Annotated in this window: 55 protein-coding genes and 4 tRNA genes (2 of these 59 running past the window's edge); 9 read left to right on the top strand and 50 right to left on the bottom strand. The window is 69.4% G+C overall.

The genetic code is table 11. The features are described from left to right. The 11 genes from rplP to ACZ67Q_RS25055 form a co-directional block, all read right to left on the bottom strand. Positions 1-175 carry the 5' portion of a 50S ribosomal protein L16 gene (gene rplP, locus ACZ67Q_RS25105; protein ID WP_009190136.1) on the bottom strand. The gene continues 245 nt to the left of window position 1, outside the view, so the window shows 175 of its 420 coding nt (coding positions 1-175); it begins with the start codon at positions 173-175; its stop codon lies beyond the left edge, outside the window. Positions 176-180: 5 nt separating this feature from the next. Next, on the bottom strand, positions 181-1,008 hold the full coding sequence (rpsC, locus tag ACZ67Q_RS25100; protein ID WP_116148545.1) for a 30S ribosomal protein S3: 828 nt from the start codon (positions 1,006-1,008) through the stop codon (positions 181-183). Further along, positions 1,008-1,355 carry a 50S ribosomal protein L22 gene (gene rplV / locus ACZ67Q_RS25095; protein ID WP_019329637.1) on the bottom strand — a complete coding sequence of 116 codons (348 nt, stop codon included), beginning with the start codon at positions 1,353-1,355 and terminating at the stop codon, positions 1,008-1,010. Before rplV ends, rpsC begins: the two co-directional genes overlap by 1 nt. 43 nt (positions 1,356-1,398) lie before the next feature. After that, positions 1,399-1,680, bottom strand: a complete 282-nt coding sequence (rpsS, locus tag ACZ67Q_RS25090; protein ID WP_041665437.1) for a 30S ribosomal protein S19 — start codon at positions 1,678-1,680, stop codon at positions 1,399-1,401. Positions 1,681-1,692: 12 nt separating this feature from the next. After that, positions 1,693-2,529 carry a 50S ribosomal protein L2 gene (gene rplB, locus ACZ67Q_RS25085; RefSeq protein WP_240118074.1) on the bottom strand — a complete coding sequence of 279 codons (837 nt, stop codon included), beginning with the start codon at positions 2,527-2,529 and terminating at the stop codon, positions 1,693-1,695. Between the two features lie 38 nt (positions 2,530-2,567). Next, positions 2,568-2,987 (bottom strand): 50S ribosomal protein L23, encoded by a 420-nt coding sequence (rplW, locus tag ACZ67Q_RS25080; protein WP_190045803.1) that lies wholly within the window; start codon positions 2,985-2,987, stop codon positions 2,568-2,570. After that, positions 2,987-3,637 (bottom strand): 50S ribosomal protein L4, encoded by a 651-nt coding sequence (gene rplD, locus ACZ67Q_RS25075; RefSeq protein ID WP_471185991.1) that lies wholly within the window; start codon positions 3,635-3,637, stop codon positions 2,987-2,989. The genes rplW and rplD overlap by 1 nt, the downstream gene beginning before the upstream one ends. Before the next feature lie 8 nt (positions 3,638-3,645). Next, the gene (gene rplC / locus ACZ67Q_RS25070) at positions 3,646-4,290 is read right to left on the bottom strand and encodes a 50S ribosomal protein L3 (protein WP_020135811.1); all 645 of its coding nucleotides are present in this window, start codon (positions 4,288-4,290) and stop codon (positions 3,646-3,648) included. A gap of 16 nt (positions 4,291-4,306) precedes the next feature. Further along, positions 4,307-4,615 (bottom strand): 30S ribosomal protein S10, encoded by a 309-nt coding sequence (rpsJ, locus tag ACZ67Q_RS25065; RefSeq protein ID WP_003948644.1) that lies wholly within the window; start codon positions 4,613-4,615, stop codon positions 4,307-4,309. A 395-nt stretch (positions 4,616-5,010) separates the two neighbouring features. After that, a complete protein-coding gene (locus ACZ67Q_RS25060) occupies positions 5,011-5,220 on the bottom strand; it encodes a DUF397 domain-containing protein (protein WP_471185989.1) in 210 nt (69 codons plus the stop codon). Continuing rightward, positions 5,217-6,092 (bottom strand): helix-turn-helix domain-containing protein, encoded by an 876-nt coding sequence (locus ACZ67Q_RS25055; protein WP_471185986.1) that lies wholly within the window; start codon positions 6,090-6,092, stop codon positions 5,217-5,219. Before ACZ67Q_RS25055 ends, ACZ67Q_RS25060 begins: the two co-directional genes overlap by 4 nt. 160 nt (positions 6,093-6,252) lie before the next feature. Here ACZ67Q_RS25055 and ACZ67Q_RS25050 point away from each other — a divergent pair, with 160 nt between their 5' ends. After that, positions 6,253-6,690, top strand: coding sequence for an ATP-binding protein (locus ACZ67Q_RS25050; protein WP_471185984.1), 438 nt, complete (start codon positions 6,253-6,255; stop codon positions 6,688-6,690). 275 nt (positions 6,691-6,965) lie between these two features. Continuing rightward, entirely contained in the window at positions 6,966-7,886 is a 921-nt protein-coding gene (locus ACZ67Q_RS25045; RefSeq protein WP_471186165.1) for a helix-turn-helix domain-containing protein, read from the top strand. 5 nt (positions 7,887-7,891) lie between these two features. On the opposite strand, the gene ACZ67Q_RS25040 is transcribed toward ACZ67Q_RS25045, so the two are convergent. The 17 genes from ACZ67Q_RS25040 to ACZ67Q_RS24960 form a co-directional block, all read right to left on the bottom strand. Further along, positions 7,892-10,552, bottom strand: a complete 2,661-nt coding sequence (locus ACZ67Q_RS25040; RefSeq protein WP_471185981.1) for a peptidoglycan recognition protein family protein — start codon at positions 10,550-10,552, stop codon at positions 7,892-7,894. Between the two features lie 237 nt (positions 10,553-10,789). Then, entirely contained in the window at positions 10,790-11,983 is a 1,194-nt protein-coding gene (gene tuf / locus ACZ67Q_RS25035; protein WP_361630581.1) for an elongation factor Tu, read from the bottom strand. A 153-nt stretch (positions 11,984-12,136) separates the two neighbouring features. Continuing rightward, entirely contained in the window at positions 12,137-14,263 is a 2,127-nt protein-coding gene (fusA, locus tag ACZ67Q_RS25030; protein WP_469811649.1) for an elongation factor G, read from the bottom strand. Between the two features lie 39 nt (positions 14,264-14,302). Then, entirely contained in the window at positions 14,303-14,773 is a 471-nt protein-coding gene (gene rpsG / locus ACZ67Q_RS25025) for a 30S ribosomal protein S7 (protein ID WP_003992340.1), read from the bottom strand. Between the two features lie 2 nt (positions 14,774-14,775). Next, positions 14,776-15,147, bottom strand: a complete 372-nt coding sequence (gene rpsL / locus ACZ67Q_RS25020) for a 30S ribosomal protein S12 (protein ID WP_003948652.1) — start codon at positions 15,145-15,147, stop codon at positions 14,776-14,778. Between the two features lie 363 nt (positions 15,148-15,510). Further along, complete coding sequence (locus tag ACZ67Q_RS25015; protein WP_471185978.1) at positions 15,511-16,035, bottom strand: DUF1707 and DUF4190 domain-containing protein; 525 nt, start codon at positions 16,033-16,035, stop codon at positions 15,511-15,513. Between the two features lie 122 nt (positions 16,036-16,157). Further along, the gene (locus ACZ67Q_RS25010) at positions 16,158-20,057 is read right to left on the bottom strand and encodes a DNA-directed RNA polymerase subunit beta' (protein ID WP_471185975.1); all 3,900 of its coding nucleotides are present in this window, start codon (positions 20,055-20,057) and stop codon (positions 16,158-16,160) included. A 97-nt stretch (positions 20,058-20,154) separates the two neighbouring features. After that, the gene (gene rpoB, locus ACZ67Q_RS25005; RefSeq protein ID WP_471185973.1) at positions 20,155-23,640 is read right to left on the bottom strand and encodes a DNA-directed RNA polymerase subunit beta; all 3,486 of its coding nucleotides are present in this window, start codon (positions 23,638-23,640) and stop codon (positions 20,155-20,157) included. A 566-nt stretch (positions 23,641-24,206) separates the two neighbouring features. After that, the gene (gene rplL / locus ACZ67Q_RS25000; RefSeq protein WP_469929254.1) at positions 24,207-24,596 is read right to left on the bottom strand and encodes a 50S ribosomal protein L7/L12; all 390 of its coding nucleotides are present in this window, start codon (positions 24,594-24,596) and stop codon (positions 24,207-24,209) included. Between the two features lie 118 nt (positions 24,597-24,714). Continuing rightward, positions 24,715-25,245, bottom strand: coding sequence for a 50S ribosomal protein L10 (gene rplJ / locus ACZ67Q_RS24995; RefSeq protein ID WP_361630599.1), 531 nt, complete (start codon positions 25,243-25,245; stop codon positions 24,715-24,717). A gap of 293 nt (positions 25,246-25,538) precedes the next feature. Further along, on the bottom strand, positions 25,539-26,378 hold the full coding sequence (locus tag ACZ67Q_RS24990; protein ID WP_471185969.1) for an SCO4651 family lipoprotein: 840 nt from the start codon (positions 26,376-26,378) through the stop codon (positions 25,539-25,541). A gap of 83 nt (positions 26,379-26,461) precedes the next feature. Beyond that, a complete protein-coding gene (locus ACZ67Q_RS24985) occupies positions 26,462-27,307 on the bottom strand; it encodes an SCO4651 family lipoprotein (RefSeq protein WP_471185966.1) in 846 nt (281 codons plus the stop codon). Between the two features lie 240 nt (positions 27,308-27,547). Continuing rightward, positions 27,548-28,273, bottom strand: a complete 726-nt coding sequence (gene rplA / locus ACZ67Q_RS24980; RefSeq protein ID WP_471185963.1) for a 50S ribosomal protein L1 — start codon at positions 28,271-28,273, stop codon at positions 27,548-27,550. Between the two features lie 74 nt (positions 28,274-28,347). Beyond that, positions 28,348-28,782 (bottom strand): 50S ribosomal protein L11, encoded by a 435-nt coding sequence (rplK, locus tag ACZ67Q_RS24975; protein ID WP_006130605.1) that lies wholly within the window; start codon positions 28,780-28,782, stop codon positions 28,348-28,350. A gap of 192 nt (positions 28,783-28,974) precedes the next feature. Then, positions 28,975-29,835, bottom strand: coding sequence for a transcription termination/antitermination protein NusG (nusG, locus tag ACZ67Q_RS24970; RefSeq protein ID WP_471185960.1), 861 nt, complete (start codon positions 29,833-29,835; stop codon positions 28,975-28,977). 81 nt (positions 29,836-29,916) lie between these two features. Next, positions 29,917-30,204 carry a preprotein translocase subunit SecE gene (gene secE, locus ACZ67Q_RS24965; RefSeq protein ID WP_471185958.1) on the bottom strand — a complete coding sequence of 96 codons (288 nt, stop codon included), beginning with the start codon at positions 30,202-30,204 and terminating at the stop codon, positions 29,917-29,919. A gap of 108 nt (positions 30,205-30,312) precedes the next feature. Beyond that, a tRNA-Trp gene (locus tag ACZ67Q_RS24960) sits at positions 30,313-30,385 on the bottom strand. A 264-nt stretch (positions 30,386-30,649) separates the two neighbouring features. On the opposite strand from ACZ67Q_RS24960, the gene ACZ67Q_RS24955 reads away from it, so the two are divergent. After that, on the top strand, positions 30,650-31,876 hold the full coding sequence (locus ACZ67Q_RS24955; protein WP_471185955.1) for a pyridoxal phosphate-dependent aminotransferase: 1,227 nt from the start codon (positions 30,650-30,652) through the stop codon (positions 31,874-31,876). 122 nt (positions 31,877-31,998) lie between these two features. Beyond that, positions 31,999-33,030, top strand: coding sequence for an adenosine deaminase (locus ACZ67Q_RS24950; protein WP_471185952.1), 1,032 nt, complete (start codon positions 31,999-32,001; stop codon positions 33,028-33,030). Positions 33,031-33,040: 10 nt separating this feature from the next. Here the strand turns inward: ACZ67Q_RS24950 and ACZ67Q_RS24945 are convergent, their stop codons facing one another. The 9 genes from ACZ67Q_RS24945 to ACZ67Q_RS24905 form a co-directional block, all read right to left on the bottom strand. Beyond that, entirely contained in the window at positions 33,041-33,790 is a 750-nt protein-coding gene (locus ACZ67Q_RS24945) for a DsbA family protein (RefSeq protein WP_471185951.1), read from the bottom strand. 53 nt (positions 33,791-33,843) lie between these two features. Continuing rightward, the gene (locus ACZ67Q_RS24940) at positions 33,844-34,899 is read right to left on the bottom strand and encodes a UDP-N-acetylmuramate dehydrogenase (protein ID WP_471185949.1); all 1,056 of its coding nucleotides are present in this window, start codon (positions 34,897-34,899) and stop codon (positions 33,844-33,846) included. An 813-nt stretch (positions 34,900-35,712) separates the two neighbouring features. Next, positions 35,713-37,143 carry a DHA2 family efflux MFS transporter permease subunit gene (locus tag ACZ67Q_RS24935; RefSeq protein WP_471185946.1) on the bottom strand — a complete coding sequence of 477 codons (1,431 nt, stop codon included), beginning with the start codon at positions 37,141-37,143 and terminating at the stop codon, positions 35,713-35,715. Positions 37,144-37,223: 80 nt separating this feature from the next. Continuing rightward, complete coding sequence (locus ACZ67Q_RS24930; RefSeq protein WP_471185944.1) at positions 37,224-37,781, bottom strand: TetR/AcrR family transcriptional regulator; 558 nt, start codon at positions 37,779-37,781, stop codon at positions 37,224-37,226. A gap of 107 nt (positions 37,782-37,888) precedes the next feature. Continuing rightward, on the bottom strand, positions 37,889-38,317 hold the full coding sequence (locus ACZ67Q_RS24925; protein WP_471185941.1) for a MaoC family dehydratase: 429 nt from the start codon (positions 38,315-38,317) through the stop codon (positions 37,889-37,891). A gap of 8 nt (positions 38,318-38,325) precedes the next feature. Further along, positions 38,326-38,778, bottom strand: coding sequence for an FAS1-like dehydratase domain-containing protein (locus ACZ67Q_RS24920; RefSeq protein WP_471185938.1), 453 nt, complete (start codon positions 38,776-38,778; stop codon positions 38,326-38,328). Positions 38,779-38,898: 120 nt separating this feature from the next. Continuing rightward, positions 38,899-39,063 (bottom strand): 50S ribosomal protein L33, encoded by a 165-nt coding sequence (gene rpmG / locus ACZ67Q_RS24915; protein ID WP_003948671.1) that lies wholly within the window; start codon positions 39,061-39,063, stop codon positions 38,899-38,901. Positions 39,064-39,152: 89 nt separating this feature from the next. Further along, positions 39,153-39,225: transfer RNA gene (locus ACZ67Q_RS24910), tRNA-Met, on the bottom strand. Positions 39,226-39,271: 46 nt separating this feature from the next. After that, positions 39,272-39,344: transfer RNA gene (locus tag ACZ67Q_RS24905), tRNA-Thr, on the bottom strand. Positions 39,345-39,555: 211 nt separating this feature from the next. Between ACZ67Q_RS24905 and ACZ67Q_RS24900 the strand changes: the two genes are divergently transcribed. Beyond that, positions 39,556-40,800, top strand: coding sequence for an amidohydrolase family protein (locus tag ACZ67Q_RS24900; protein WP_471185935.1), 1,245 nt, complete (start codon positions 39,556-39,558; stop codon positions 40,798-40,800). 80 nt (positions 40,801-40,880) lie between these two features. Further along, positions 40,881-41,537: an SDR family oxidoreductase gene (locus ACZ67Q_RS24895; RefSeq protein WP_471185932.1), complete on the top strand. Its 657-nt coding sequence runs from the start codon at positions 40,881-40,883 to the stop codon at positions 41,535-41,537. 17 nt (positions 41,538-41,554) lie between these two features. Here the strand turns inward: ACZ67Q_RS24895 and ACZ67Q_RS24890 are convergent, their stop codons facing one another. Continuing rightward, entirely contained in the window at positions 41,555-41,767 is a 213-nt protein-coding gene (locus ACZ67Q_RS24890; protein WP_471185929.1) for a hypothetical protein, read from the bottom strand. A 93-nt stretch (positions 41,768-41,860) separates the two neighbouring features. Between ACZ67Q_RS24890 and ACZ67Q_RS24885 the strand changes: the two genes are divergently transcribed. Continuing rightward, entirely contained in the window at positions 41,861-42,139 is a 279-nt protein-coding gene (locus tag ACZ67Q_RS24885; RefSeq protein WP_471185926.1) for a hypothetical protein, read from the top strand. 135 nt (positions 42,140-42,274) lie between these two features. Here the strand turns inward: ACZ67Q_RS24885 and ACZ67Q_RS24880 are convergent. After that, positions 42,275-42,356 (bottom strand) — tRNA-Tyr (locus tag ACZ67Q_RS24880). A gap of 224 nt (positions 42,357-42,580) precedes the next feature. Between ACZ67Q_RS24880 and ACZ67Q_RS24875 the strand changes: the two genes are divergently transcribed. Next, the gene (locus ACZ67Q_RS24875) at positions 42,581-43,069 is read left to right on the top strand and encodes a YajQ family cyclic di-GMP-binding protein (protein ID WP_471185923.1); all 489 of its coding nucleotides are present in this window, start codon (positions 42,581-42,583) and stop codon (positions 43,067-43,069) included. 137 nt (positions 43,070-43,206) lie between these two features. On the opposite strand, the gene ACZ67Q_RS24870 is transcribed toward ACZ67Q_RS24875, so the two are convergent. Beyond that, on the bottom strand, positions 43,207-43,473 hold the full coding sequence (locus ACZ67Q_RS24870) for a GlsB/YeaQ/YmgE family stress response membrane protein (RefSeq protein ID WP_361630652.1): 267 nt from the start codon (positions 43,471-43,473) through the stop codon (positions 43,207-43,209). Positions 43,474-43,623: 150 nt separating this feature from the next. Between ACZ67Q_RS24870 and ACZ67Q_RS24865 the strand changes: the two genes are divergently transcribed. Further along, on the top strand, positions 43,624-44,880 hold the full coding sequence (locus tag ACZ67Q_RS24865; protein WP_471185920.1) for an APC family permease: 1,257 nt from the start codon (positions 43,624-43,626) through the stop codon (positions 44,878-44,880). Positions 44,881-44,911: 31 nt separating this feature from the next. On the opposite strand, the gene ACZ67Q_RS24860 is transcribed toward ACZ67Q_RS24865, so the two are convergent. The 10 genes from ACZ67Q_RS24860 to ACZ67Q_RS24815 all read right to left on the bottom strand — a co-directional run. Continuing rightward, positions 44,912-45,304 carry a YccF domain-containing protein gene (locus tag ACZ67Q_RS24860; RefSeq protein ID WP_471185917.1) on the bottom strand — a complete coding sequence of 131 codons (393 nt, stop codon included), beginning with the start codon at positions 45,302-45,304 and terminating at the stop codon, positions 44,912-44,914. Next, entirely contained in the window at positions 45,301-46,164 is an 864-nt protein-coding gene (htpX, locus tag ACZ67Q_RS24855) for a zinc metalloprotease HtpX (protein WP_471185915.1), read from the bottom strand. The genes ACZ67Q_RS24860 and htpX overlap by 4 nt, the downstream gene beginning before the upstream one ends. A gap of 184 nt (positions 46,165-46,348) precedes the next feature. Then, positions 46,349-47,884: an NADH-quinone oxidoreductase subunit N gene (locus tag ACZ67Q_RS24850; RefSeq protein WP_471185912.1), complete on the bottom strand. Its 1,536-nt coding sequence runs from the start codon at positions 47,882-47,884 to the stop codon at positions 46,349-46,351. Continuing rightward, on the bottom strand, positions 47,881-49,455 hold the full coding sequence (locus ACZ67Q_RS24845) for a complex I subunit 4 family protein (RefSeq protein WP_471185909.1): 1,575 nt from the start codon (positions 49,453-49,455) through the stop codon (positions 47,881-47,883). Before ACZ67Q_RS24845 ends, ACZ67Q_RS24850 begins: the two co-directional genes overlap by 4 nt. 6 nt (positions 49,456-49,461) lie before the next feature. Further along, complete coding sequence (locus ACZ67Q_RS24840; RefSeq protein ID WP_471185906.1) at positions 49,462-51,456, bottom strand: NADH-quinone oxidoreductase subunit 5 family protein; 1,995 nt, start codon at positions 51,454-51,456, stop codon at positions 49,462-49,464. Beyond that, positions 51,453-51,842, bottom strand: coding sequence for an NADH-quinone oxidoreductase subunit NuoK (gene nuoK, locus ACZ67Q_RS24835; protein WP_471185903.1), 390 nt, complete (start codon positions 51,840-51,842; stop codon positions 51,453-51,455). Before nuoK ends, ACZ67Q_RS24840 begins: the two co-directional genes overlap by 4 nt. Next, entirely contained in the window at positions 51,842-52,510 is a 669-nt protein-coding gene (locus ACZ67Q_RS24830; protein ID WP_471185900.1) for an NADH-quinone oxidoreductase subunit J family protein, read from the bottom strand. Before ACZ67Q_RS24830 ends, nuoK begins: the two co-directional genes overlap by 1 nt. Beyond that, positions 52,507-53,049, bottom strand: a complete 543-nt coding sequence (locus tag ACZ67Q_RS24825) for a NuoI/complex I 23 kDa subunit family protein (protein WP_471185897.1) — start codon at positions 53,047-53,049, stop codon at positions 52,507-52,509. Before ACZ67Q_RS24825 ends, ACZ67Q_RS24830 begins: the two co-directional genes overlap by 4 nt. 2 nt (positions 53,050-53,051) lie before the next feature. Beyond that, positions 53,052-54,020: a complex I subunit 1/NuoH family protein gene (locus tag ACZ67Q_RS24820; RefSeq protein ID WP_471185895.1), complete on the bottom strand. Its 969-nt coding sequence runs from the start codon at positions 54,018-54,020 to the stop codon at positions 53,052-53,054. Next, positions 54,017-54,465: the final stretch of an NADH-quinone oxidoreductase subunit C gene (locus ACZ67Q_RS24815; RefSeq protein WP_471185893.1), read on the bottom strand. Its footprint extends 1,288 nt past the window's final position; only the last 449 of its 1,737 coding nucleotides appear in the window; its start codon lies beyond the right edge, outside the window; the stop codon is at positions 54,017-54,019. The genes ACZ67Q_RS24820 and ACZ67Q_RS24815 overlap by 4 nt, the downstream gene beginning before the upstream one ends.

Genomic DNA, 54,465 nt, shown 5'->3' with positions numbered 1-54,465 from the left:
TGATGTGACGGGTCATCGCGATACGAGCCGCCTCGATCTGGCGGTTCGTCACGTAGGCCGGGGTCAGCGCCTGGATGCCGTATTCGCCGAACGCAACCTGCGTCCCACCCTTGGACATACCGTTGCGCTTCGGGTGGTGCTGCTTGCGGTGCTTGACCCTACGGGGGATCAGCATTTCGGTCAGGCCTCCGTTCCGGTGCTCTCAGCCGGAGCGGACGCGGGAGCCTCGGCCTTGGGGGCCTCGGCGCCGGCAGCCTGCTGCGGCTTGCGACCGCGCCCGCCACGCTCGCCACCACGGCCACCACGGGCCGGGCGGTCGGCGCCGCCACGGGCCGGGCGGTTACCCGCACGGGCCGCAGCGTTCTCGGCGCGGACCTCGGCGATGTTCTTCACGTCGCCCTTGTAGATCCAGACCTTCACGCCGATGCGGCCGAAGGTCGTCTTGGCCTCGAAGAAGCCGTAGTCCACGTTCGCGCGGAGCGTGTGCAGGGGCACACGGCCCTCGCGGTAGAACTCCGAGCGGGACATCTCGGCGCCACCGAGGCGGCCACCGCACTGGATCTTGATGCCCTTGGCGCCGGCCTTCATCGCCGACTGCATGCTCTTACGCATGGCGCGGCGGAAGGAGACGCGGGAGGAGAGCTGCTCGGCGACGGCCTGGGCAACCAGCTGAGCGTCGGTCTCGGGGTTCTTGACCTCGAGGATGTTCAGCTGGACCTGCTTGCCCGTGAGCTTCTCGAGGTCACCGCGGATGCGGTCGGCCTCGGCGCCACGGCGGCCGATGACGATGCCCGGACGAGCGGTGTGGATGTCCACACGCACGCGGTCACGGGTGCGCTCGATCTCAACCTTCGAGATGCCGGCGCGCTCCATGCCGGACGTCATCATCCGACGGATGGCGACGTCTTCCTTGACGTAGTCCTTGTACAGCTTGTCGGCGTACCAACGCGACTTGAAGTCGGTCGTGACACCGAGCCGGAACCCGTGCGGGTTTACCTTCTGGCCCATTACCGGGTTCCTTCCTTGCTGCTGACGACCACGGTGATGTGGCTGGTCCGCTTGCGGATCCGGTAGGCGCGGCCCTGGGCACGCGGCCGGAACCGCTTCAGGGTCGGGCCCTCGTCGACGTAGGCCTCGGAGATGTAGAGGCTGTCGGCGTCGGTGTGGTCGTAGTTGTGCGCGGCGTTGGCGATGGCGCTGTCCAGCACCTTGCCCACCGGCACCGAGGCGGCCTGCGGAGCGAATCGCAGGACCGCCTGGGCCTCCGTGGCGTCCATGCCACGGATGAGGTCCACCACGCGGCGGGCCTTCATGGGCGTGACGCGGATGTACCGCGCCTGGGCCCTGGCTTCCATGGTTGTCCCTTCAGTTACTTACGTGTCTGAATGCGATCCGCTACTAGCGGCGCTTCGACTTCCGGTCTTCCTTGACGTGACCCCGGAAGGTGCGCGTCGGCGAGAACTCGCCGAGCTTGTGGCCGACCATCGACTCGGTGACGAACACCGGGATGTGGGTCTTGCCGTTGTGCACCGCGATCGTGTGGCCCAGCATCGCCGGGACGATCATGGAGCGGCGGGACCAGGTCTTGATGACGTTCTTGGTGCCGGCTTCGTTCTGCGAGTCCACCTTCTTGATGAGGTGGTCGTCGACGAAGGGCCCCTTCTTGAGACTGCGCGGCATCTAAACCCGCTCCTAGCGCTTCTTGTTCGTCTTGCGGCGGCGGACGATGTACTTGTTCGAAGCCTTCTTCGGCGAACGAGTACGACCTTCCTTCTGACCCCAGGGGCTGACCGGGTGGCGACCACCGGAGGTCTTGCCCTCACCACCACCGTGGGGGTGGTCAACCGGGTTCATCGCCACACCGCGAACGGTCGGGCGGACGCCCAGCCAGCGCTTGCGGCCGGCCTTGCCCCAGTTGATGTTGCTCTGCTCGGCGTTGCCGACCTCGCCGACGGTGGCGCGGCAGCGCACGTCGACCAGGCGGATCTCACCGGAGGGCATGCGCAGGTGGGCCATCTGGCCCTCCTTCGCGAGCAGCTGCACGGAGGCACCGGCGGAGCGGGCGAACTTGGCGCCGCCGCCCGGACGAAGCTCCACGGAGTGGATCGTCGTACCGACCGGGATGTTGCGCAGCGCCAGGTTGTTACCGGGCTTGATGTCGGCACCGGGGCCGTTCTCGATCCGGTCACCCTGGTTCAGCCCACGCGGGGCCAGGATGTAGCGCTTCTCGCCGTCCGCGTAGTGCAGCAGCGCGATGCGCGCGGTGCGGTTCGGGTCGTACTCGATGTGCGCGACCTTCGCCGGCACGCCGTCCTTGTCGTGACGACGGAAGTCGATCACTCGGTAGGCGCGCTTGTGGCCACCGCCCTGGTGGCGGACGGTCACACGACCGGCGTTGTTACGGCCGCCCTTGCTGTGCAGCGGGCGGACCAGCGACTTCTCCGGCGTGGACCGCGTGACCTCGACGAAGTCGGCAACGCTGGCGCCACGACGGCCCGGCGTAGTCGGCTTGTACTTGCGGATTCCCATTTCTCAGTCCTCGTCCGATATCGGACGATCCGACCCGCTTACGCGGTCGGACCGCCGAAGATGTCGATACGGTCGCCCTCGGCGAGGGTCACGATCGCGCGCTTGCTGCCGGCACGCTGACCGAAGCCGGTCTTCGTGCGCTTGCGCTTGCCCTGGCGGTTGATCGTGTTGACCCCGGTGACCTTGACCGAGAAGACCGCCTGGACGGCCTGCTTGATCTGGGTCTTGTTGGCGTTCGGGTCGACGATGAACGTGTACTTGTTCTCGTCGAGGAGCGCGTAGCTCTTCTCGGAGACGACCGGCTTCAGCAGGACGTCACGGGGGTCCGTGTACGACTTGCTCAGCGGGGTCTCGACGGTGTTCTTGCCCTCGGTGGCGTGGCGACGCGCCTTGGCGACGCGCGCGGCCTTGGCGGCCTTGGCGGCCTTCGAGGCGATCGCGGGGTGACGGATAGCCATCAGACCTCGCTCCCTTCGGTGTCAGCGGCCTTGGGGCCAGACACGAAGGACTCGAAAGCGGCCTGGGTGAAGACCACGTCGTCCGAGACGAGAACGTCGTACGTGTTCAGCTGGCCCGGCTCCAGGATGTGGACCTGGGGCAGGTTGCGGGCGGACAGCCACGCGGCCTCGTCGGAGCGCTCGGCGACCAGGAGCAGGTTCTTGCGCTCCGAGATCTTGCCGAACAGGCTCTTCGCGGCCTTGGTGGAGATCGCACCCTCGACCACGCCGGCGACGACGTGGATGCGGTTGTGACGCGCCCGGTCGGTGAGGGCACCGCGCAGGGCGGCGGCCTTCATCTTCTTCGGGGTGCGCTGCGAGTAGTCACGCGGCTGCGGGCCGTGGACGACGCCACCGCCGGCGAACTGCGGAGCGCGGGTCGAACCCTGACGGGCGCGACCGGTGCCCTTCTGGCGGTAAGGCTTCTTGCCACCACCACGGACTTCACCGCGGGTCTTGGTCTTGTGCGTGCCCTGGCGGGCAGCGGCCAGCTGCGCGACGACGACCTGGTGGATCAGCGGAACGCTGACCTTGGCGTCGAAGATCTCCGCGGGGAGCTCGACGGAACCGGCCTTGTCGCCAGCCGGCGAAAGGATGTCAACAGTGCTCATCGGTTACCTCAGGCCCCCTTGGCCGCGGTGCGGACCAGGACGAGGCCGCCGTTCGGACCGGGAACCGCGCCCTTGATGAGCAGCAGACCCTTCTCCGCGTCAACGGCGTGGACGGTCAGGTTCTGGGTGGTGACCCGCTCGTTGCCCATGCGACCCGCCATGCGGAGGCCCTTGAACACGCGGCCCGGGGTGGCGCAGCCACCGATGGAACCGGGCGAGCGGTGCTTGCGCTGGGTGCCGTGTCCGGCGCCGAGGCCCTTGAAGTTGTGACGCTTCATGACACCGGCGAAGCCCTTGCCCTTGCTCTTGCCGGTCACGTCGACCTTGATGCCGGCCTCGAACACCTCGGCGGTGATCTCCTGGCCGAGGGTGTACTCGCTGGCGTCAGCGGTACGGATCTCGACGAGGTGGCGGCGGGGAGTGACGTCGGCCTTGGCGAAGTGGCCCTTGAGGGGCTTGTTCACCTTGCGCGGGTCGATCTCGCCGAAAGCGATCTGGACGGACTCGTAGCCGTCGACATCGTTCGTACGGACCTGGGTGACGACGTTGGGGCCGGCCTTGACGACGGTGACCGGAACAACACGGTTGTTCTCGTCCCACACCTGCGTCATGCCGAGCTTCTCGCCCAGGATGCCCTTGATCTGCTTAGCCATTCTCAGCCCACCAGCCTCAGAGCTTGATCTCGATGTCGACACCGGCCGGGAGGTCGAGTCGCATCAGAGAGTCAACGGTCTTGGGGGTCGGGTCGAGGATGTCGATCAGGCGCTTGTGCGTGCGCATCTCGAAGTGCTCGCGCGAGTCCTTGTACTTGTGCGGCGACTTGATGACGCAGTACACGTTCTTCTCAGTGGGCAGCGGCACCGGGCCCGCGACCGACGCACCAGTGCGCGTCACCGTCTCGACGATCTTCTTCGCCGAAGAGTCGATGACCTCGTGGTCGTAGGCCTTGAGCCGGATGCGGATCTTCTGTCCCGCCATGGCTACTCAGTAGTCCTGTCTCTCTACAGCTCTGGAACCTGGTGTTCCTTCGACTTTGTCCGACCCACGCGGTCGGGCGTGTCGCACTCCCGCTGACACAGATGTCCCTTGTTCGAACATCCCTTGTCGTGGGGAAGAGGTTCACCGGGTGCCTGGCCAGTGCCGCACCACACTTCCCGGAAGATTCCCGTACGTCCGCCCCAGCGCTACCCGAGGGCAGTTAGGGCGACGAGTACTGTGGGACTCGCTTCCGGTCCTCCCGGCGGGAGGCGCGCAGCATCAACACTCGACCGAGCAACTCCGACAGTCTGCCATAAGGGGCAGGCCGGATGCCAATCGAGCCGAAGAGATTACCCCGGGGGTGACGAAGGTCAAACCCGGGGCGCGATCCACCCTCAGCCCTGCGTGGCGTAGGTCACAAAATCCGCCCAGGCGCTCTCCGCGAGGGCGAGCCGGGGGCCGGCGATGTGCTTGGAGTCACGCACGTGCACGGTGCCGGGAGCGTGGGCGACCTCGACGCAGGAGTTGCCGTCGGTGCCTCCGCTGTAGCTGCTCTTGAACCAGACCAGCTCGGCGGTATCCCCGGCCGTGGTCTTGCGGATCATGTCTCTCCCAGCAGGTGCTCGATGAAGGCCAGCGACTCCCGGGGCGAGAGCGCCTGAGCCCGGATGGTGCCATACCGCAGCTCAAGGATGCGGAGGTGCTTGGGATCATGCATCGGACGGCCATTGAACGCGCCATCGGAGCGGCCCACCGCCGTCCCGTCCGGGAACTTGAGCAGTTCGATCCTGCCGTCCAGCCCTGGATGGGCCTCGGTGTTCGTCGGCATCACCTGGAGCGTGACATTGCGCAACTGCCCCACCTCCAGCAGACGTTCGAGCTGCCGTCGCCAGGCCATTGTGCCCCCGACCCGCCGACGTAGTGGCGCCTCTTCCAAAACGAAGTGGATCGAGGACGCCGGATCCCGCTCGAAGACCGACTGCCGCGCCAGCCGCGCCGCCACCATGCGCTCGACGTCGTCCGGTGAGTACGGCGGCTGGGCCGCGCCGATCACAGCGCGCGCGTGATCAGGCGTCTGCAGCAGCCCGGCGATGATGTTGCACTCGTACACCCCGATCTCCACCGCCCGGGCCTCCAGCTTCGCCAGCTCCCGTACCCGCTTCGGATACCGGACCTTCTTCACGTCCTCCCAGGTCGCCGCGATGAGTCCGCCGGCGTTCAGCACCTGGTCGGCTTCCACCAGGTAGTCCTGGCGCGGGATCCGCTTCCCGGCCTCGATCTTGTACACCATGTCTTCGCTGTAGCCGACGAGCCTGCCGAACTCCGCGGCCCGCAGCCCGGCCGCCTCCCGGCGCAGCTTCAGCTGCCGCCCGACCGTGGCGATGACGGCCACACCCCACTCGTCGTCCGGGTCCACTTCCCAACCCGGCTCGTCCGCCTCGCTCTTGAGCCGTACCGCCTCGCCGTCCACGGACATCCGCGCCCCTCCGTCGTCCCGTTCCCGCGCCGTACGTCGGCGCCCTACCCGTGGGAACCGTGCGGACAGCCAAGACAACGCCGGACAAGCACCGGACAGTGACCGTACGCAACCGCTCCGTCACTCCTCACGGTAGGCAGGAGCCGCCACGCTGAGTGACGTGAATCAGGAAATCGCCGAGTCCGGCACCGAACTCCCCCACGCCGTGCCCCACTTCAGCGTGCTGCTGTCGTCCACCGCGCGCGGCGCCCGCCTCGCCCGGCTGCTCGCCGACACGCAACTGCGCCGCTGGGGGCTGCCGGCCGAGCCCGCGAAACAGCTGGTGGCCGAGCTGGCGGCCAACGCGGCCACTCACGGCCGCGTCCCCGGGCGCAACTTCCGTCTGACGCTGTACGTGGTCGGCGGCACGCTGCGCATCGAGGTGACCGACACGCGGGGTGAGCGTCTGCCGGAGGTGCGGTGCCCAAAGGAGAGCGCCGAGTCCGGGCGGGGACTGCTCATCGTCGAGGCGCTCGCGGACAAGTGGGGCGTGCGTGAGGAACGCCCCCCGCGCAAGACCGTGTGGGCGGAGATCGGGACGGGGGGCACCGCGTCGTGACCGGTCACGTCCCGGTGAGCGGCGACCCGGCCCGGCGCGAGGTCAATGCTTTCAAGAACCCTGGGGAAAGTACCGGCCAAACCCCGCCCCACCCCGCCGTCTCCCCTGCGGACCCCCGTCACCCGCGCGAGTGGTCTTCGCCAACTGAGCTGGATTCGCGCCCAGTTCGCAGGCATATGCTCACCGCGACCACAACCGGAGACATGCGACGGCCCCCGGCCGGGACGGGCATCCCGATCGAGGGCCTGACCACCGAGGAAGGCAACAACTTCCCGATGGGTACCGAGCACTTTAGCGCGCCTCCGTGCGCTCAGCCGCTGAATCCGCGCGGCATCACCCACATCAACTCCGCGCACACCGAACGCTTCACGGTCGTCGGCAACCACCTCGCGCAGCACTGCGAGCTGAGCCTCACCGCGATCGGTCTCGCCACTCACATCCAGTCGCTGCCCTCCGGCGCCCCGGTCGGCATCAAGGCGCTCGCGGCCCGCTTCCCGGAGGGCGAGACCCGTATCGCCGCGGCGCTGCGGGAGCTGGAGGCCCACGGCTACCTGGCCCGCGTCCGCGAGAAGCTCCCGAACGGCCGGATCGTCACGCACACGGTGTCGTACAACCGGCCCGTGGCCGAGCGTCCCGCTCGCCCGTCCGGGGCCGAGCGGCCCGCGGGTCGCAAGACGCCCCCGCCGCCCCCTGCTCCCCCGCAACCACCGCCCCCGCCGCCTCCCCCGGCACCCGAGCCCGCGGCACAGGCCGCTCCCAAGCCCCCGCCGCCTCCCCTCCCCGAGCCGCAGACCCCCGATCTGGACCGTCATCGCGCGGCCACGGCCCTGCTGGCGACCCTCCACCGCAGCGACCCGCGCCTGCTGCTCTCCGAACGCGCCGTCCGCCGCCTCGCCCCAGCCGCGGCCGCCTGGCTCGAACGCGGCGCCCGCCCGGAAGCCGTCCGCCACGCCCTGACCGCGAACCTGCCACGCGACCCCCTGCGCAACCCCGCAGCCCTGCTGGCACACCGCCTGACCGACCTGCTGCCGCCTCCCGCGCCGCCCGACCCCCCACCCGCCGGGCACCACCGGCCGGCCGGACGCCTGCCCCTGCACAGCTGTGAGGGGTGCGAACGCGCGATTCGCACCCCTCAGCCAGGCTCCTACTGCCGCGACTGCCGGGAAGCCCACCCCGGCAACCGGTCAGCGGCGTGATCAGGTCACTTCGTGAAGTACCCCGTGATGTCGGCGATCAGGTCCACCGAACCCCACTGGTTGTAGAAGTCCACCTTGCCGTTCACGACCGGGACGATCACCAGGTTGGGGATCGTCAGGCCCGACGTGAAGTTCAGGTTCGACGCCGACGTGCGGGTCGTACCGTCCGGGTAGACCGAGACGAAGCTCGACGAGGTCGGATTCGTCGCGGTCACGTTCAGGACCACCGCCGTCACACCGGACGACGGGACACCCTGGACGCCGGCCACCGGCAGGGACACCACGCCCTGCGGGCCCACCGGGGCCTTCGGGACGCCGATGCCGTACCGGGTGTCCATCAACCGCTTCGGACCGAGGTTGATGTGCGAGGAGCCCTCGGTGCCGGAGGTGAAGTAGCCGGTGATGTCGGCGATCAGGTCGACCGAACCCCACTGGTTGTAGAAGTCCACCTTGCCGTTCACGACCGGGACGATCACCAGGTTGGGGATGGTCTGGCCGGCGGTGAAGTTCAGGTTCGACGCCGACGTGCGGGCCGTACCGTCCGGGTAGACCGAGACGAAGCTCGACGAGGTCGGGTTCGTGGCGGTCACGTTCAGGACCACCGCCGTCACACCGGAGGACGGCACGTCCTGGACGCCGGCCACCTGGAGGCTCACCACGCCCTGCGGACCGACCTGCGCCTTGGGCGCGCCGGTGCCGTACCGCGTGTCCATCAGCCGCAGCGGGCCGTGGCTGACGTGGGTCGAGCCGCTGGTGTCCGTGGCGTAGTAGCCGGTGACGTCGGCGATCAGGTCGACCGAGCCCGCGTGGTTGTAGAACCGCACCTTGCCGTCGATCACCGGCACGGTCACCAGGTTGGGGATCGTCTTCCCGGCGGTGAAGTTCAGGTTCGACGCCGACGTGCGGTCGGTGCCGTTCGGGTAGACCGACACATAGCTGGTCGCCGTCGGGTTCGTGGCCGTCACGTTCAGGACGACCGCGCCGACGCCGGTGGACGGCACCACGCTGTTGCCGGTGACGTCGAGGACCACCTCACCGCCGGGGCCGACCTTGGCCTTCGCCACGCCCGTGCCGGACCGGGTGTCCATCAGGCGGGTCGGGGTGACCGGCTTGAAGGTCTTGGGACCCGGCACGGTCACGGTGACCGGAGCCGACGTCGTGACCTTGCCGGAGGTGTGGGTGGCGCGGATCGCCACCGTGTGGTCGCCGTAGCCGCTCAGAGTGAGCGACGCGCTGCGGACATGGCCCCAGCTCCAGGTGGAGACCTGGCCGTCGACCAGCACCTCGAACTTGTAGATCAGGGCGTTCTGCGTGCTCGTGGACCAGCCGACCGTGACCGGGCCGGGCGTCTGGTAGCCGCTGCCGGCCTTCGTGGCCTCGCCGCCCACCGAGGTGATCGCCAGGTCCTTGACCGTGCCGCTCGCATAGCCGCGGATCGTGCCCAGCTGCCCGTACAGCAGGTTGCCGGGGCACTCGGTGGCGTAGCCGTCACGGTGACCGGAGACCGTGTTGAACGTGTAGTCCTGGCCCTGGGTGTACGAGGTGCCGAAGTAGTTCTTCTGCGTGGCACCGGAGTTCAGCAGGGTCGTGCCGGACGGGTCTACGCCGTACTGACCGAGCTTGTACGCGATGATCCGCGACGCGGAGACCAGGGACGCGTCCGACGCGTTCTGCTGGTTGTAGTCGCCGAGGAAGGCCACGCTCGTCGACTGGGAGTTCCAGCCGTAGGTGTGGGCCCCGTACACCGGCTGGTCGATCCCGCCCTTGCGGCCCTCGAAGAGGGTGCCGCACTTGTCGACCAGGAAGTTGTAGCCGATGTCCTTCCAGCCGTTCGTCTTCACGTGGTACGTGTAGATGCCCCGGACGATCGCCGCGGACTCGGAGCAGTCGTACGGGTTGGCGTCCGCGGTGTGGTGCACGAACGCGGCCTTGATCGTGTTGCCGTTCGGCAGATAGCCCGGCTCCTCCGGGCTGATGCTCTCGTCCGCGCCCCAGCCGGCACGCGAGACGATCGGCGGCTGCGGGGCCGTGGAGGCCGGCCCGGGCGTCGTGGGCGGGGTCTCCTGCACGAAGGCCGCGGGCTCGGCGTTCAGCTCACCCGAGGTCCGGCCCGCCGTCGAGGTGCCCGGGTCGACCAGGTCGAGACGCAGGCCGGCCGGGAGCTTGCCGTTGCGGGCGCCGTCGGTGACGCGGACCTCGGCGCCGTCGGAGGCGTCCACCCAGACCGGCTCGGTGGAACCGCGCGCGCCGGCCCGCTTGCCGTCGAGCATCGCCGGGTACGGCGTCAGGTCCTGCCACGCCGTCCACTCGCCGGTCTCGGCGTTGCGGGCGCGCGCCTGGATGGTGCCCTGGATCTTCGCCAGGGGGTCCGTCCAGGAGACGCCCATGAGGGCGAAGCGGTCGGTGTCCCGCTTCGACAGGACCGCCTCGCCGTGGCCCTGGTCGGTCAGCGCGAGCTTGTGCACGGCGGTCCGGACCGGGCCGTGCTCCTTCCCTCGCGCGCTGTAGACGCTCGGCAGGCGCGCCTGATCGTCCCCGCTTCCGAAGACGGCGCCGTTCGCGATGGACTGGATGCCCAGGATCGCTGCGATACCGAGGGCGGCCCCGGCGGCTGTGCGCCGCGCCCGGGCAGCGGCCGTACGACGTGCTCGACGTCCCGATCTCAAGTTGTTTCCCACCCCTGAACGGCCCCCCTGGGACCCCTAGATGGACATGACACGGATAAGTGGCGGCATGCTACAGGGGTGCGTGGGAGCGCTTTCCACCGGGGCGTGAGAAACACGTGTGACCTGCGGGACTGCGGAGACACAAAAACGAGGGGCCCGTACGACCGAAGTCGTACGGGCCCCTCGCGGAGCTCGCATCTGGAGCTACCGGGTCACTGGACCCTCAAGCAAGCGGACTTACTTGGTGATCTTGGTGACCTGGCCGGCGCCGACGGTCCGGCCACCCTCACGGATGGCGAACTTCAGGCCCTCCTCCATGGCGACGGGCTGGATGAGCTCCACCTTCATCTCGGTGTTGTCACCCGGCATGACCATCTCGGTGCCCTCGGGGAGGGTCACGACGCCGGTCACGTCCGTCGTACGGAAGTAGAACTGCGGGCGGTAGTTGTTGAAGAACGGGGTGTGGCGGCCACCCTCGTCCTTCGACAGGATGTACGCCTGCGCCTCGAACTCGGTGTGCGGCGTGACCGAACCCGGCTTGATGATGACCTGACCGCGCTCGACGTCCTCGCGCTTGATGCCACGGAGGAGCAGACCGACGTTCTCACCGGCCTGGCCCTCGTCGAGCAGCTTGCGGAACATCTCGATGCCGGTGACCGTGGTGGTGGTCTTCTCGGTCTTGATGCCGATGATGTCGACGGTCTCGTTGACCTTCAGGACACCACGCTCGATACGGCCGGTGACGACCGTACCGCGACCGGTGATCGTGAAGACGTCCTCGATGGGCATGAGGAACGGCTTGTCGACGTCACGCTCGGGCTCGGGGATGTTCTCGTCCACAGCCTTCATCAGGTTGAGGACGGACTCACCCCACTCCTTGTCGCCCTCGAGGGCCTTGAGCGCGGAGACGCGGACGACCGGCAGGTCGTCGCCCGGGAACTCGTACTCGGAGAGGAGCTCACGGACCTCGAGCTCGACGAGCTCCAGGATCTCCTCGTCGTCCACCATGTCGGCCTTGTTCAGGGCGACGACGATGTACGGAACGCCGACCTGGCGGGCCAGGAGCACGTGCTCCTTGGTCTGCGGCATCGGGCCGTCGGTGGCGGCGACCACGAGGATGGCGCCGTCCATCTGGGCCGCACCGGTGATCATGTTCTTGATGTAGTCCGCGTGACCGGGGCAGTCGACGTGGGCGTAGTGACGGGTCTCCGTCTGGTACTCGACGTGCGCGATGGAGATGGTGATACCGCGCTGGCGCTCTTCGGGAGCCTTGTCGATCTGGTCGAACGCCGAGGCCTCGTTCAGGTCCGGGAACGCGTCGTGCAGCACCTTGGTAATGGCGGCCGTGAGGGTCGTCTTACCGTGGTCGATGTGACCGATGGTGCCGATGTTGACGTGCGGCTTAGTCCGCTCGAACTTCGCCTTCGCCACTGGGGTCCTCCTGGGAGTGGTTCTGGTACGCCTTACTTCATCGGCGCCAGGTGATCTTTGCTGAAAAGGCCCGGAACCCGGGGCAAACCCCGCGATTGCGGTGTTTGCCCTGGAGGCTCCGGAGTCAAGCCTACGGCGTGTGAACGCGGTGCGTTACTCGCCCTTGGCCTTCGCGATGATCTCCTCGGCGACGTTCCGCGGAACCTCGGCGTAGGAGTCGAACTGCATCGAGTAGCTTGCGCGACCCGACGTCTTGCTGCGGAGGTCGCCGACGTAGCCGAACATCTCCGACAGAGGCACGAGGCCCTTCACGACACGGGCACCGGCCCGCTCCTCCATGGCCTGGATCTGACCACGGCGGGAGTTGATGTCGCCGATGACCTCACCCATGTAGTCCTCGGGCGTGGTGACCTCGACGGCCATCATCGGCTCGAGCAGCACGGGGCTGGCCTTGCGCGCGGCCTCCTTGAAGGCCTGCGAACCGGCGATCTTGAAGGCCAGCTCGGAGGAGTCGACCTCGTGGTAGGCACCGTCGTGGAGGATGACACGGACACCGGTCATCTCGTAGCCGGCGAGGATGCCGAACTGCATGGCCTCCTGCGCACCGGCGTCCACCGAAGGGATGTACTCCTTCGGGATACGGCCACCGGTGACCTTGTTCACGAACTCGTACGAGACGTCGCCGCCCTCGAGGGGCTCGATGCCGATCTGCACCTTCGCGAACTGACCGGTACCACCGGTCTGCTTCTTGTGGGTGTAGTCGACGCGCTCGACGGCCTTGCGGATCGTCTCGCGGTAGGCCACCTGCGGCTTGCCGACGTTGGCCTCGACCTTGAACTCGCGCTTCATGCGGTCGACGAGGACCTCGAGGTGAAGCTCGCCCATACCGCCGATGACGGTCTGGCCGGTCTCCTCGTTGGTGTGCACCTGGAAGGAGGGGTCCTCCTCCGCGAGACGCTGGATGGCGACACCCAGCTTCTCCTGGTCACCCTTGGACTTGGGCTCGATCGCGACCTCGATGACCGGCGCCGGGAAGTCCATGGACTCCAGGATCACCGGGTTCTTCTCGTCGCAGAGCGTCTCACCGGTGGTGGTCTGCTTCAGGCCCATGACGGCGACGATGTCGCCGGCGCCCACCGACTCGATCTCCTCACGCTTGTTCGCGTGCATGCGGTAGATCTTGCCGATGCGCTCCTTCTTGCCCTTGACGGAGTTCAGCACCGAGGTGCCGGACTCCAGGCGGCCCGAGTAGACCCGGACGAAGGTGAGCTTGCCCAGGTGCGGGTCGCTCATGATCTTGAACGCCAGCGCCGACAGCGGCTCGTCCTCGGACGGCTTGCGCTTGATGACCGTCTCCGGGTCCTTGACGTCGTGGCCCTCGATGGCCTCGATGTCGACCGGGGACGGCAGGTAGCGCACGACCGCGTCGAGCAGCGGCTGGACACCCTTGTTCTTGAACGCGGTACCGCAGAACACCGGGGTCACCGTGGTGCCGGTGCCCTTGCCGGACGCGATGGTGATACGACGGATCGCGGCGTACAGCTGCTCCTCGGTGGGCTCCTCGCCCTCCAGGTACAGCTCCATGATCTCTTCGTCGTTCTCGGCCACGGCCTCGATCAGCTTGCCGCGGTACTCCTCGGCAGCCTCGGTGTGCGTGGCCGGGATGTCGACGACGTCGTACATCTCGCCCTTGGTGGCCTCGGCGGACCAGACGAGCGCCTTCATGCGGACCAGGTCCACGACGCCCTGGAAGTCGGCCTCGGCACCGATCGGGAGCTGCATGACGATCGGCTGCGCGCCCAGGCGGTCCGAGATCATGTCCACACAGCGGTGGAACTCGGCGCCCGTGCGGTCGAGCTTGTTGACGAAGCAGATACGCGGAACGCCGTAGCGGTCCGCCTGACGCCACACCGTCTCGGACTGCGGCTCAACGCCGGCGACGCCGTCGAACACCGTCACGGCACCGTCGAGCACACGCAGGGAGCGCTCCACCTCGACGGTGAAGTCGACGTGACCCGGGGTGTCGATGATGTTGATGGTGTGGTCGACGTCTTCCAGCGACCAGTGACAGGTGGTGGCAGCAGAGGTGATCGTGATGCCACGCTCCTGCTCCTGCTCCATCCAGTCCATGGTGGCAGCGCCGTCGTGGACCTCACCGATCTTGTAAGACACACCGGTGTAGAACAGGATCCGCTCGGTGGTGGTCGTCTTGCCCGCGTCGATGTGGGCCATGATCCCGATATTGCGGACCTTGGCCAGGTCAAGTGAAGTGGTAGCCATAAGGCTTCAGTCTTCTCTCGGTCTCGATGTGGGTAGCGACTACCAGCGGTAGTGCGCGAAGGCCTTGTTGGACTCGGCCATCTTGTGCGTGTCCTCGCGCTTCTTCACAGCGGCACCGAGGCCGTTGGAGGCGTCGAGAAGCTCGTTGAGCAGACGCTCGGTCATGGTCTTCTCGCGACGGGCGCGGGAGTAACCGACCAGCCAGCGCAGCGCGAGCGTGTTGGCACGACCGGGCTTGACCTCGATCGGAACCTGGTACGTCGCACCACCGACACGGCGGGACTTGACCTCGAGGGTCGGCTTGATGTTCTCCAGCGCGCGCTTCAGCGTGATGATCGGGTCGTTGCCCGTCTTCTCACGCAGACCCTCCATGGCGCCGTAGACGATGCGCTCGGCGGTGGAGCGCTTGCCGTTCAGCAGCACCTTGTTGATCAGGGAGGTCACCAGAGGAGAACCGTAGACCGGGTCGATGATGACCGGGCGCTTCGGGGCGGGGCCCTTACGAGGCATTCTTACTTCTCCTTCTTGGCGCCGTAACGGCTGCGAGCCTGCTTGCGGTTCTTGACACCCTGGGTGTCGAGCGAGCCGCGGATGATCTTGTAGCGAACACCCGGCAGGTCCTTCACACGGCCGCCGCGCACGAGCACGATGGAGTGCTCCTGCAGGTTGTGTCCCTCACCCGGAATGTAGGCCGTGACCTCGATGCCGCTGGTCAGACGCACACGCGCGACCTTACGGAGGGCCGAGTTCGGCTTCTTCGGGGTGGTCGTGAACACACGCGTGCAGACGCCACGACGCTGAGGGGAACCCTCGAGTGCGGGCGTCTTGTTCTTCTCGACCTTGTCCTGCCGGCCCTTCCGGACCAGCTGCTGGATCGTAGGCACTACTTCTCCGGTTTCTGTGTGCCGATGGTGAAGCTAACCTGGAACGTCGCCGACCCACGCGGTCGGGTGTGTCGAATCGTGCGGGCTTCTGCCGGACGGCATAAGAGACGCAGATTGCGGTGGCCGGTCATGGCTCCTGTGCGGTTGAAGGCACGCAGGAGAGCCAAGGCACACCCCAGGCACAAGGTCTGAGCGTACCTACCTCAAACGCTACGGTCAAAACAAATGGGTCCCGCCCGCAGCGACACACGCCACATGTCAAGCCCGCCTGGCACAAGTGATCTACGAATCGGCGGCCGCTGTCCGCTTCGAACACTTTTCTCACGCCCTTGCGCCGGGGTCACAGCCAGGGTCACAACCGGGTCATCCGACCGCCAGGGACACGGCCGTCAGCAGGATCAGTACGAGTGCCCAGCCGGCCGTGGCCAACCACCCCAGCACCAGACCGGTCATCGCCAGCCCCTCCCCCAGCTCCCCCGTCCGCCGGATCTCGGAGCGCGCCACGTGCCCCAGCACGACCGCCGGAATCCCGGTGAGCCCGGCGGTGGGCACACACAGCAGCCCGCACACGGCGGCCCCCACGGCCTTGCCGTTGGTCCGCGGCCGGGGCACGGGCCCGAACACCCCCGGAGCGAGGGCAGCGGGCACAGCAGGCGGTACGGGGCCCTGCGGCAGGTCGGCGACCAGGGAAGCCAGCTCCCCCACCGTACGGGCCGCATACGCCCGCCCGACCCGCTCCTCGAACTCCCCACGCTCCAGGCGACCCTCGCCGTACCCGGCCCGCAGCACATCGACGGCCCGCTCACGCTCGGCATGCGAGGCGAGCACCGCCCTCCACCCCTGCTGCCCGGGCTGAGAGGGCTGCCACGGATACGGCGACTGCGACACGAGCACCTCCCCGAAGCGCCGGCGTCCCTCCATGATGCGCCGAACCGGCGAGCGCGGCACCAGCACAACGCCGAAGGGCGGCCACCCCCCACGGGGTGGCCGCCCTTCAGTGGACGTGCGCCTTACTGGTTGTACGGACCGTAGTCGTAGTCCTCCAGCGGAACGGCCTGGCCGGAGCCGGTGCCGAACGGCGAGTAGTCGATGTCGTCGTAGCCGACGGCCGAGTACATCGCGGCCTTGGCTTCCTCGGTCGGCTCGACCCGGATGTTGCGGTAGCGGGACAGGCCCGTACCGGCCGGGATGAGCTTACCGATGATGACGTTCTCCTTGAGGCCGATGAGGCTGTCGGACTTGGCGTTGATCGCCGCATCCGTCAGGACTCGGGTCGTCTCCTGGAAGGAGGCGGCCGACAGCCAGGACTCCGTCGCCAGCGAGGCCTTGGTGATACCCATCAGCTGCGGACGACCGGAGGCCGGGTGACCACCCTCCTGGACCACACGACGGTTCTCGGTCTCGAACTTCGAGCGCTCGACCAGCTCACCGGGCAGCAGCTCGGCGTCGCCGGACTCGATGATCGTCACACGGCGCAGCATCTGCCGGATGATGATCTCGATGTGCTTGTCGTGGATCGACACACCCTGCGAGTTGTACACCTTCTGGACCTCGCCGACCAGGTGGACCTGGACGGCACGCTGACCCAGGATGCGCAGCACGTCGTGCGGGTTGGTGGCACCCACGGTGAGCTTCTGGCCCACCTCGACGTGCTCGCCCTCGCTGACCAGGAGACGGGCGCGCTTCGAGATCGGGTAGGCCGTCTCGTCGCTGCCGTCGTCCGGCGTGATGACGATCTTCTTGGTCTTCTCGGTCTCCTCGATCCGCACGCGGCCGGAGGCCTCGGAGATCGGGGCGACACCCTTCGGCGTACGGGCCTCGAAGAGCTCGACGACACGGGGCAGACCCTGGGTGATGTCGTCACCGGCCACACCACCGGTGTGGAAGGTACGCATCGTCAGCTGGGTACCGGGCTCACCGATGGACTGGGCGGCGATGATGCCGACCGCCTCACCGATGTCGACCAGCTTGCCGGTGGCCAGCGAACGGCCGTAGCACATGGCGCAGGTGCCGACGGCGGACTCGCAGGTCAGGACCGAACGGGTCTTGACCTCCTCGATGCCGCGCAGGACCAGTTCGTCGATCAGGACGTCACCGAGGTCGGTGCCGGCCGGGGCCAGGACCTGACCGTCGACCACGATGTCCTCGGCGAGGCAGCGCGCGTACACGCTGGTCTCGACGTCCTCCGCCTTGAGCAGCGTGCCCTCGGCGTTGCGCTCGGCGATCCGCAGCTTGAGGCCACGGTCGGTGCCGCAGTCCTCCTCGCGGATGATGACGTCCTGGGAGACGTCGACCAGACGACGGGTGAGGTAACCCGAGTCGGCGGTACGCAGAGCGGTGTCCGCCAGACCCTTACGGGCACCGTGCGTGGAGATGAAGTACTCCAGCACGGACAGACCCTCACGGAACGAGGCCTTGATCGGACGCGGGATCGTCTCGTTCTTGGCGTTCGACACCAGACCACGCATACCGGCGATCTGACGCATCTGCATCATGTTGCCTCGTGCACCCGAGTTCACCATCATGAAGATCGGGTTGGTCTTCGGGAAGTTCTCGTTCATCGCCTCGGCGACCTCGTTGGTCGCGTTGGTCCAGATGCCGATCAGTTCCTGGGTGCGCTCGTCCTTGGTGATCAGACCACGCTCGTACTGGCGCTGGACCTTCTCGTCCGCGGCCTCCCAGCGGGCGACGATCTCCTTCTTCGCCTCGGGGACGACGACGTCGGAGATGGCCACGGTGACGCCGGAACGGGTCGCCCAGTAGAAGCCCGCCGCCTTCAGGTTGTCGAGCGTCGCCGCCACGATGACCTTCGGGTAGCGCTCGGCCAGGTCGTTGACGATCTGGGAGAGCTGCTTCTTGCCGACCTCGTAGTCGACGAACGGGTAGTCCTCGGGCAGCAGCTCGTTGAAGAGCGCACGGCCCAGCGTGGTCTTCAGCGTGAAGCTGTCACCCTGCTGCCACTCCGGCTCGCCCTCCTCGCGCACCGGCGGCACCCAGCCACGCGGCGGGATGGTGCCCACCGGGAAGCGGATGTCGACCGGGGTCTGCAGGGACAGCTCGCCGGCGTCGAACGCCATGATCGCCTCGGCGACGGACGCGAACGCGCGGCCCTCGCCCTTGGGGTTGCGGCCCTCGGCGTCCGTGGTGAGGAAGAACAGACCGAGGACCATGTCCTGGGTCGGCATCGTCACCGGACGGCCGTCGGCCGGCTTGAGGATGTTGTTCGAGGACAGCATCAGGATGCGGGCCTCGGCCTGCGCCTCCGCGGACAGCGGCAGGTGCACGGCCATCTGGTCACCGTCGAAGTCCGCGTTGAACGCGGTGCAGACGAGCGGGTGGATCTGGATGGCCTTGCCCTCGACCAGCTGCGGCTCGAAGGCCTGGATGCCGAGGCGGTGCAGGGTGGGAGCACGGTTCAGCAGAACCGGGTGCTCGGCGATGACCTCTTCGAGGACGTCGTACACGACCGTGCGGCCGCGCTCCACCATGCGCTTGGCGCTCTTGATGTTCTGCGCGTGGTTCAGGTCGACCAGGCGCTTCATCACGAACGGCTTGAACAGCTCCAGCGCCATCGCCTTCGGCAGACCGCACTGGTGCAGCTTCAGCTGCGGACCGACGACGATCACGGAACGCGCCGAGTAGTCGACACGCTTACCGAGCAGGTTCTGACGGAAACGACCCTGCTTGCCCTTCAGCATGTCGCTGAGGGACTTCAGCGGGCGGTTACCGGGACCGGTCACCGGCCGGCCGCGACGACCGTTGTCGAAGAGGGCGTCAACAGCCTCCTGAAGCATGCGCTTCTCGTTGTTGACGATGATCTCCGGAGCGCCCAGGTCGAGCAGGCGCTTCAGACGGTTGTTGCGGTTGATGACACGGCGGTACAGGTCGTTCAGGTCGGAGGTCGCGAAGCGGCCACCGTCCAGCTGCACCATCGGACGCAGGTCCGGCGGGATGACCGGGACGCAGTCCAGGACCATGCCCTTGGGGCTGTTGGACGTCTGCAGGAACGCGGAGACGACCTTCAGGCGCTTCAGGGCACGGGTCTTCTTCTGGCCCTTGCCGGTGCGGATGATCTCGCGGAGACGCTCGGCCTCCTCCTCGAGGTCGAAGGACTCCAGGCGCTTCTGCAGCGCCGCGGCACCCATCGAACCGTCGAAGTACGTGCCGAAGCGGTCACGCAGCTCGCGGTAGAGCAGCTCGTCGCCCTCGAGGTCCTGGACCTTGAGGTTCTTGAACCGGTTCCACACCTCGTCGAGGCGGTCGATCTCGCGCTGCGCACGGTCGCGCAGCTGCTTCATCTCGCGCTCGGCACCCTCGCGCACCTTGCGGCGCACGTCGGCCTTGGCGCCCTCGGCCTCGAGCTCGGCCAGGTCGGTCTCGAGCTTCTTGGCGCGGGCCTCGAGGTCGGAGTCACGGCGCTGCTCGATCTGCTGACGCTCGACGGAGACGTGAGCCTCCAGCGAGGGCAGGTCGCGCTGACGGCGCTCCTCGTCCACGTACGTGATCATGTACGCCGCGAAGTAGATGACCTTCTCCAGGTCCTTCGGGGCGAGGTCGAGCAGATAACCCAGGCGCGACGGGACGCCCTTGAAGTACCAGATGTGCGTGACGGGAGCGGCCAGCTCGATGTGGCCCATCCGCTCGCGGCGCACCTTGGCACGGGTCACCTCGACGCCACAGCGCTCACAGATGATGCCCTTGAAGCGAACGCGCTTGTACTTGCCGCAGTAGCACTCCCAGTCCCGGGTCGGACCGAAGATCTTCTCGCAGAAGAGTCCGTCCTTTTCGGGCTTGAGGGTGCGGTAGTTGATGGTCTCGGGCTTCTTGACCTCGCCGTGGCTCCACTGACGGATGTCGTCAGCGGTGGCCAGGCCGATCCGGAGCTCGTCGAAGAAGTTGACGTCGAGCACTATGCGTCAATCCCTCTCAGGGTCGAAAGTCTGTGGTCTGAAACGGGGGCCTGGGGGTCGGCGGGGCCCTGTGGGTGGGGGCCCCGCCGGACTCCCGTCAGACCTCTTCGACGCTGCTCGGCTCGCGCCGGGACAGGTCGATACCGAGCTCCTCCGCAGCGCGGAAGACGTCCTCGTCGGTGTCGCGCATCTCGATGGACATGCCGTCCGAGGACAGCACCTCCACGTTGAGGCACAGGGACTGCATTTCCTTGATGAGCACCTTGAAGGACTCGGGAATGCCGGGCTCAGGGATGTTCTCGCCCTTGACGATGGCCTCGTAGACCTTCACGCGGCCGGTGACGTCGTCGGACTTGATGGTCAGCAGCTCCTGGAGGGCGTACGCGGCGCCGTAGGCCTCGAGGGCCCACACCTCCATCTCACCGAAGCGCTGGCCACCGAACTGGGCCTTACCACCCAGCGGCTGCTGGGTGATCATCGAGTACGGACCGGTCGAACGGGCGTGGAGCTTGTCGTCGACCAGGTGGTGGAGCTTGAGGATGTACATGTAGCCGACCGAGATCGGGTCCGGGAACGGCTCACCGCTACGGCCGTCGAACAGCCGCGCCTTACCGGTCGGGAGCACCATGCGCTCGCCGTCGCGGTTCGGGATGGTGTGCTGCAGCAGACCCGCCAGCTCGTCCTCACGGGCACCGTCGAAGACCGGGGTCGCGACGTTGGTGCCGGGGGCGACCTGGTCGGCACCGATGACCTGGAGGCGCTGCGCCCACTCGTCCGCCAGACCGGAGACGTCCCAGCCGCGGCTGGCGAGCCAGCCGAGGTGGATCTCCAGGACCTGTCCCGGGTTCATTCGGGACGGCACACCCAGCGGGTTGAGGATGATGTCGACCGGGGTGCCGTCCTCCAGGAACGGCATGTCCTCGATCGGCAGGATCTTGGAGATGACGCCCTTGTTGCCGTGACGGCCGGCGAGCTTGTCACCATCGGTGATCTTGCGCTTCTGCGCCACGTACACGCGCACAAGCTGGTTCACACCCGGGGGAAGCTCGTCGCCCTCCTCGCGGTCGAAGACGCGGACGCCGATGACCTTGCCGATCTCACCGTGCGGCACCTTCAGCGAGGTGTCGCGCACCTCGCGCGCCTTCTCACCGAAGATCGCGCGGAGCAGGCGCTCCTCGGGGGTCAGCTCGGTCTCACCCTTGGGCGTGACCTTGCCGACGAGGATGTCACCGGCGACGACCTCGGCACCGATACGGATGATGCCGCGCTCGTCGAGGTCGGCGAGGACCTCCTCGGAGACGTTCGGGATGTCCCGGGTGATCTCCTCGGGGCCGAGCTTGGTGTCACGGGCGTCGACCTCGTGCTCCTCGATGTGGATCGAGGAGAGGACGTCGTCCTGCACGAGGCGCTGCGACAGGATGATCGCGTCCTCGTAGTTGTGACCCTCCCACGGCATGAACGCCACGAGCAGGTTCTTGCCCAGCGCCATCTCGCCGTTCTCGGTGGCCGGGCCGTCGGCGAGCACCTGGCCCGTGATGACGCGGTCGCCCTCGTTGACGATGACCTTCTGGTTGACCGAGGTGCCCTGGTTGGAGCGGGCGAACTTGGCCAGGCGGTACGTGATGTACGTGCCATCGTCGTTGGCGGTGGTGATGTAGTCCGCGGAGACCTCCTGGACCACACCGGCCTTCTCGGCCTTGACGACGTCGCCGGCGTCGACGGCGGAGCGGTACTCCATGCCGGTACCGACGAGCGGGGCCTCCGACTTAATCAGCGGAACGGCCTGGCGCATCATGTTCGCGCCCATGAGGGCGCGGTTGGCGTCGTCGTGCTCGAGGAAGGGGATCATGGCGGTCGCGACCGACACCATCTGGCGCGGCGAGACGTCCATGTAGTCCACGTCCTCGGGGCCGACGTAGTCGACCTCGCCGCCCTTGCGGCGGACGAGCACGCGGGCCTCGGCGAAGCGCAGGTCGTCGTTGAGCGTGGCGTTGGCCTGCGCGATGACGAAGCGGTCCTCCTCGTCGGCGGTCAGGTAGTCGACCTCGTCGGTGACCTGGCCGTCGATGACCTTGCGGTACGGGGTCTCGACGAAGCCGAACGCGTTGACCCGGCCGTAGGAGGCGAGCGAGCCGATCAGACCGATGTTCGGGCCTTCAGGCGTCTCGATCGGGCACATGCGGCCGTAGTGCGACGGGTGCACGTCACGGACCTCGAAGCCGGCCCGCTCACGGGAGAGACCACCCGGGCCGAGCGCCGACAGACGGCGCTTGTGGGTGAGACCCGACAGCGGGTTGTTCTGGTCCATGAACTGCGACAGCTGGCTGGTGCCGAAGAACTCCTTGATGGAGGCGACGACCGGCCGGATGTTGATCAGGGTCTGCGGCGTGATCGCCTCGACGTCCTGGGTCGTCATCCGCTCACGGACGACGCGCTCCATACGGGCCAGACCCGTGCGGACCTGGTTCTGGATGAGCTCGCCGACGCTGCGCAGGCGGCGGTTGCCGAAGTGGTCGATGTCGTCGGTCTCGACGACGACCGGCTGGCCGTTGTCACCGACGGTCTCGGTCTCACCGGCGTGCAGCTTCACCAGGTACTTGATCGTCGCGATGATGTCCTCGACGGTCAGGATCCCGGCGTCCAGCGGGGCGTCCGCGCCCAGCTTCTTGTTGACCTTGTAGCGGCCGACCTTGGCCAGGTCGTAGCGCTTGGGGTTGAAGTAGAGGTTCTCGAGCAGCGTCTGCGCGGCCTCACGCGTGGGGGGCTCGCCCGGACGCAGCTTGCGGTAGATGTCGAGCAGCGCGTCGTCCTGGCCCTGGGTGTGGTCCTTCTCCAGGGTGGCGCGCATGGACTCGTACTCGCCGAACTCCTCGAGGATCTGCTCGGTGGTCCAGCCGAGAGCCTTGAGGAGGACGGTCACGGACTGCTTGCGCTTGCGGTCGATGCGGACACCGACCATGTCGCGCTTGTCGATCTCCATCTCCAGCCAGGCACCCCGGGACGGGATGATCTTGGCGGAGAAGATGTCCTTGTCGGACGTCTTGTCGATGGAGGAGTCGAAGTAGACACCCGGCGAACGGACAAGCTGCGACACCACGACACGCTCGGTGCCGTTGATGACGAAGGTGCCCTTGTTCGTCATGAGCGGGAAGTCGCCCATGAAGACGGTCTGGGACTTGATCTCGCCGGTCTCGTTGTTGGTGAACTCGGCGGTGACGAAGAGCGGGGCCGCGTAAGTGAAGTCGCGGTCCTTGCACTCGTCGATGGAGTTCTTCGGCGGCTCGAAGCGGTGGTCGCGGAAGGTCAGCGACATCGACCCGCTGAAGTCCTCGATCGGGGAGATCTCCTCGAAGATCTCCTCCAGACCGGACTTGGTGGGGACATCCTGACCGTTCTCGAGGGCCTCCTCGACGCGAGCCTTCCACGCGTCGTTGCCGAGCAGCCAGTCGAAGCTCTCGGTTTGCAGCGCGAGAAGGTTCGGAACCTCGAGGGGCTCCTTGATCTTTGCAAAGGAGATGCGCAGCGGGGCGGTGCTGGCAGCGTTGTTCGTATTCGCGGTCGAGGCGTTGCGCGAGGCGGCCAAGAGGGGGTCCTTCCGAGGGCTCGGACTCACTACGCGCGTACCGTCCCCTCCCCCGCGCACAAAGACAGAAGTCCCAGGTCAGAGACGATCTGTCGGTCAGTGCTCGAGTGAGGGCAGACCCCTGGTGACGGGCAGGGGGCAGCTAACAGGCAGCGCAAAGGGTCAGTGTAGCCACTTGGCACACTGATGTCCAGTCCCGCATTTCGGAGACCTCACTCTTCCAAACGCCTGCGGCATACCTGCCTTCAACGCACGTTGATACTGCCCTCTTCGCCGTCGATCCATGCCTCGGATTCGGATCCTTGTGACGACGCGTCCTGAGAATTGCGCGCTGCGTGCGGTTCGTCAAGGCCCCCCTTGCCCGAACCGGGGCGACCGAGACACGACGAAGATCACCTTACCCCTCGCGAACACAGGTGCAAGGCAGCCCGGGCCGTCCCCCGGGGAACGCCGAAGGGCGACCACCCGGATGGATGATCGCCCTTCGGTGCGTTCGCGTTACAGCCCCAGGGAAGTCGTTTTCACGACCTGGGCCCTGGGAGGCCGTTCATGCGGTCGCGAAGGTCTTACTTGACCTCGACGGAGGCGCCGGCGCCCTCGAGGGCCTCCTTGGCCTTGTCCGCGGCGTCCTTGGCGACCTTCTCGAGAACGGGCTTCGGGGCGCCGTCCACGAGGTCCTTGGCCTCCTTCAGACCCAGCGAGGTCAGCTCACGCACGACCTTGATGACCTGGATCTTCTTGTCGCCGGCACCGGTGAGGATGACGTCGAACTCGTCCTTCTCCTCGACGGCCTCAGCGGCACCGGCGCCACCAGCGGCACCCGGGGCGGCAACGGCCACGGCGGCGGCCGCGGTGACGTCGAACTTCTCCTCGAAGGCCTTCACGAACTCGGAGAGCTCGATGAGGGTCATCTCCTCGAACTGCGCGAGCAGGTCTTCCTGGCTGAGCTTCGCCATGATGGCGGTCCTTCCACTAATTCGGCAGGTGCCGGATGTACTGGGTGAGGCGGGCGTACGTTGGCCCGCTGGCGACACGCGCCGCGCTCAGGCGGCGAGCGTCAGAAAGCGAGCCGAATTACTCGGCACCGCCCTGCTCGTCCTGCTTGGCACGGAGCGCGTCCACGGTGCGGACGAGCTTCGACGGCAGCGCCTGGAAGAGCTGAGCAGCCTGGGACTGCTTGCCCTTGAAGGCACCGGCCAGCTTGGAGAGCAGAACCTCGCGGGACTCGAGGTCCGCAAGCTTCTTGATCTCGTCGGCGGAGAGGGCCTTGCCCTCGAGCACACCGCCCTTGATGACGAGATTCGGGTTGTCCTTGGCGAAGTCACGGAGACCCTTCGCCGACACCACCGGGTCACCGGTGATGAAGGCGACGGCCGTCGGACCAGCGAACTGGTCGTCCAGCGTCGTGATCCCGGCCTCGTTGGCCGCAATCTTGGTCAGCGTGTTCTTCACCACGGCGTACTGGGCGTTCTCACCGAGCGAGCGGCGCAGCGTCTTGAGCTGCGCCACGGTGAGACCGCGGTACTCGGTCAGCACGGCGGCGTTGGAGTTGCGGAACTTGTCCGTCAGCTCCGCAACCGCGGCAGCCTTGTCGGGCCTCGCCATAGAGCCTCGGCCTCCTTCCGGGTGATTCTGACCGCGCGGACCCGAAGGAGGACTGGGGAAAACGAAACGCCCCGGCGCAGGCGCACGGGGCGGACTCGACCGGCAGCACACACATGTGAACACACACATGCTCCGGGAGTTCTTCCACAGTCACCTGCGCGGGTCGCCCGCATTTTCAGCGGATCCTTCGGCCACCGACCCCTTTGTTGGGGCACGGCAACGACCAGCGGTCTTTGGCTTCTGTAGGAGAGTACGGGAACGGGTCGCAGACAAGCAAATCGCCCGTACGGGGATCAGCTCTGCAGGGCCTTCTCCATCGCCTTCTTCATCATCTCCGCCAGGTCGGCGACGTCCTTGGCGGGCGGGGCGGTCACCGTCACCGGCTTGTTGAAGTCGAGGAAGGTCACGGTCATGTCGAGGGCGCCCTTGTCCGCGTCGCCGCGCATGCGGAACTGCTTGGTGTGCTGCTCACCGTCGACCCACATGTCCATGGTCAGCTTGTCGATGCCGAGCTCTTCGTACTGCTCGACGCTCTTCTCCCGCTTCTCACGGACGGCAGGGGCCTGGTCCTTGAAGGAGGACTTGAGGTCGTCGACCGTGACCGTGCCGGCGTAGTGGGTCGTCCGCACCCCGTCGACCGTCTCGGTGCCGACCTTCTTCACGTCCTTGGAGCCGGTGAGCAACGCGGAGTCCGCCGCCGGGTTCTTCCGCGCCTGGCCGCCGGCCGCTCCCAGCTGCTCCAGGTCCTTGGCGCTCCCGGACATGTCGAACTTGATCCAGCTCTTGCCGTCCATGTCCTTGGCGGCCTCGGCGCCTCCGTCGACGTACAGCGCGTTGTCTACGAGACGTACGTCGATGTCGCTGCTGTCCGCCCCGGCGTCGACCGCCATCTTCATGCTCATGGCCAGCGGCTTCACCTGCATCGCCGCCTCGCCGCTCACCGTCCCGTCCGGCGTCGTGCCGTGGAGGCGGTAGCGCAGGGACGTGATGGCGTCGGCGTTCTTCGCCGCCGCCGCGACGGCCGCCGCGGGCGACATCTCCGGCGACTGCGCGTCGCCCTTGCCGCAGCCGACGGCCCCGGCGAGCAGCAGCGCGGCGAGCGAGGCAGCGGGTATGACAGTGGACTTCTTCATGGCTTCCCCCCACGCAGGACACAGCTGCCACACGGCAGCCTTGCGAGGCTAACGGTAAGGGAGGGGTAAGACACTCGCTTTTCTCACGGCCCCGGGGTGCCCATGAGCTGCGCGAAGTCCTCGGTGTCGGCGGCCGGGGGGCGGTGCACGGCGACGTGGACGCCGTAGTCGCCGTAGGTGGCCGTCTGGGTCATCAGGCCGCTCGTCATCGTGGCCTGCTCGGACTTCTTGACGATCAGGTGGTGGTCGTCGACCCACAGGTCGATGTGTTCGCTGCGCACGCCGGCGTCGGTGAGCTGCTTCTTCAGGGACATGTCGGCGAGAGAGGCGACGTCGACCGTGCCCGTGTAGTGCCGGGTGCGGCGGCCGGCGACGGTCTCCTCGCCGACGGCATGGGCGTCACCGGAGGCCAGCAGCAGCTTCACGGGCGGCACCGGCGCGGTGTTGCGCAGCTGGTCGCGCAGATAGCTGCCGGAGTCGCCGGGCAGGCCGGCGAGGTCGTCGTAGGCGTAGCGGATCCAGTGCCGGCCGCCGATGCGCCGGGCGAACTCGGCGCCCACGCGCGCGTAGTACGCGTCGGGCAGCAGGCGCGCCTCCATGGTGGTGCTGCCGAGCGCCCGCAGCGGTTCGGCGAGGCTGCCGCCGGTGTAGGTGATGGTGAGCGTGCCGGTGGACTCGCCGGCCCAGTCCAGGGTGCCCTCGCTGCGGGTGGACAGCAGCCCCGCCATGACCGTGGTGGAGCTGATCCGCGCCGAGCCGGCCCGGGTGGTGGCCTGCTCCACGGCGCGCAGCGCGGCCGTGGTGCGCGCGTCGGGGTGGCTGGGCGACGCCGTGGGCCGCGGCGCGGCGTCACCGCCGCCGCAGGCCGCCAGGCTGCTCAGTACGGCCGCCACCAGGACCGGCGCGATCCCCCGTCGGATGGTCCTCATCCGGTCTCCCTCCGCTCCCCCGCGATCTTCACGCTAACCCGCGGTGGACCGCTTGGGGAGCGGAACGCCCACGGGGACCGGGGTCCGGGGACGGAACCGGGCGAAGGTGGACGGGGAGCGTGGGCCCCTACCGGGCCGAGGGGCCGGGGGGCGCGGGGCCCGGACCGTAAAAACGGGAACGGGCCCCGCCCCCTGAGAACAGGGTGCGGGGCCCGGAACCGACTTCGGTGAGCGTCAGGCTCAGACCGCGGCCGGGTCCTCCTCGACGAGGAGGTTGCGGGTGCGGTTCGGGTCGACCGGAATGCCGGGGCCCATGGTGGTGCTGAGCGCGGCCTTCTTGATGTAGCGACCCTTGGCGGCGGACGGCTTCAGACGGAGGATCTCCTCCAGGGCCGCGCCGTAGTTCTCCACCAGCTTGGTGTCGTCGAAGGACGCCTTGCCGATGATGAAGTGCAGGTTCGCGTGCTTGTCGACACGGAACTCGATCTTGCCGCCCTTGATGTCGGTGACGGCCTTGGCCACGTCGGGGGTGACGGTGCCGGTCTTCGGGTTCGGCATCAGACCACGCGGACCGAGCACGCGGCCGAGACGGCCGACCTTGCCCATGAGGTCCGGGGTGGCGACGACGGCGTCGAAGTCCAGACGGCCCTTCGCGACCTCGTCGATCAGTTCGTCGGAGCCGACGATGTCGGCGCCCGCGGCCTCCGCGGCCGCAGCACGGTCACCGGTCGCGAAGACCAGGACCCGGGCGGTCTTGCCGGTGCCGTGCGGCAGGTTCACGGTGCCACGGACCATCTGGTCGGCCTTGCGCGGGTCGACACCCAGACGGAAGGCGACCTCGACGGTCGAGTCGAACTTGGTCGTGGAGGTCTCCTTGGCGAGACGGACGGCCTCGAGCGGGGCGTACAGCTTGTCCCGGTCGACCTTGGCGTCCGCAGCCTTGAGAGCCTTGCTGCGCTTGCTCACGTGATGCTCCTGTGTGTGCTGAGGAGTTGTGGTGCGGGCCGAGCAGGCCCTGCCACTTCTGCTGGAAGGTGGGGTCAGCCCTCGACCGTGACGCCCATGGAACGGGCGGTGCCGGCGATGATCTTCTCGGCGGCGTCCAGGTCGTTGGCGTTGAGGTCGGGCATCTTGGTGGTGGCGATCTCGCGGACCTGGTCACGCGTGATCTTCGCGACCTTGGTCTTGTGCGGCTCGCCGGAGCCCTTCTCCACGCCCGCGGCCTTGAGGATCATCTTCGCGGCCGGCGGCGTCTTGGTGATGAAGGTGAAGGAGCGGTCTTCGTAGACCGTGATCTCCACCGGGATGACCCAGCCACGCTGCGACTCGGTCGCGGCGTTGTAGGCCTTGCAGAACTCCATGATGTTCACGCCGTGCTGACCCAGCGCGGGGCCGACCGGCGGGGCCGGGTTGGCGGCACCGGCCTGGATCTGGAGCTTGATGAGCCCCGTGACCTTCTTCTTCTTGGGAGGCATGGCTCTCCGGGTCCTTTCACTTCGGGTCCATGCCCGCCTCCGGGGACCACCCGGACGCAGGCATACCGCACAACGATAACGGGTATAGATGCGCGGCCAAAAACCGTGCAGGTCAGACCGTCCCCCGCGAGCGGGGGCGCCCCCAGTGGAAGCTTGGTCTGACCTGCGCGGAAGCGGTAAGTCCAGAAAGAACTAGTTCTTCTGGATCTGGTCGAAGGACAGCTCGACCGGGGTCTCGCGGCCGAAGATCTCCACCAGACCCTTGACCTTCTTGGAGTCCGGGTTGATCTCGTTGATCGTGGCCTGCAGCGTGGCGAACGGGCCGTCGGTGACGGTGACCGAGTCGCCGACCTCGAAGTCCAGCACCTGGACCTCGACCTTGCGCTGCGGCGCCGGCTTGCCCTCGGCCTCGGCGGCCTCGCGGGCGGCCTTGGCCTCCGCCTCGGGGGCGAGCATCTTCACGATCTCGTCCAGCGACAGCGGGTACGGGTCGTAGGCGTTGCCGACGAAGCCCGTGACACCGGGCGTGTTGCGGACGACACCCCAGGACTCGTTCGTCAGGTCCATCCGGACGAGCACGTAACCGGGCAGCTTGTTCTGCTTGACGGTCTTGCGCTCGCCGTTCTTGATCTGGACGATCTCTTCCTCGGGCACCTCGGCCTGGTAGATGAAGTCCTCGACGTTCAGCGAGACGGCGCGCTGCTCCAGGTTGGCCTTCACGCGCTTCTCGTAACCGGCGTAGGTGTGGATGACGTACCACTCGCCGGGCAGCAGGCGCAGTTCCTCACGGAGCTTCTCGACCGGGTCACGGTCGTCCTCGGGCTCGGGCTCCTCGGCCACGGCCTCGGCGACCTCGTCCTCATCGGCCTCGTCGCCGGCGTCGGCCTCCTCGTGGAGGGCGGCTTCCTCGGCGGGCTCGCCCGCTTCGAGGTCGGCAGCCTCTGCCTCGTCCAGGTCCTCGTCCGCGCCCTCGACGATGTCGAGCTCGTCGTCCACCGACTCTGCCGCAGTCTCGCTTGGCTCAACGGCGTCGTTCAGGTTCTGGTCAGACACGGTGGCTGCTTCTTCCTGGATACATAGGGGTGGAACACGCGAAAAGGGGCGCCGGATACCTCGGCGCCCTTCGCTTCTGGCTCAGCCGAAGACGTACTTGGCCGCGTGGTTGAGCCCATAGTCAATCACGGTCACCAGGCCGATCATGATGGCGACGAAGAAGATCACCACAGTCGTGTACGACGTCAGCTGATTGCGCGTGGGCCAGACGACCTTGCGCAGTTCGGCGATGATCTGCCGGTAGAAGGTGGCCAGGCGCTTGAGCGGACCCTTCTTGGCCCGCTTGCCGCCCTTACGGGCCTTCTTCCGACTCTCCTGCGCCTCGTCCTGGGCGTCAGGCGTGTCGATGGAGCCCACGGCGTCCGCCATTAGTCCTCACCTGATCCCGGGTCGTGGCCGTGCCGCGCCCGGTCTGAGCCGCACGGCGGTGCATTGCTGTACGTACATGCGCACACATCCTGGCGAAGGTGTGTGTAGCAGGGCCGGAGGGACTTGAACCCCCAACCGCCGGTTTTGGAGACCGGTGCTCTACCAATTGAGCTACGACCCTTTGGTGTGTCCCCCAACGTACCGCATCCGGCCGGATGCTTGGTGTGCACCGGTTGCGGGCGCGGCTGCTGAAGGCCAACGAGGTGAGAGTGTACGTGGTCCGGAGCGCGCAGTCGAACGGAAAGCGGCCGCGGGGGTGGTTGGTTCTGATGTTCGTGGCCGGAACCGTGTCGATCACCCCGGGCGTTCCGTCAGACGTTCGGTCGGTGCCCACTGGGTGAAACCGGCGTGCCGGGCGGGTTTCCGGTCTGAAAGCATGGGCCGTATGAGCGCTGCAATCCCTCCCACCGAGCGCCGGGTCTCGGCCCGCATCGGCGCGATCTCCGAGTCCGCCACCCTCGCCGTGGACGCCAAGGCCAAGGCCCTCAAGGCCGCCGGGCGCCCGGTGATCGGCTTCGGCGCCGGTGAGCCCGACTTCCCGACTCCGGACTACATCGTCGAGGCGGCCGTCGAGGCCTGCAAGAACCCCAAGTACCACCGGTACACCCCGGCCGGCGGCCTGCCCGAGCTGAAGGCCGCCATCGCCGCGAAGACGCTGCGTGACTCCGGCTACGAGGTCGACGCGTCCCAGGTCCTGGTGACCAACGGCGGCAAGCAGGCGATCTACGAGGCGTTCGCCGCGATCCTCGACCCGGGTGACGAGGTCATCGTCCCGGCGCCGTACTGGACGACCTACCCGGAGTCGATCCGGCTGGCCGGCGGTGTCCCCGTCTTCGTGACCGCCGACGAGACCACCGGCTACCGCGTCTCCGTCGAGCAGCTGGAGGCCGCCCGCACCGAGAAGACGAAGGTCGTCCTCTTCGTCTCCCCGTCCAACCCCACCGGCGCGGTCTACTCCGAGCACGAGACCGAGGCCATCGGCCGCTGGGCCCAGGAGCACGGCCTGTGGGTGCTCACCGACGAGATCTACGAGCACCTGGTCTACGGCGACGCCTCCGCCGTGTCGCTGCCCGCGGTCCTGCCCGAGCTGCGCGACAAGTGCATCGTCGTCAACGGCGTCGCCAAGACGTACGCCATGACCGGCTGGCGCGTGGGCTGGATCATCGGCCCGAAGGACGTCGTGAAGGCCGCGACCAACCTGCAGTCGCACGCCACCTCCAACGTCTCCAACGTCGCCCAGGTGGCCGCGCTGGCCGCCGTCTCCGGTGACCTCGATGCCGTCGCGAAGATGCGCGAGGCCTTCGACCGGCGCCGCAAGACGATCGTGCGGATGCTCAACGAGATCGACGGCGTGCTCTGCCCGGAGCCCGAGGGCGCCTTCTACGCCTACCCGTCGGTCAAGCCGCTGCTCGGCAAGGAGATCCGCGGCAAGCGTCCGCAGGACACCGTCGAGCTGGCCGCGCTGATCCTGGAGGAGGCCGAGGTCGCGGTCGTCCCGGGCGAGGCGTTCGGCACGCCGGGCTACCTGCGGCTGTCGTACGCGCTCGGTGACGAGGACCTCGTCGAGGGCGTGAGCCGGATCCAGAAGCTGCTGGCGGAGGCGAGGGACTGACGTCCCCGCCGAGCCGGACACGGGCCGCTTCCTTCGGGAGGCGGCCCGTTTCTTCGTGCGAGCAAGACCTCGATCGGGGAAAGAGGTACCGGGACGCCGGGGGCGTGCGGCAGGATCCTGGAATGGAGCGCGTACGTGATCTGTCTGCACTGCCCAAGGCCCATCTGCACCTGCACTTCACCGGCTCGATGCGACCCAGCACCCTCCTGGAACTCGCCGACAAGCACGGCGTCCGGCTGCCGGACGCGCTGACCGACGCGCTGGCGAGCGGGGAGTCGCCGCGGCTGCGGGCGACGGACGAACGGGGCTGGTTCCGCTTCCAGCGGCTCTACGACGCCGCGCGCTCGTGCCTCCAGCAGCCGGAGGACATCCAGCGGCTGGTGCGGGAGGCCGCGGAGGAGGACCTGAAGGACGGCTCCCGGTGGCTGGAGATCCAGGTCGACCCCACCTCGTACGCCCCGCGGCTCGGTGGGCTGATCCCCGCGCTGGAGATCATCCTGGACGCGGTGGAGACCACCAGCCGGGAGACCGGGCTCGGGATGCGGGTGGTGGTCGCCGCCAACCGGATGAAGCACCCGCTGGACGCGCGCACCCTGGCCCGGCTGGCCGTGCGGTACGCCGACCGCGGCGTCGTCGGCTTCGGGCTGTCCAACGACGAGCGCCGGGGCATGGCGCGCGACTTCGACCGGGCCTTCGCCATCGCACGCGACGGCGGGCTGCTGTCCGCGCCGCACGGCGGTGAGCTGACCGGCCCGTTCTCGGTGCGCGACTGCCTGGACGACCTGCACGCCGACCGGCTCGGGCACGGGGTGCGCGCCGCGGAGGACCCGTGGCTGCTGCGCCGGCTCGCCGAACAGGGCGTGACCTGCGAGGTCTGCCCGGCGTCCAATGTGGCCCTCGGCGTGTACGAGAAGCCGGAGGACGTGCCGCTGCGCACGCTGTACGAGGCGGGCGTGCCGATGGCGCTGGGCGCGGACGACCCGCTGCTGTTCGGCTCGCGGCTCGCCGCACAGTACGAGATCGCGCGCCGTCACCACGCCTTCACGGACGAGGAGCTCGCGGAGCTGGCCCGGCAGTCGCTGCGGGCGACGGCGGCACCTGAGGGGGTCAAGCGGGAGCTGCTGACCGCGGTGGACGAGTGGCTGGACGGCTGAGCCCGCCGGCTCACTGACTCATGGAGCCGACCACCATCGGGAACGACGTCTTGTCGAAGATGCCGTTGGCCAGGTTCTGCGGGACGATCTTGCCGTTGACCTTCAGCGTGGGCGTGCCGGTCGCACCGGACGTGTCGAAGGCCTTCTCGGAGGCGGTGACGAAGGAGCGGTGCTTCATGCCCTTCACCGCCGCGTCGAACCCGGCGCCGCGCAGGCCCCGTACCTGGGACGCCGTCCGGAGCAGGAACGCGTCGGTGTAGCCGTCGACGCTCTCGTCGGGCTGATGGGCGAAGAGGGCGTCGTGGAGCTCGACGAACCTGCCCGCGTCCAGCGCGGCCCGCAGGGCGTTGGCGGCCTTCTTCGAGCCCTCGCCGCCGAGCTTGTCGTCCAGGAAGGACGCGAGGGTGTACTCGGCCCTGACCTGGCCGGAACGGACCATCTCGCGCAGGGCCTCACCACCGCCCTGGGTCTCGAACCGCTCGCAGACCGGGCAGCGCATGTCCTCGTAGACGTGCACGACGGTCTTGGCGGTCGGGGAGCCGACGCGGACGGTGGTGCCGTCGGGGGCGAGGGACTCGGGCAGGTCGGCGTCCGTGGCGTAGGTCTGTGCCGGGGCGGACGCCTGGGCCTGCTTGTCGTCGGGTGCGGTGGCGTCGCCGTCGGTCTCGCCCTTCCCGCCGCATGCCGTCGTGACGGCTCCCAGCAGTACGGCCGCCGCGGCGAGCGTGGCGGCGGTACGGGTGCGGCGGGTGCCCTGCATGATCGTTCCCCTCGTGTCTCCAGGTCGGGGTACGACCCTATGTGATGCCCGCGCTACAGAGTGACGCCCACCGTCACCGGTTCGTTGACGAGGGTGATGCCGAAGGCCTGGTGGACGCCGGAGACGACCTCGCGGGCGAGGGCGAGGAGATCCTCGGTGGTGGCCTCGCCGCGGTTGGTCAGGGCGAGGGTGTGCTTGGTGGAGATGCGGGCGGGGCCGCTGCCGTAGCCCTTGGTGAAACCGGCCTTGTCGATGAGCCAGGCCGCGGAGGTCTTGGTGTGGCCGTCGCCCGCCGGGAAGGCAGGCGGTTCCATGTCGGCGCCGAGGCGGTCGTGGACGCGGGCGCGGAAGGCCGCGAAGGCCGTGTCCGTGAGGATCGGGTTGGTGAAGAAGGAACCGGCGGACCAGGTGTCGTGGTCGTCGGGGTCCAGCACCATGCCCTTGCCGGCGCGCAGCTTCAGGACGGTGTCGCGGGCCGTGTCGAGAGGGACGCGGTCGCCGGGTTCCACGCCGAGGACGCGGGCGGTCTCGGCGTAGCGGATCGGGGCGGAGAGGCCGCCGGCGTCCTCCAGCGCGAAGCGGACGCGGAGGACGACGTAGCGGTCCGGGTCCTGCTTGAAGCGGCTGTGACGGTAGGAGAAGGCGCACTCGGCGTTGGTAAGGGTGACCGTGCGGTGGGCGCGGCGGTCGTAGGCGATCACTTCGGTGATCGTGGCGGAGACGTCCTGGCCGTAGGCGCCGACGTTCTGGATCGGGGTGGCGCCGGCGGAGCCGGGGATGCCGGCGAGGCACTCGATGCCGGCGAGCCCGGCCTCCACGGTGCGGGCGACGGCATCTGTCCAGATCTCGCCGGCGGCGAGTTCCAGGGTGGTGCCGGTCAGCTCGACGCCGCGGGTGGCGATGCGGAGGGCGGTGCCGGCGAAGCCCTTGTCTCCGACGAGCAGGTTGGAGCCGCCGCCGATGATCAGCAGCGGGGTGCCGGTCGCGTCTGCCTCGCGGACGGCGTCGATCACCTCGGCGTCACTGCTCGCCGTGAGCAACCGGGTGGCGGGGCCGCCGAGCCGGAGGGTGGTGAGGGGGGCGAGGGGGGCGTCGTGTTGTTCGAGCACGCGAGCAAGCGTAAGCCTGCCGGCGGCGGGGCTGGGGTGGGTGGGGGTGCCTGCGGCGGCCTGCGCGGGTGTGTTGCGGCTGGTCACGGGGGCCTGCGGCGCTGGGTCGTCGCTCGCCTGCGGGGCTCGTCGTGGCTGGTCGCGGGGGCCTGCGGCAGCCTGCGCGGGTGCGTTGTGGCTGGGCGCCGTTGCTTGCGGTGCCTGGTCGTTTGTCGGCTGCGGGGTGGTGGGGGCTGGTCGCCGGTGCCTGCGGCGCCTGGTCGTATTCCGGCTGCCGACCGGTGGGGGCTGGTCGCCGGTGCCTGCGGCGCCTGGTCGTATGTCGGCTGCCGGCCGGTGGGGGCTGGTCGCGCCGTTCCCCGCGCCCCTTTTTTTGCCTGCGGCGGCCCGTTGTCGTCTCGTCGTGGCGTGCCTGGCGCCTACGGCCGATTCGTGAGTCGGGGCCGGGGCGGGGGGTGTCCGTCCTCGGTCCGGCCGCCCGTCCCCGACGAGGGCACCCTGTGCCGGTGCCGGCCGCTGCGGGCGGACACCCCCCACCCCGTCCCCTTACCGCCGTCGGCGACTGCACCGACGTCGTGGCGGGCGGCGGGTGCCGCAACGTCCTGGCGCGGGGCGGGTGCCGCAACGTCGTGGCGCGGGGCCGTGGGGTGCCGTCCCGCGCAGCTGCGACGGGTGCAGTGGTGGGCGGCCCCCATGCCGACACTGAAGGGGCCCCCAGGACCGCACGGGTGGGGGAGGCGCCCCGCCGGTGCCGGTGAGCGCCCGATCCCCGGCCGGCGCCGTCAGACGGCGGGCACGCAGCCGTCGGCAACCTCAGTGCGCCGACGTTTGCAAGGTCCGGGGTGTCTCCGAGGCCGAGTGGTCCGGCGTGACGCGGCGCCCGCGAGGGATCATCAGCGTCGCCGCCCCCGCCAGTGCGACCACCCCCGCCCCCGTGAACACCGCCGGCCGCAGCCCGTCGACGAAGGACTGCGCCGACTCGTAGCCACCCTGCGCCGAGAAGATCGACGACATCACGGCGATACCGAGCGCACCCCCGACCTCCCGCAGCGCGTTGTTCGCGCCTGAGGCGATTCCCTGCTCGGTGGCCCGGACGCTGGACATCACCAGATGGGAGGCCGGGGCGAAGAAGAGGGCCATCCCGACACCGCTGAGGATCAGACCCGGCAGCTGCGCGGCGTACGACGCGTGTTCGGTGGACGCGGAGGCCAGGTAGCCGAGCCCCGCGGCCTGGAGGAAGAGGCCCACCGCGACGACCGGCCGGCCGCCGACACGGTCGGCCAGGATCCCCGCGACCGGCGCGACGAGCATCGGCATGCCGGTCCACGGCAGCATCCGCAGCCCCGCCTCGGTCGGCGAGTAGCCGAGCACGCCCTGCATGTACTGGCTGAGCAGGAAGATCGACCCGAACATGCCCAGGAACATCAGCATGCTCGCCGCGTTGATCCCGGAGAACGCCCGCGAGCGGAACAGCCTCATCGGCAGCATGGGGTTCTTCGCTCGTGTCCCGTGCAGGACGAAGCCGGCCAGGAGCGCGCCGCCCGCGATCAGGCCGAGCAGGACGAGGGGGCTGGTCCAGCCGTCCGCCGGCCCGCGGACCAGGCCGTAGACGATCCCGAAGAGGCCGCCACTGGCGAGGAGCGTGCCGGGCAGGTCGAGCGGCGCCCCCGTGCCGTAGGACTCGGCGAGGCGGAGCCGGGCGAGGGGCAGCAGGGCGATGCCGAGGGGGACGTTCAGCCAGAAGATCCAGTGCCAGGAGATGTGCTCGGTCAGGCTGCCGCCGATCAGCGGCCCGGAGGCGACGGCGAGGCCGTTGACCGCGCCCCAGATGCCGTACGCCATGCCGCGCTTGGCGGCGGGTACGGCGGCCGTGAGCAGGGTGAGGGTGAGCGGCATCATGATCGCCGCGCCCACGCCCTGGACCGCCCGGGCGGCGATCAGCGCGCCGATGCCGGGCGCCATGGCCGCGGCCGCGGAGGCGACGGTGAAGACGGTGACGCCCACCTGGAAGAGCCGGCGGCGCCCGAAGCGGTCACCGAGTGCCGCGCCGAACATCAGCAGGACGGCGAAGGTGAGCGTGTACGCGCTGACCGTCCATTCGAGGTCGCCCAGCCCGCCGCCGAGGTCCTCGCGGATCGAGGGCAGTGCGGTGGTGACGACGAGGTTGTCGAGGGCCGCCATGAAGCCGGCGACGCTGGTGATGACCAGGGCCCAGGCGGTGCCCCGGGTGGTGGGTTGTGACATCTCTCCCCCAGGGAGTTCATTAGTTAGTGATTACTAATTTTGCTGGGTACGGGGAAGGCGACCACTGGGGGTCGCTTCCGTCAGTCCGCCGGGCGGCCGGGTGGGGCCAGTCCCGCCCACACCCGGTGGTCGCCCGGGAAGCCCATCGCCACCAGGCAGTTGATGAGCATGCCGTGCGCCATGAAGCTCGTCGTCTCGCCGGCGTCCGCCCCCAGGGCCAGGTGCACGGTGTCCCACAGCCGCAGCCAGCCCTGCCGTACGACCTCACCGAACTCGTGATCGCCGTCGGCCTCGGCGGCCGCGACCGCGAGGTACGTCTGCATCTGCATCATCAGCCGCTCGGGCTGCTCGGCGGTGACCCGCCGGTAGGCCCGGCCCATGGCGGCGACGGCCTCTTCGCCCTGCAGGCCCTCGGCCGCCTCCTCGAAGGTCCGGATGGTGTCCTCGATGCAGCGCTGGGCCGCCGCGAGGAAGATCGCCCGCTTGCCGGGGAACAGGCGGAAGAGATACGGCTGCGACACCCCGACCCGCTTGGCGATGGCCTCCGTGGAGGTGCCGTGGTACCCGCCCCGGGCGAACTCGGCGGTCGCCGCCCGGATGACGCTCTCCCGGCGCTCTTCTGCGCTCATCCTGACCATGGCAGTAAGTTAGTACTCAATCACTAACTAGGTCAAGCCGCAGACACGCGTAAGGGGCGCTCCGCCGTGGCGAGCGCCCCTTACGTGAGAGGTACGACGTGCGCGGCTCAGGCGAGGCGGACCAGAGCCCGGGACATGCCGAGCACCTTCTGGCCGGCGCTGCTCACCAGGAGGTCCACGCGTACGGTCTGGTCGTCCAGCTTGGCGGCGACCTTGGCGCTGACCTCGATCGTGGCGCCCTGCTCGTCGTCGGGCACGACGACCGGCCTGGTGAAGCGGACGCCGTACTCGACGACCGCGCCCGGGTCGCCGACCCAGTCGGTGACCACCCGGATCGCCTCGGCCATGGTGAACATGCCGTGGGCGATGACGTCCGGGAGGCCGACCTCCTTGGCGAACTTCTCGTTCCAGTGGATCGGGTTGAAGTCCCCGGAGGCGCCCGCGTACTGCACGAGTGTGGCGCGGGTCACGGGGAAGGACTGGGCCGGCAGCTCGGTGCCGACCTCGACGTCGTCGTAAGCGATCTTCGCCGCCATGGGTCGCGTCACACCTCCTCGGCCCCGCGGGCCACGAGCTTGGTCCAGGCGGTCACGACGTGCTCCCCGGCCTCGTCGTGGACCTCGCCGCGGACGTCCAGGATGTCGTTGCCGGCCATCGACTTGATCGCCTCGATGGTCGAGGTGACCGTGAGCCGGTCACCGGCCCGCACCGGGCGCCGGTAGGCGAACTTCTGGTCCCCGTGCACCACCCGGCTGTAGTCCAGGCCGAGCTGCGGGTCGGCGACGACCTGCCGGGCGGCCTTGAAGGTGATGGCGAACACAAAGGTCGGCGGAGCGATCACATCCGGGTGGCCGAGCGCCTTGGCGGCCTCCGGGTCGCTGTACGCCGGATTGGTGTCCCCCACCGCCTCCGCGAACTCCCGGATCTTCTCCCGGCCCACCTCATAGGGCTCGGTGGGCGGGTAGGTCCGCCCCACGAAGGACTGGTCGAGCGCCATGGCCCGGTACCTCCTGGTGTGAATCACTCCTGGTGTGAACAACGAACGTTCGCCGCAGTGACGAAACGACGCGAGGCCGCCCCCCAATGTCTCGGGGGCGGCCTCGTGTACGAGCCTGATTTATCGCGTTTCGCGGTGCGCGGTGTGCGCGTTGCAACGCGGGCAGTGCTTCTTCATCTCAAGACGGTCCGGGTTGTTACGCCGGTTCTTCTTGGTGATGTAGTTCCGCTCCTTGCACTCCACGCAGGCCAGCGTGATCTTCGGGCGGACGTCGGTGGCAGCCACGTGAGTGCTCCTTGACGAACGGTTGCTAGAGATTAATGCACATGAAGAGTAGCCGATCGACGGACCGACCCACCAATCGGCTACTGAAGTAGCGGTGACCGGACTTGAACCGGTGACACAGCGATTATGAGCCGCTTGCTCTACCGACTGAGCTACACCGCTGCGGTGTGATCGAATCCCGCCTCGCGACGAGAACCTCTCTCACCAGAGCCCCAAAACGGAATCGAACCGTTGACCTTCTCCTTACCATGGAGACGCTCTGCCGACTGAGCTATTGGGGCGAGCGAGGAAGACATTACACGGTCGCCCGCCGTTCGCCCAAATCCGATTCCTCCGGGCCCCTCAGGGGCCCCAGCAGCCCCTCCCACCCGAGGACCACACCGGTACGACTATTGCGCTCCTCCCTGACGTGCGCGGGCAGCCACCCTAGGCTCGACTCACTCTGTGTGATCTTGCGCCGCCGCGCGCGGTCCGACGAGCCCCTGGAGCGCGATGCCCGACAGTCAGCCGACACAGTCGACCCCGTCCTCGGGTCCTGCCGACCCGGGCCTGCTGCTGCTGTGCGGGGCACGGCTCACCGACGGCCGGCGGGTCGACGTAAGGCTGTGCGGCGGGCGCATCGAGGCGGTCGGCACCGCGGGAAGCCTCGCGGCCGAGACCCGGTGCCGCGGCACGCGCGTGGACCTGCGCGGCTACCTGCTGCTGCCGGCCCCGGCCGAGCCGCACGCCCACGCCGACACCGCCCTGTCGGCCGACGGCGACGGCCCGGCCCCGTCCGACCCCGAGGACGTCCAGCGGCGCGCCACCGAGGCCGCACTCCTCCAGTTGGGCCACGGGGCGACCGCCCTGCGCGCCCACGTGCGCGTGGGCGACGTACAGGGCCTCGGCGCGCTGGGCGCGGTCCTGCAGGCGCGGCGTGCGCTGCGCGGGCTCACCGAGCTGACGACGGTGGCCGTACCGCGCGTGCTGACGGGCCGGGCCGGGGCCGACGGGCTGGCGATGCTGCGTGACGCGATGAAGATGGGCGCCTCCGTCGTCGGCGGCTGCCCCGACCTCGACCCGGACCCCACGGGCTATGTGGAGGCCGTCCTGGAGGTCGCCTCCGAGCACGGCTGCCCGGTCGACCTGCACACCGACGCCGCCGACCCGGCCCGCCTGGCCCGGCTCGCGGCCATGGCGGGCGGCCTGCGCCCCGGCGTCACGCTCGGCCCGTGCGGCGGCCTGGACCGGCTGCCCGCGGAGGCGGCCGCCCGCACCGCGGACCAGCTCGCCGCGGCCGGTGTCGCCGTCGTCTGCCTGCCGCAGGGCGGCTGCGCGGGCGCCCAGGGGCGGGACACGGCGCCCGTACGTCTCCTGCGCGCCGCCGGCGTCCAGATGGCGGCCGGCAGCGGCGCACTGCGGGACGCCGCCAACCCGGTCGGCCGCGGCGACCCGCTGGAGGCCGCCTATCTGCTGGCCTCCCGCCACGGCCTGCGCCCCGAGGAGGCGTACGACGCCGTCAGCGCCTCCGCCCGCGCGATGCTCGGCCTGCCCGAGGTACGTGTGGAGGCGGGCTTCCCGGCCGAACTCCTGGCCGTACGCGGAGACCGCCTCGCCGCGGCCCTGTCCCTGGCCTACAGCCGCATCGTGATCCACCGGGGCCGGGTGGTGGCCCGCACCAGCGCGGTCAGAGAGTTCTGCGACTCGTCGGCAGCGGACCTGGACCTGCCCCGCCAGGGCCGCACGGAGCTGTCCTGACACACGCCACGCCGGACGCGGAACAGCGACGCGCCCGATGCCGCAGGCACCCGTCCCCCACCAGGCGTACGGTCGAAAGCATGCGCATTGTCATCGCTGGTGGTCATGGTCAGATCGCGCTGCGGCTGGAGCGGCTGCTCGCCGCGCGCGGGTACGAGGCCGCGGGGCTGATCCGCAAGGCCGAACAGGGCGACGACCTGCGGGCGGTCGGCGCCGAACCGGTGCTGCTGGACCTGGAGTCGGCGTCCGTGGAGCAGGTCGCGGACGCCCTGCGGGGCGCGGACGCGGCGGTGTTCGCCGCCGGCGCCGGCCCGGGCAGCGGAGTGGACCGCAAGGACACGGTGGACAAGGGCGCGGCGGTGCTCTTCGCGGACGCCGCCGTCCGGGCGGGCGTACGCCGGTTCGTGGTCGTGTCCTCGATGGGCGCGGACGCCCGGCACCAGGGCGACGAGGTGTTCGACGTGTACCTGCGCGCCAAGGGCGAGGCGGACGACCACGTGCGCGGCCTGGACGCCCTCGACTGGACGATCCTGCGCCCCGGTTCGCTGACGAACGACGCCGGCACCGGCCAGGTCCGTCTGGAGGCACACACCGGCCGCGGCCTGATCCCCCGCGACGACGTGGCCGCCGTGCTGGCGGAGTTGGTGGACACCCCGGCGACGGCGGGCCTGACCCTGGAACTGGTGAGCGGGTCGACGCCGGTGTCGGTGGCGGTGAAGTCGGTGGCGGGCAACTGAGGCCGGGCCGGCCGCCCTCAGAACAACGGCAGCTGCCCCGGGAACTCGGCAACGGCGTATCCGTCCAAGGACGGCTGCGCCGCGCCCAGTTGCGCCGGTCTGCGCGAGCCCGGGCACGAGACGAGCGCGCCGCTCTGCCGCGTGCCGGGCGGGTCGTGCCGGGCGTAGCGTCCCGCCACGACGGCGATCTCTCGACGGCACTCGGGGCAGTGTCTGCGACGGCTGGACATGCGACCAGTGTGCCCGGGGCCACTGACAACGACGTCCGCGCGCCGCGCACGGCTCGGCGCGCAAAACCTCCGCCGTCTCCTTAGCCTTCGTACGTGGCACACACCTTCGACGAGCTCGTGGAGAAACAGCGCGCGGCCAATGAGGCGCACACGCGCGTGCTGGAACTGCGCGAGGCCTACGGCCCGCCCACGGCGGCCCCGTGGACGCAGGAGCAGACCTCGACGTACGAGACGGCCTGGCGCGCCTGGCGGGACCTCGCGCGCGACGTGCAGGCATCGGTGTCCGAGTTCGCCAAGGACGAGGGCCGGATGCGCAACGAGGTCGAGGCGGAGGTGAAGAAGGCGTCGACCGAACCCGCGGAGGGCGGCTGAGCGCCGCGCCGGGACCAGGCGGGCCACCCACGCGGCTCGCCTCCCGAAGCTGACCGGACGCCCCCGACCAGACCGCTGAAACGGCGAGACCCCCTCGCGCTGCTTTTCAGCAGAGCGAGGGGGTCTCCCTCAGCGTGGCGGCGCCAGGATTCGAACCTGGGAAGGCTGAGCCGGCAGATTTACAGTCTGCTCCCTTTGGCCGCTCGGGCACACCGCCAAGTGGTGCTGCCGTCGAGCCGCCTTTCGGCGCTGCTCCCCGGCAACGACGTAAACAATACCCGATGCCCAGGGGTGCTTCGCCACCCGATTGATGACCACTCCCGCAGGGCTGGGTGACTAGGCTGGTCGGGATGCGGCCCGGGACCTACGCCGGGCCCGGCGGCAGCCCCACGGACGCCGATACGCACCCGTTTCGCACCCCGATACAAGGAGCCACAGGACATGGCCGACTCCAGTTTCGACATCGTCTCGAAGGTCGAGCGGCAGGAGGTCGACAACGCCCTCAACCAGGCCGCCAAGGAGATCTCGCAGCGCTACGACTTCAAGGGCGTGGGTGCCTCGATCTCGTGGTCCGGTGACAAGATCCTCATGGAGGCGAACTCCGAGGACCGGGTGAACGCTGTCCTCGACGTCTTCCAGTCCAAGCTGATCAAGCGCGGCATCTCGCTGAAGGCCCTGGAGGCGGGCGAGCCGCAGCTGTCCGGCAAGGAGTACAAGATCTTCGCGGAGATCCAGGAGGGCATCTCCCAGGACAACGCCAAGAAGGTGGCGAAGATCATCCGCGACGAGGGCCCCAAGGGCGTCAAGGCGCAGGTCCAGGGTGACGAGCTGCGGGTCAGCTCCAAGAGCCGTGACGACCTGCAGGCCGTCATCGCGCTGCTGAAGGGCAAGGACTTCGACTTCGCGCTGCAGTTCGTGAACTACCGGTAGGACCTCGCCGCAGTTCGTGAACCACCTTGCAGGACCTCGCGCCGCAGTTCGTGAACCACCGGGCAGGACCGCCGGCCGAACGACAAAGGGTGGGCCCCCGAGCGCCGGGGGCCCACCCTTCGCGCTGCGTGCGGCGGTCAGTCGCGCGAGTTGCCGAACAGGATGCGATAGGCGATCAGCAGGACCAGCGAGCCGCCGATGGCCGCCGCCCAGGTGGCGCCGTCGTAGAAGTCCTTGGCGATCGGGTGGTCCAGCCAGCGGGCCGAGATCCAGCCGCCGATGAAGGCGCCCGCGACACCGATGAGGGTGGTGCCGATGAAGCCGCCCGGGTCGCGGCCCGGCAGCAGGAACTTGGCGATGGCTCCGGCCAGCAGGCCGAGGATGATCCAGCTGATGATTCCCATGCCGTGAACCTGCCCTTCCGCGCCGTGCCGGCCCCGTCCGAGTCCTGTGATCCTCGTCCGGGCGGCCCTGGTGCGCGTGTTCGTGCGTCGTTGATGAACAGGACGTCACACGGACGGCCGATGGTTGCGGCGATCAGTAGGGTGCGGGTCATGACACAGTCCGGACCGGCCGTCGGCGGTGAACTGCGGCGCACCCTCGGTGTCGGTGACGCCGTGGTCGTCGGGCTCGGTTCGATGATCGGGGCCGGGATCTTCGCCGCCCTGGGCCCGGCCGCCCGCGCCGCCGGGTCCGGCCTGCTGCCCGCTCTGGCCCTCGCCGCCGTCGTCGCCTACTGCAACGCCCTGTCCTCGGCCCGGCTGGCGGCCCGCTATCCCGCCTCGGGCGGCACGTACGTGTACGGCAGGGAGCGGCTGGGCGCGTTCTGGGGCTACCTCGCGGGCTGGTCGTTCGTGGTCGGCAAGACCGCGTCGTGCGCGGCGATGGCGCTGACCGTGGGCGCGTACGTGTGGCCCGGGCAGGCACATGCCGTGGCGGTCGCGGCCGTCGTGGCGCTGACCGCCGTGAACTACGGCGGCGTACAGAAGTCGGCGTGGCTGACCCGGGTGATCGTGGCGGTCGTCCTGGGCGTGCTGGCGTGTGTCGTCGTGGCGTGCCTGGCGTCGGGGACGGCGGACGGGGGACGGCTGGACGTCGGCGCCCCCAGCGGCGCGGGCGGCGTACTGCAGGCGGGCGGTCTGCTGTTCTTCGCCTTCGCCGGGTACGCCAGGATCGCCACCCTCGGTGAGGAGGTGCGCGATCCGGCGCGGACCATTCCGCGGGCGATCCCGCTGGCGCTGGGCATCGCGCTGGGCGTCTACGCGTGCGTGGCGGTCGCCGTCCTCGCCGTACTGGGCGCGGACCGGCTCGGTGAGGCGGGCGCGCCGCTGGCCGACGCGGTGCGCGCGGCGGGCGTGCCGGGGCTGGCACCGGTGGTGCGGGCGGGGGCGGCCGTGGCGGCGCTGGGCTCGCTGCTCGCGCTGATCCTGGGCGTGTCGCGGACGACGCTGGCGATGGCCCGGGACCGCCATCTGCCGGCCGTACTGGCGGCCGTTCATCCGCGCTTCAAGGTGCCGCACCGGGCCGAGCTCGCCGTGGGCGCGGTGGTCGCGGTGCTGGCCGCCACAGTGGACGTACGCGGGGCGATCGGCTTCTCCTCGTTCGGCGTCCTGGCCTACTACGCCGTCGCCAACGCCTCGGCCTGGACGCTGACGTCGGCCTGGCACACGCGCGTGGTGCCCGCCGTGGGCCTCGTGGGCTGCGCGACCCTGGCCTTCGCCCTGCCGGCCCTGTCCGTGGCCATCGGCGCGGGCGTGCTGGCGGTGGGCGCGGGGGCGTACGCGGTACGGCGGTGGATCGGCCGCGCGTGACCGGTGTACGGCAGCCGTGCGCGGCCCTTCGTCAGCGCGCGGCGAACGGCTCGTCGGTGCGGACGATGTCCCGGCCCAGCGGGAACAGCGAGACCGGGATCAGCTTGAAGTTGGCGACGCCGAACGGGATGCCGATGATCGTGACGCACAGGGCGATGCCGGTGACGATGTGTCCGATGGCCAGCCACCAGCCCGCGAGGATCAGCCAAAGGACGTTGCCGACGCAGGAGGGCGCGCCGGCGTCACCTCGCTCGACGGTGGTGTACCCGAAGGGCCACAACGCGTAGACGCCGATACGAAAGGCCGCGATCCCGAACGGGATGCCGATGATCGTGATGCAGAGCAGCACGCCGGCGAGGAGATAGCCGAGGAACAGCCAGAAGCCGCTCAGGATCAGCCAGATGACGTTCAGAATGGTTCTCACAGCGGGCGACCTGCCATCTTCTCGAGCCGGGCGATACGGTCCGCCATCGGCGGGTGGGTGGAGAACATCTTGGACAGACCCTGACCTGCGCGGAACGGGTTCGCGATCATCATGTGACTGGTCGTCTCGAGGCGCGGCTCGGGCGGCAGCGGCAACTGCTGGGTGCCTGTCTCCAGTTTGCGCAGCGCGCCGGCGAGGGCGAGCGGATCGCCGGTGAGGCGGGCCCCTGAGGCGTCCGCCTCGTACTCCCGGGAGCGGCTGATGGCGAGCTGGATGACGCCGGCGGCGATCGGTCCGAGCAGCATGATCAGCAGCATGCCGAACAGGCCGGGGCCCTCGTCGTCGTCCGAACGGCCGACGGGGATGAGCCAGGCGAAGTTCACCAGGAACATGATCACCGAGGCGAGTGCGCCGGCCACCGACGAGATCAGGATGTCTCGGTTGTAGACATGGCTGAGCTCGTGGCCGATGACGCCGCGCAGCTCCCGCTCGTCGAGCAGGCGCAGGATGCCCTCCGTGCAGCACACGGCGGCGTTGCGCGGGTTGCGGCCGGTCGCGAAGGCGTTGGGCGCCTCCGTCGGCGAGATGTACAGGCGCGGCATGGGCTGGCGGGCCTGCGTGGACAGGTCGCGGACCATGCGGTAGAGCCCCGGCGCCTCGAACTCGCTGACCGGGCGGGCCCGCATCGCGCGCAGGGCCAGCTTGTCGCTGTTCCAGTACGCGTACGCGTTGGTGCCCAGTGCCACCAGAACGGCCACGATCAGGCCCGTACGGCCGAAGAAGCTGCCGATGACGATGATGAGTGCGGACAGCCCCCCGAGGAGTACTGCCGTCCTGAGCCCGTTGTGCCGGCGGTGCACGGTACACCCTCCAAGTGGTGCGGCAGGGGAACCCTTTGCCTTGCTGATCTGCGGTAGCCACTGAGGTCGTGGTGTCACGTCCAGTGGACCCTCCCGCTCTGGTCAACGCCAGGCGAGGGCCGCCAGTTCCCCGGCGATCGCGGGGGCCCGTGCGCCACTCGGGTGAGGGGCCCCCGCGGCACCGTCAGAAGAGCGCCGTGTCCGCGAAGCGCAGGACCAGCTGCGGTGCGCCGGACAGTGCGACGGCGACGAGCGCGGTGAGGGCGAGGGCCGCGGTGAGCGGTGCCGGGAGGCGGTGCCGGGCGGCCTCGCCGTCGGGGGCGCGGAACAGCAGGGCCGTCCACTGCAGGTAGTAGAACAGCGCGATCACCACGTTGACCGCCATGATCACCGCGAGCCAGCCCAGGCCGGCGTCGACGGCCGCGGAGAAGACGGTGACCTTCGCGAACAGGCCGATGACGCCCGGCGGGAGACCGGCCAGGCAGAGCAGGAAGAAGGCCATCAGCAGGGCGGTGAGCGGGTTGGTGGCGTACAGGCCGCGGTAGTCCGCGACGCGGTTGAGCAGCTTCGTACGGCCCACCAGCGCGGCCACCGCGAAGGCGCCGAGGTTCACCGCGCCGTACATCAGGGCGTAGGCGACCGTGGAGCCGATCGAGTGCGCGGGGTCGTCCGTGTAGGCCGCGGCGGCGATCGGCACCAGCAGGTAGCCGGCCTGGCCGACGGAGGACCAGGCGAGCAGCCGGACGGCGCTGTACGCGCGCGTGGCCTGCTGGCGCAGGGCGCCGACGTTGCCGACGGTCATGGTGAGGGCGGCGAGCACGGCGAGCGCAGGACCCCAGGCGTCGGCGTACGACGGGAGGGCGACGACGGTGACGAGGATCAGCCCGGAGAAGCCGACGGCCTTTCCGACGACCGACAGGTAGGCGGCGATCGGCAGTGGCGCGCCGACGTAGGTGTCGGGCACCCAGAAGTGGAAGGGGACGGCCGCGGTCTTGAAGGCGAAGCCGATGAGGGTGAGGACGACACCCGTCTGGGCGAGGGTCTGGAACTGGCCGTCGACGTGCTGGATGCGGTCGGCGATCTGCGTGAGGTAGAGGGTGCCGGTCGTGGCGTACAGGAAGCTGACGCCCATGAGGCTGACGGCGGTGGCCGTCACCGACGACAGGAAGAACTTCAGGGCCGCCTCGGAGGACCGCTTGTCGCCGTGGCGCAGGCCGACGAGCGCGAAGGCGGGCAGGGAGGCGACCTCGAGGGCGACGATGAGCGTGGCGAGGTCGCGGGAGGCGGGCAGCAGGGCGGCGCCGGCGGCGGAGGACAGCAGCAGGAACCAGTACTCGCCCTCCGGCATGTCCTTGCGGGCGTCCTTCAGGGCGGTCACCGACAGCAGGGCGGCCAGCAGGGCGCCGCCGAGGACGAGCAGCTGGATGACGAGGGTGAAGCGGTCCGCCGTGTAGCTGCACGCGTCCTGACGGGTGGGCAGGCAGAAGGTGGTCCGGTCGCCGTCGAGGAGCGGCAGCAGCAGGAGGGCGGAGCCGGCGAGTCCGGCCACGGAGATCCAGCCGAGGACGGCCTTCTTCGCGTCCGGCAGGAACAGGTCGGCGACGAGGACGGCCAGGCCGACGACGGCCGTCAGGGTGGGCGGCGCGATCGCGAGCCAGTCGACGGACTGGACGAGGGACTCCGCCAGCGGCTGGGCGAGCGGCTGGGCCGGGGAGCTCATCGGGTGCCTCCTGCGAGGAGCTGCTGCACGGCCGGGTCGGTCAGTCCGAGCAGGGCCTTGGGCCACAGGCCCGCGACGACGGTGAGGACGACGAGCGGGGTCCAGGCCGCGAACTCGTACGTGTGGACGTCGGCGAGCTTCGGGGTGTCCTGGGGGACGGCGCCCATGCAGACGCGGCGGACCACGACGAGCATGTACGCGGCCGTCAGCAGGGTGCCGAACGCGCCGACCGCCATGAACGTGAGGAAGGCGGGACGGCTGAGGTCGGCGGCGGGCTTGAACGCGCCGAACAGCGCGAGCATCTCGCCCCAGAACCCGGCCAGGCCCGGCAGGCCGAGCGAGGCGACCGCGCCGAAGGCGAGCAGGCCGCCGAGGCGCGGGGCCTTGCCGTACAGCGCCGCGCCGGTCTCCTCGGCGAGGGTGTCGAGGTCGGTGGTGCCGGTGCGGTCCTTGAGGCCGCCGACCAGGAAGAACAGCAGGCCGGTGATGAGGCCGTGGGCGATGTTCGCGAACAGGGCGCCGTTGACGCCGGTCGGGGACATCGTGGCGATGCCGAGCAGGACGAAGCCCATGTGGCCGACGGAGGAGTAGGCGATCAGCCGCTTGAGGTCGCCCTTCGCGCCCCGCTTGGCGAGGGCCAGGCAGGCCAGGGATCCGTAGATGATCCCGACGACGGCGAGGGCGGCGAGGTAGGGCGCGAAGGTGCGCATGCCGTCCGGGGCGATCGGCAGCAGGATCCGGACGAACCCGTACGTACCCATCTTCAGCAGGACACCGGCCAGCAGGACCGAGCCGACGGTCGGCGCGGCGGTGTGCGCGTCGGGCAGCCAGCTGTGCAGCGGCCACATCGGGGTCTTCACGGCGAGCCCGATCCCGATCGCCAGTACGGCGATGACCTGCACGGACGTGGTCAGCGACCGGCCGTTGTCAGTGGCGAGTGCCACCATGTCGAAGGTGCCGGCTCGCAGGCCGATCAGGAGCAGGCCGAGCAGCATGACCACCGAGCCGAGCAGCGTGTACAGGATGAACTTCCACGCCGCCGCGGCCCGGCCCTCGCCGCCCCAGCGGGCGATGAGGAAGTACATGGGGATCAGGACCATCTCGAAGGCGAGGAAGAACAGGATCAGGTCGAGGACGGCGAAGGTGGCGAGGGTGCCGGACTCCAGGACCAGGATCAGGGCGACGAAGGCCTTCGGGGACGGCCCCGCGGGCATCTTGAAGTAGCTGTACAGGGCGCTGAGGAAGGTCAGCAGCGCGGTCAGGACCAGCAGGGGGAGGGAGATGCCGTCGATGCCGAGGTGGATGCGCACGTCGAGTGCGGGGATCCAGCTGATGTCGGTACTGGCCTGCATCTTCGACGGGTGGTCGTGGTCGAAGCCGAGCGCCAGGACGATCGCGGCGATGAGGACCACGCCGGTCACGGTCACACCGTGGCGGAGCACGGCCTGCTCCGGGGACTTCCCCTTCAGCCCGGGCGGGGCCGGCAGGAGAGCGGCGACCGCGCCGAGGAGCGGGCCGACGACGACGAATGCCAGAAGGAACTGCATCACGGACTCGTTGATATCGATCACGCCTGCTCACGCTCCCGTGGCGACGAGGACGGCGGCGACCGCGAGGACGACGGTGCCGGCGAGCAGCGCGCTCACATAGGTCTGCACATTGCCGGTCTGGGCGCGCCGCACGGCGGCCCCGAGCCAGCGGGGAAGAGCACCTGCCCCACGGACGTAGGTGTCGACGACCTCGCGGTCGAGGAACCTGACGAGGCTCGCCCCGGCCTGCACCGGGCGCACGAACAGCGTCGAGTAGACCGCGTCGAGGTGGAAGCCGCCGGCCGCGGGCCGGTGCAGCGGGCCGAGCAGCAGGCGCCCGGGGTCGGCCGGGTCTGGGGCGTGGGCGATGTCCCCGTAGGCCGGCTCGTGGGTGGCGATGGCCTCGGCCTCGACCAGCCCGGCGTCGCCCTCGGGGTGGGCGGCGACCGCGCCGAGGGGGACGCGGGCGGCGCGCGCGGTGGTGTGGCGCCAGGCGGCATAGGTGACGATGCCGCCGACGAGGGCCACGCCGGTGCCGATGACGGAGGTGGTCAGGGCCGGGGCCAGGGAGCGTCCGTCGAACCAGTCGGGCAGCAGCCGGTAGGCGAGTCCGCCGAGCGCGAGGGAGGGCACGGCGAGCACCCACAGCACGACGGTCATGGTCAGCGGCTGCCGGCCGTGGTCCGGGGCCTCGGCGCCGTGACCCCGGAAGGCCAGCAGCCACAGCCGCGTCGCGTACGCGGCGGTGAGCAGGGCCGTGACCAGGCCGGCGACGAGGACGATCCAGCCGGCGGCGCCGGGGGCGTGCCCGGTGTGGCCGGTGGCCACGTGCTCGGCGGCGCCGAGGACCGTCTCCTTGGAGAAGAAGCCGCTGAACGGCGGGATCGCGGCGAGCGCGAGGAGCGCCACGGTCATCGTCCAGTAGGCGTCCGGGACGCGGTCGCGCAGATGGCCCATCCGGGACATGGCGGCGAGCGAGTTGGTGCCGGCGGCGTGGATGACCGCGCCGGCGGCGAGGAACAGCAGCGCCTTGAAGGCGCCGTGGGACAGGAGGTGGAAGACGGCGGCGCCGCGGTCGCCGACGGCGAGGGCGCCGGTCATGTAGCCGAGCTGGCCGATCGTCGAGTACGCGAGGACGCGCTTGATGTCGTCCTGGGCGAGCGCGGCGAGGCCGGAGCCGGCCATCGTCACGGCGGCCATGACGGCGAGGACGACCATCGCGGCCTGGGAGGCCTCGAAGACCGGGAGGAGCCGGGCGACGAAGTAGACACCGGCGGCGACCATCGTCGCGGCGTGGATCAGCGCGGAGACGGGCGTGGGGCCCGCCATCGCGTCGGGGAGCCAGGTGTGCAGCGGGAACTGCGCCGACTTGCCCGCCACGCCGGCCAGGAGCAGCAGGGCGATCAGGGTGGGGTGGTCCAGGCCGCCGTGCGCGACGGCGCCGAGGATCTTGGTGATCTCGAAGGAGCCCGTGTCGCCGGCCAGGACGAACAGGCCGATCAGGAAGGGGACGTCGCCGAGCTTGGTGACCAGGAAGGCCTTGAGGGAGGCGGCACGCGCCTCGGGGGTCTCCCAGTAGTGGCCGACGAGGAAGTAGGAGCAGATGCCCATGACCTCCCAGCCGACCAGCAGCACGATCAGATCGCCGGAGTAGACGACCAGCAGCATCGCGGAGGTGAACAGCGAGACCAGGGCGGCGTACGACGGGTAGCGCGGGTCGTCGCGCAGGTAGCCCGTGGAGTAGATCTGCACGCACGTCGCGACGACACCCACGAGGACGGCGACGAGCGCGGCGAAGCCGTCGATGTGCAGCGCGAGCTCGATCGGCACCGAGCCGGTGGGGGTCAGCTCGGTGGCGGCGTCGATCGCGGCGCCCCCGCCCTGGTCCGCGGCGACGGCGACGGCCAGCGCCAGGGCGGCGAGGGTCGGCAGGATCGCGAGCGGGCGGACGAAACCGGGCGCGGTGCGGCCTAGCAGCAGGCCGGCGGCGGCGCCGAAGAACGGCAGGAGGGGGACGAGGACGGCGAGAGTGGTCGTGGTCACGCGGTGGCCTCAGCCTTCTCGGTCGTGTCGGCCGTGAGGGCGTCGCCGCGGGAGCCGTCGGGCTCGGGGCCCTCGGCGGTGTCGCGGAGCCGGTCGATGTCGGAGGTGCCGCGGTTGCGGTGGACGGCCAGGACGATCGCCAGGCCGATGCCGATCTCGGCGGCGGCGATGGCGATGGTGAACAGGGTCAGGGCCTGCCCGGAGTGCAGGGTCTCCTCGGCGGCCTTGTTCAGCCACACGTCGAAGGCGACCAGGTTCAGGTTGACGGCGTTGAGCATCAGCTCGACCGACATCAGCACCAGGATCGCGTTGCGGCGCGCGAGGATGCCGTACAGGCCGGCGCAGAAAAGGAGGGCGGACAGGACGGCGGGATAGGCGAGGTGCATCAGGCGCCTTCCTTCCCGGCGGCGGAGGGGGCCTCGGCAGCGTTCGTGCCGGCCGGTGTCCCGGCGGCCGTGGCGCGGGAGGCGGCGGTGCCGGTCTGCGGCGCCGCCTCCGCCTTCGCCTTGCGGGACAGGACGATCGCGCCGACGAGTGCGGCGAGGAGGAGGACGGAGAGGGCTTCGAAGGGCAGCACCCAGTTCTGGAACAGGCTGGCGCCGGTGACCGCGGTGGAGCCGGCGGCGGGGCCGTCCAGGTCGATCCAGGTGGTGCGGAAGGCGTCGACGACCACCCAGACCAGGGCGGCCGCTGCGGCGACCGCCACGGTCAGGGCGGCCCACCGGTTGCCGGAGTCGGCGTCCGGGGAGCGGCCGATGGGGGCCCTGGTGAGCATCAGACCGAACAGCAGGAGGACGACGACGGAACCGACGTAGATCAGGACCTGCACCCAGGCGATGAACTCGGCTGTCAGCAGCAGGTACTCGACGGCGAGGCCGCCGAGGGTGACGACGAGCCACAGGGCGGCGTGCACCAGCTGCCGGGTGGTGACGGTGACCAGGGCGGCGCCGAAGGTGAACAGGCCGACCAGGACGAAGGCGATCTCCACGCCGGTCGGGGAGAGGAAACCGTGGGAGGCGGCGGCGGTCACGGCCTGTGCGGCGGCGAGAGTCACGACGTTCCCTCCTCGTCGCGGGCGGCGGCCAGCTTCTCGGCGCTCTTGCGGGCGGCCGACAGTTCCTTCGGCTCCTCGGCGCCCGGATCCAGGGCGGGCGGGGCCGGTACGGTCCACATCCACTCGCGCAGCTTGTCGCGCTCGTGGGTGAGGTCGCGGATGTCGGTCTCGGCGTACTCGAACTCCGGGGACCAGAACAGCGCGTCGAAAGGACACACCTCGATGCAGATACCGCAGTACATGCACAGGGAGAAGTCGATCGCGAACCGGTCGAGGACGTTGCGGCTGCGCTCGCGGCCGCCGGGGGTGGCCGCGGGGACCGTCTCCTTGTGGGAGTCGATGTAGATGCACCAGTCGGGGCACTCGCGGGCGCAGAGCATGCAGACCGTGCAGTTCTCCTCGAACAGGCCGATCACGCCGCGGGTGCGGGGCGGGAGGTCGGGCTGGACATCCGGATACTGCGCGGTGACGTGCTTCTTCGTCATCGTGCGGAGGGTGACGGCCAGGCCCTTGGCCAGGCCGCTGCCGGGAATCGCCATAGCTACTGGATCACCACCTTGACGATGCCGGTGAGGGCGATCTGGGCGAGGGAGAGAGGGACCAGGAGGGTCCAGGAGAGCTTCTGGAGCTGGTCCTCGCGCAGCCGGGGGTAGGTGACGCGCAGCCAGATCACGATGAAGGCGAGGATCGCGGTCTTCAGCAGGGTCCACACCCAGCCCAGGCCGTCGGCGCCCCACGGGCCGTGCCAGCCGCCGAGGAAGAGGACGGTCGTAAGGCCGCACAGGACGATGATCCCGGCGTATTCGGCGAGCAGGAACAGGGCGAAGCGCAGGCCGGTGTACTCGGTGTACGCGCCGAAGATGATCTCCGAGTCGGCGACGGGCATGTCGAACGGCGGCCGCTGGAGCTCGGCGAGACCGGCGACGAAGAAGACGATCGCGCCGACGATCTGCCAGGGCAGCCACCACCACTCGAACGCGTCGAGGATGCCGGGGAGGGACACCGTGCCGGCCGCCATGGCCACGGAGGCGGCGGTGAGCAGCATGGGCAGTTCGTAGGCCAGGAGCTGGGCGGCGGTGCGCAGACCGCCGAGCAGGGAGAACTTGTTCGCGCTGGCCCAGCCGGCCATGAGGGAGCCGAGCACGCCGACGCCCATCACCGCGAGGACGAAGAAGACACCGGCGTCCAGGACCTGGCCGACCGCGCCCTCGCCCGGGCCGATCGGGATGGCGAGCAGCACGAGCAGATACGGCAGCAGGGCGACGGCGGGCGCGAGCTGGAAGATACGGCGGTCGGCGCCCGCGGGGACGACGTCTTCCTTCTGCGCGAACTTCACGCCGTCGGCGATCAGCTGCGCCCAGCCGTGGAAACCGCCGGCGTACATGGGGCCGAGGCGGCCCTGCATGTGGGCCATGACCTTGTGTTCGGTCTGGCCCACGATCAGGGGGAAGGTGAGGAAGACGACGAAGACGACCACGAGTCGCAGGGCGACGTCGAGAGCGCCGTTCACTGCGGGCCTCCTGCGGGGTCGTGGGGGTCTTCGGGGGCGTGGGGGTCTTGGGGCTGTTGAGTGTCGCGGGGTGCACCGGTGCGGCCGGCTTTGCCGGCTTCGCTGCCGGGGTCGCCCTGCTCGGCGGGGCCGCCTTGGTTGCCCGGGTCGGCCTTGCCGGCGGGAGCGCCCTGGTCGCCGGAGTCGCCCTTGCCGACCGGGCGGGCTTCGGGGCCGCGGTCGGCTCCGTCGCCGGTGGCGGGGGCGGCCTTGGCGGCCGGGTCCGCGTCGTCGCCGGCCGGCTCGGTCGCCGGCGCGGGCTGGGGCTCCGGCCCGGGCTGGGGCTCGGGCTGGCGCTCCGGCTCGGGCCGGTGCTCTGGCTCCGACTCGGACCGGGCCTCCGGCTCGCGCTGGCGCGCCGGCTCCGACTCCGGCTCGCGCTGGGCCTCCGGCTGGGGCTCCGGTT

The organism is Streptomyces sp. NPDC036813 (assembly GCF_055609245.1).
This window is presented reverse-complemented; position numbering and strand designations above follow the sequence as displayed.

What these genes read in the sequence shown, in the direction of transcription:
- rpsC (WP_116148545.1), bottom strand. Translation starts at nt 1,008, where the DNA reads ATGGGCCAGAAGGTAAACCCGCACGGGTTCCGGCTCGGTGTCACGACC.
- rplV (WP_019329637.1), bottom strand. Translation starts at nt 1,355, where the DNA reads ATGGAAGCCAGGGCCCAGGCGCGGTACATCCGCGTCACGCCCATGAAG.
- rpsS (WP_041665437.1), bottom strand. Translation starts at nt 1,680, where the DNA reads ATGCCGCGCAGTCTCAAGAAGGGGCCCTTCGTCGACGACCACCTCATC.
- rplB (WP_240118074.1), bottom strand. Translation starts at nt 2,529, where the DNA reads ATGGGAATCCGCAAGTACAAGCCGACTACGCCGGGCCGTCGTGGCGCC.
- rplW (WP_190045803.1), bottom strand. Translation starts at nt 2,987, where the DNA reads ATGGCTATCCGTCACCCCGCGATCGCCTCGAAGGCCGCCAAGGCCGCC.
- rplD (WP_471185991.1), bottom strand. Translation starts at nt 3,637, where the DNA reads ATGAGCACTGTTGACATCCTTTCGCCGGCTGGCGACAAGGCCGGTTCC.
- rplC (WP_020135811.1), bottom strand. Translation starts at nt 4,290, where the DNA reads ATGGCTAAGCAGATCAAGGGCATCCTGGGCGAGAAGCTCGGCATGACG.
- rpsJ (WP_003948644.1), bottom strand. Translation starts at nt 4,615, where the DNA reads ATGGCGGGACAGAAGATCCGCATCCGGCTCAAGGCCTACGACCACGAG.
- ACZ67Q_RS25060 (WP_471185989.1), bottom strand. Translation starts at nt 5,220, where the DNA reads ATGATCCGCAAGACCACGGCCGGGGATACCGCCGAGCTGGTCTGGTTC.
- ACZ67Q_RS25055 (WP_471185986.1), bottom strand. Translation starts at nt 6,092, where the DNA reads ATGTCCGTGGACGGCGAGGCGGTACGGCTCAAGAGCGAGGCGGACGAG.
- ACZ67Q_RS25045 (WP_471186165.1), top strand. Translation starts at nt 6,966, where the DNA reads ATGGGTACCGAGCACTTTAGCGCGCCTCCGTGCGCTCAGCCGCTGAAT.
- fusA (WP_469811649.1), bottom strand. Translation starts at nt 14,263, where the DNA reads ATGGCTACCACTTCACTTGACCTGGCCAAGGTCCGCAATATCGGGATC.
- rpsG (WP_003992340.1), bottom strand. Translation starts at nt 14,773, where the DNA reads ATGCCTCGTAAGGGCCCCGCCCCGAAGCGCCCGGTCATCATCGACCCG.
- rplL (WP_469929254.1), bottom strand. Translation starts at nt 24,596, where the DNA reads ATGGCGAAGCTCAGCCAGGAAGACCTGCTCGCGCAGTTCGAGGAGATG.
- rplJ (WP_361630599.1), bottom strand. Translation starts at nt 25,245, where the DNA reads ATGGCGAGGCCCGACAAGGCTGCCGCGGTTGCGGAGCTGACGGACAAG.
- ACZ67Q_RS24990 (WP_471185969.1), bottom strand. Translation starts at nt 26,378, where the DNA reads ATGAAGAAGTCCACTGTCATACCCGCTGCCTCGCTCGCCGCGCTGCTG.
- ACZ67Q_RS24985 (WP_471185966.1), bottom strand. Translation starts at nt 27,307, where the DNA reads ATGAGGACCATCCGACGGGGGATCGCGCCGGTCCTGGTGGCGGCCGTA.
- rplK (WP_006130605.1), bottom strand. Translation starts at nt 28,782, where the DNA reads ATGCCTCCCAAGAAGAAGAAGGTCACGGGGCTCATCAAGCTCCAGATC.
- secE (WP_471185958.1), bottom strand. Translation starts at nt 30,204, where the DNA reads ATGGCGGACGCCGTGGGCTCCATCGACACGCCTGACGCCCAGGACGAG.
- ACZ67Q_RS24955 (WP_471185955.1), top strand. Translation starts at nt 30,650, where the DNA reads ATGAGCGCTGCAATCCCTCCCACCGAGCGCCGGGTCTCGGCCCGCATC.
- ACZ67Q_RS24950 (WP_471185952.1), top strand. Translation starts at nt 31,999, where the DNA reads ATGGAGCGCGTACGTGATCTGTCTGCACTGCCCAAGGCCCATCTGCAC.
- ACZ67Q_RS24945 (WP_471185951.1), bottom strand. Translation starts at nt 33,790, where the DNA reads ATGCAGGGCACCCGCCGCACCCGTACCGCCGCCACGCTCGCCGCGGCG.
- ACZ67Q_RS24935 (WP_471185946.1), bottom strand. Translation starts at nt 37,143, where the DNA reads ATGTCACAACCCACCACCCGGGGCACCGCCTGGGCCCTGGTCATCACC.
- ACZ67Q_RS24930 (WP_471185944.1), bottom strand. Translation starts at nt 37,781, where the DNA reads ATGGTCAGGATGAGCGCAGAAGAGCGCCGGGAGAGCGTCATCCGGGCG.
- ACZ67Q_RS24925 (WP_471185941.1), bottom strand. Translation starts at nt 38,317, where the DNA reads ATGGCGGCGAAGATCGCTTACGACGACGTCGAGGTCGGCACCGAGCTG.
- ACZ67Q_RS24920 (WP_471185938.1), bottom strand. Translation starts at nt 38,778, where the DNA reads ATGGCGCTCGACCAGTCCTTCGTGGGGCGGACCTACCCGCCCACCGAG.
- ACZ67Q_RS24900 (WP_471185935.1), top strand. Translation starts at nt 39,556, where the DNA reads ATGCCCGACAGTCAGCCGACACAGTCGACCCCGTCCTCGGGTCCTGCC.
- ACZ67Q_RS24895 (WP_471185932.1), top strand. Translation starts at nt 40,881, where the DNA reads ATGCGCATTGTCATCGCTGGTGGTCATGGTCAGATCGCGCTGCGGCTG.
- ACZ67Q_RS24890 (WP_471185929.1), bottom strand. Translation starts at nt 41,767, where the DNA reads ATGTCCAGCCGTCGCAGACACTGCCCCGAGTGCCGTCGAGAGATCGCC.
- ACZ67Q_RS24875 (WP_471185923.1), top strand. Translation starts at nt 42,581, where the DNA reads ATGGCCGACTCCAGTTTCGACATCGTCTCGAAGGTCGAGCGGCAGGAG.
- ACZ67Q_RS24870 (WP_361630652.1), bottom strand. Translation starts at nt 43,473, where the DNA reads ATGGGAATCATCAGCTGGATCATCCTCGGCCTGCTGGCCGGAGCCATC.
- ACZ67Q_RS24865 (WP_471185920.1), top strand. Translation starts at nt 43,624, where the DNA reads ATGACACAGTCCGGACCGGCCGTCGGCGGTGAACTGCGGCGCACCCTC.
- ACZ67Q_RS24850 (WP_471185912.1), bottom strand. Translation starts at nt 47,884, where the DNA reads ATGAGCTCCCCGGCCCAGCCGCTCGCCCAGCCGCTGGCGGAGTCCCTC.
- nuoK (WP_471185903.1), bottom strand. Translation starts at nt 51,842, where the DNA reads ATGCACCTCGCCTATCCCGCCGTCCTGTCCGCCCTCCTTTTCTGCGCC.
- ACZ67Q_RS24825 (WP_471185897.1), bottom strand. Translation starts at nt 53,049, where the DNA reads ATGGCGATTCCCGGCAGCGGCCTGGCCAAGGGCCTGGCCGTCACCCTC.